The organism is Pseudarthrobacter phenanthrenivorans, from assembly GCF_000813845.1.
Lineage (GTDB): Bacteria > Actinomycetota > Actinomycetes > Actinomycetales > Micrococcaceae > Arthrobacter > Arthrobacter phenanthrenivorans_B.
In genome coordinates this window covers 1-57,671 of sequence record NZ_JWTB01000005.1, presented here as the reverse complement: position 1 = coordinate 57,671, position 57,671 = coordinate 1, and the positions used below count along the sequence as shown (strand labels likewise).

Below are 57,671 nucleotides of genomic sequence, written 5' to 3'. Positions count from 1 at the left end.
GGTGGCCGCCCGTCTGCGAGACGTTCGTGATCAGGAATTCCCTGATCTCCGAGGCCAGCTGTTCCAGCTGTTCCTCGGTCAACTCGTTCAGGTCCTGCGGATTCCGGATGGTGTCCAAGATTCCCAATGACCCCTCCTTTGGGTGGTAGACGTGCCGTTTAACTCTAACGCCTCGGTTCGCAGGGCCGGACGTCGCTGAAAAGCCGAAGCCCCGGCTGGTCCGTGACCGGCCGGGGCTTCGGGGTGGCTGCTGCCTGCTGGCAGATCCCGTTAGTTGACGGAGATCTGGCGCAGCACGTACTGCAGGATGCCGCCGTTGCGGTAATAGTCCGCTTCACCCGGGGTGTCGATGCGCAGGACGGCGTCGAAGGACTTCGAGGAACCGTCCTCGGCGGTGGCGGTGACCTTCAGGGTCTTGGGCGTGGTGCCCTCGTTCAGGGCGGTAACGCCCTCCACCGAGAAGGTTTCCGTACCGGACAGGCCCAGGCTGGCGGCGTTCTCGCCGGCCGGGAACTGCAGCGGCAGGACGCCCATGCCGATGAGGTTGGAGCGGTGGATGCGCTCGTAGCTCTCGGCAATGACGGCCTTGACGCCCAGCAGGGCGGTGCCCTTGGCGGCCCAGTCGCGGGACGAACCGGAACCGTATTCCTTGCCTGCCAGGACTACCAGCGGGGTGCCGGCTGCCTGGTAGTTCTGGGCGGCGTCGTAGACGTAGGCCTGCGGGCCGTCAGCCTGGGTGAAGTCGCGGGTGAAGCCACCCTCGACGCCGTCCAGGAGCTGGTTCTTGATGCGGATGTTCGCGAACGTGCCGCGGATCATCACCTCGTGGTTGCCACGGCGGGAGCCGTAGGAGTTGAAGTCCTTGCGCTCCACGCCGTTGGCCAGGAGGTACTGGCCGGCGGGGGTGTCGGACTTGAACGAACCGGCCGGGGAGATGTGGTCCGTGGTGACGGAGTCGCCGAGCTTCAGGAGCACGCGGGCGCCGGTGATGTCCTTGACCGGTTCAGGCTGCGCCTGCATGCCCTCGAAGTACGGGGGCTTCCGGACGTACGTGGAGTTCGGATCCCAGGCGAACGTGTCGCCGGCCGGGGTGTCCAGCGCCTTCCAGCGGTCGTCCCCGTCGAAGACGCCCTCGTAACCCTTGGCGAACATTTCCTTGTCGATCGAGGAATCGATGACCTGCTGGACCTCAACCGGGTTGGGCCAGATGTCCTTCAGGAAGACGTCGTTGCCGGCCTCGTCCTTGCCGAGCGAATCGGTCTCGAAGTCGAAGTCCATCGAACCGGCCAGGGCGTAGGCGATGACCAGCGGCGGCGAGGCCAGGTAGTTCATCTTGACGTCCGGGTTGATGCGGCCTTCGAAGTTGCGGTTGCCGGAGAGGACGGCGGCGACGGCGAGATCGTTGGCTTGGACGGCCTCGGAGATCTCCGCTTCCAGCGGGCCCGAGTTGCCGATGCAGGTGGCGCAGCCGTAACCCACGATGTAGAAGCCGAGCTTCTCCAGGTACGGGGTCAGGCCGGACTTCTCGTAGTAGTCGGTGACGACCTTGGAGCCAGGGGCCACGGAGGTCTTGACCCACGGCTTGGCGGTCAGGCCCTTTTCGACGGCGTTGCGCGCCAGGACCGCGGCGGCCAGCATGACCGACGGGTTGGATGTGTTGGTGCAGGAGGTGATGGACGCGATGGTGACTGCACCGTGGTCCAGCTCGAACTCGCGGCCATCAGCCATCTTTACGGGCACCGGGTTGGAGATCCGGCCGGCGCCGCCGTGCGCTGCGGAGTACTTCGGCGGTTCGCGGTCGGTGTCCGAGATATGGGTCGCTCCGCCCGTGAAGGACGGCGCGTCCGAAGCCGGGAAGCTCTCCTCGAGGGACTCGTCCAGGGTGCCCGCGTTCGCGTCGTGCGAGACGTAGTTGAGCAGGTCGTGGCGGAACTCGTCCTTGGCCTCGGTCAGCTCGATGCGGTCCTGCGGACGCTTGGGGCCTGCGATGGACGGAACAACGGTGGACAGGTCCAGTTCCAGGTACTCGGAGAACTTGATGTCGCGGGACGCGTCGTGCCAGAGGCCCTGTTCCTTCGCGTAGGCCTCGACGAGGGCGACGTTCTGCTCGGACCGGCCGGTGAGGCGCAGGTAGTCCAGCGTGACGTCGTCGATCGGGAACATGGCGGCGGTGGAGCCGAACTCGGGGCTCATGTTGCCGATGGTGGCGCGGTTTGCCAGCGGAACCTCAGCTACGCCTTCGCCGTAGAATTCCACGAACTTGCCCACCACGCCGTGCTTACGGAGCATTTCGGTGATGGTCAGCACAACGTCGGTGGCGGTGGCGCCGGCCGGGATGCTGCCGCTGAGCTTGAAGCCCACGACGCGCGGGATGAGCATGGAGACGGGCTGGCCGAGCATCGCTGCCTCGGCTTCGATGCCGCCTACGCCCCAGCCCAGCACGCCCAGGCCGTTGACCATGGTGGTGTGCGAGTCGGTGCCGACGCAGGTGTCGGGGTAGGCGCGGAGGGCGCCGTCCACTTCACGGGTCATGACCGTGCGGGCCAGGTATTCGATGTTGACCTGGTGCACGATGCCGGTTCCCGGGGGAACCACCTTGAAGTCGTCAAACGCGGTCTGGCCCCAGCGCAGGAACTGGTACCGCTCTCCGTTGCGCTGGTATTCGATCTCCATGTTGCGCTCCAGTGCGCCGGAGTTGCCGAAGGCATCGATCTGGACCGAGTGGTCGATCACCATTTCGGCCGGTGCGAGCGGGTTCACCCGCTTGGGGTCGCCGCCCAGCTCCTTGACCGCTTCACGCATGGTGGCCAGGTCAACAACGCAGGGAACGCCGGTGAAGTCCTGCATGATCACGCGTGCCGGGGTGAACTGGATTTCTGTATCGGGCTCCGCATTCGGATCCCAGCCTGCCAAAGCGCGGACGTGATCGGCAGTGATGTTCGCGCCGTCCTCGGTCCTCAGCAGGTTTTCAAGCAATACCTTGAGGCTGAACGGAAGGTTTTCTGCACCTTCAACGGAGTTCAACCGGAAAATTTCATACTCGGTTCCGGCTACATTAAGTTTGCCTTTTGAACCGAAACTGTCCACAGTGCTCATCGCAGGACTCCTCTCGCAACAGTTTCATCTTTGTCGCGCGGTTGACCGCCTGCTAGTTAGGACGCCCTAAGTAGTTTCCAGGGCCCGAAAATTGCACACGGCCGGCCGAGAATACGGGCGCGACGTGGGACTACTACCGCCATCGTAGTCCAAAACCGCGGCGGCATCATGGACCCGGAGTCAGCAGTGCAACGGTCTCGAGGTGGTGGGTGTGCGGGTACAGGTCGAAGGCCCGGAGCCCGGCGAGCTCCCACCCTGAGCGCCGGAAGTATCCGAGGTCACGGGCGAACGAGGCCGGGTCACAGGATACGTAGGCGATGGCGCGGGGCCTGGACGCGACCAGTTGGCCGACCACGGCTTTCCCGGCCCCGGCCCGCGGCGGGTCGAGGACAAGGGCGTCGAAATTTCGCGGTTTCTGGCGCAGGACACGCTCCACGCGGCCCTGGACCACTTCCACCTGCGGCGCGGAGTGCAGGTTTTTCCGGGCGTCCCGGCTGGTCCCCGGCGCCCCCTCGACGGACAGGACGGATCCGGTTTCGCCAACGGCATCAGCCAGGACGGCGGTGAAGAGCCCGGCCCCTGCATAGAGATCAGCCACCACCGATCCGGGCCCGAGGAAGCCGCCTCCCTGCAGGAATTCTGTGACAGCCTCCACAAGTGTCCCGGGCGCGTCGCGGTGGATCTGCCAGAAGCCCTCGCCGGTTACCCGGTAGTCATGCCCGGCGGCGGATTCCTGCACCCAGGTGCGTCCCCGGAGCTGGGTCACGTGGCCGGTCATCGGATCGAAGGCTGCCACCGAAGCATCCCCCTGTACGTCTGCGGCGACTGCCCGCAGGCGCTTGTCCTTGGTGTTGGGTGCGGCCGCCAGGAGCACCAGGGGGCGGGAACCGTTGGCCGGCGCGGCCACCTCGACGCGTTCTATCCCCTGCAGGTTCAGGTCCCACAGCTGCAGTGCGTTGATGGCGTCGCTGGCCAGGGGCATTTCCCGCACGGGAAGGACCTGGCTGGAGCGGTGGGCATGCATGCCCAGCCTGCCGCCGGGGGTGACCGAAAAGCTGGCCCGGGTGCGCCACCCAAGGCCGGACCCGCCGTCGGCGTCTTCCCCCACGGCTTCCACGGCGCCGGTCCAGGCGGGCGGCACTTCCCCGAAGCCGGCCAGCCGGGTCAGTTGCTCGGCAAGGACGTCCGACTTCAGGCTGAGCTGCCTGGCCCGCACCATGTGCCCGAACTCGGCACCGCCCACCGGCGGGTGGCCGTGGCCCCAGGCGCGCAGCGAATCCGCGGCATGCCAGAAGTGCTCCACGCGGTCCGGGGAAGCCTCCAGCACCTCCACCACGTCCGCCCGCCAGAATTTGGCGTCCTCCCCCGCATCGGTCAGCCGGACACGGACCTTTTCACCGGGAATGGCATGCCGGACGAAGACGACACGGCCCTCGTGGCGTGCCACGCAGTGCCCACCGTGGGCAACGGGTCCGACGTCGAGCACAGCCTCTTCGCCGGCGTGCCCGGCAGCGTCCGGCGCTTGGGCAGGGGTGGAAGTTCTGGTGGTCACTGGACGTCCTGGAGGTTCTTGGCTTCTTCGGAGGACTTGAGCTGCCAGGGGACGCTGGCCACCATGACGCCCGGTTCGAAGTGCAGCCGGGTCTTGATGCGCAGGGCGGTCTGGTTGTGCACCAGCTGCTCCCACCATTTGCCCACCACGTATTCGGGGATGTAGACCACGATGAGGTCCCGCGGGGAGTCGAGGCGCATCTGCTTGACGTAGTCCATGATGGGCGTGACGGTCTCGCGGTAGGGGCTGGCGAGGACGGTCAGCGGGACCGGAATTTCAAGCTTTTCCCAGTCGGCGATGGTGTGCGCCGTCTCTTCCGGGTCGATGTCCACGGTGATGGCGTCAAGCCGCGAGGGCCGCGACGCGCGGGCGTAGGCGAGGGCACGCAGGACGGGCTTGCGGACGTGCGACACCAGCAGCACGGCGTGCACCCGCGTGGGCAGGGCCCGCGGCGACGAGTCCTCGTCCACGGCGAGTTCCTTGGCCACGTTGTCGTAGTGCGCCCGGATGCTCCACATGATCAGGAAGAGGATGAACATGGCCAGGAGCGCGATCCAGGCTCCCTGCTCGAACTTGGTGATGAGGACGATGACCAGGACCAGGCCGGTCATACCGAAGCCGATGCTGTTAATGGTGCGGGACTTCATCATCCGGCGGCGGACCGCTTTGTCCTTGGCGAGTTTCAGCTGCCGTCCCCAGTGGCGGATCATGCCGAGCTGGCTGAGGGTGAAGGAGATGAAGACCCCCACGATGTACAGCTGGATGAGTTTGGTGACGTCGGCGTCAAACGAAATGATCAGCACCAGGGCGCCCGCCGCGAGGGCCAGCACTCCGTTGCTGAAGGCCAGCCGGTCACCGCGGGTCCGGAGCTGGCGGGGCAGGTAGCCGTCCTGGGCGAGGATGGAGCCCAGGACCGGGAAGCCGTTGAAGGCGGTGTTGGATGCGAACACCAGGATGACGCCGGTGGCAGCAACCACGATGTAGAAGGGAATTGATCCCTCCCCGAAGATGGTCTGCGCGATCTGGCTGATGGCGGGGTTCTGGATGTAGCCCTCGGGCAGCGGATTGCCGTTGAGCAGGAATTCCTTTGCCGGGTCCAGCACGATGTGGACCTTGGTGGCGTTCGCAAGGTAGATGATGCCGGCCAGCATCGCCGCGCCAATGAGGCCCAGGAGAAGCAGGGTGGTGGCGGCGTTCTTGCTCTTGGGGTGCCGGAAATTGGGAACGCCGTTGCTGATGGCTTCCACGCCGGTCAGCGCGGCGGCGCCGGAGGAGAACGCCCGGAGCAGCAGGAACGCTCCGGCGAGGCCCACCAGGCCCTGGTCGAAGCCCTCGGCCGGGACGATGGTGAAGGCGGCTGACGGTGCTTCCCCGAGCTGGCCCGTTGCGGCCTGGAAGATGCCGACGGCGGTCATGCCCAGGATGGAGGCCATGAAGATGTAGGTGGGAACGGCGAAGACGCTGCCCGCTTCCTTGATGCCGCGCAGGTTTACCAGCGCAAGGATGACGACGCCGATGGTGGCTATGACGGCCTGCTCACCGTGCAGCGACGGGACCGCGGTGGTGAGGTACGCGGCCGCCGACGACATGGAGACGGCCACGGTGAGGACGTAGTCCACCAGGAGGGCCGAGGCCACCGTCAGGCCGGCGTATTTGCCGAGGTTTTCGTTGGCGATCTCGTAGTCACCGCCACCGGAGGGGTAGGCGTGGACATTCTGCCGGTACGACGCCACCACGGTCAGCAGCACCACCATGACGGCGAGCCCCACCAGGGGCGAAATGGCCACGGCGCTCACGCCGGCCAGGGCCAGGGTCAGCAGGATCTCGTCCGGTGCGTAGGCCACAGAGGACAGGGCGTCCGAGGCGAAAATCGGAAGGGCGATCTTCTTGGGAAGCAGGGTATGGGCCAGGCGGTCATTCCGGAAGGGCCTGCCCACCAGCACGCGTTTGACGGCGTTCAGTATTGTCAACACCCCACAAAGCTAGTCTGATTCGCGGACGATGTCATGACGGGACCCCGCCAGGCCGAAGCCCGGGCATGCCGGTAGAGTTCTAGCTGCACGATCCTGACTTAGATACAGAGGAGATACGGTGGCGCATTTCGTGATCATGGGATGTGGCCGGGTGGGGGCAACGCTGGCGCACACGCTGGAGGATGCCGGGCATTCCGTGGCCATCATCGACCAGGATGACCGCGCGTTCCGCCGGCTCCGCCAGGGCTTCACCGGCCGGAAGGTGACGGGTGTCGGTTTCGACCGGGACACCCTCAAGCAGGCAGGAGTCAGTGACGCCTACGCCTTTGCCGCCGTGTCCAGCGGTGACAACTCGAACATCCTGGCCACCAGGGTGGCCAGGGAAACCTTCCACGTCCCGCATGTGGTGGCCAGGATCTACGATCCGGGCCGTGCCGAGATTTACCAGCGCCTGGGCATCCCCACGGTGGCGGCGGTCCGCTGGAGCGCCGACCAGGTGCTGCGGCGCATCCTCCCGGAACAGCACCTCGCGGGCGATTTCCGTGAGCCGTCCGGGCGCCTGGTCCTGGCCGAACTGGACCTCGACGCGGGCTGGGTCGGACACAGGATCAGCAGCATCGAAAAAGCCGCCGATGTCCGGGTGGCCTACCTGACCCGCTTCGGCGAGGGCCTGTTGCCGGATGCAGGAACCGCCTACCAGGACGGCGACACGGTGCACGCCATGCTTCAGGTGGACCGCAGTGCCCAGATCGCCCAGATCCTCGCCAAAGCCCCCGCCAAGGAGTACCAGTGAAAGTCGTTATCGTCGGCGCCGGCAGCGTCGGATCGTCCATTGCGCGGGAGTTGCTGGCGCACAAGCACGAAATCCTGCTCATCGACCTCAAACCGGAGGTGATTGGCCGCAGCGGGCTGCGGGGGGCCCACTGGCTGGTGGGCGACGCGTGCGAGCTGTCGACGCTGCAGGGCGCCAAGGTGGAGGATGCCGACGTCGTGGTCTCCGCCACGGGCGATGACAAGGTCAACCTGGTGGTGTCCCTGCTGGCGAAGACCGAGTTCGGCGTGGGCCGCACGGTGGGCCGGGTCAACAACCCCAAGAACGACTGGATGTTCAACGACTCGTGGGGCGTGGACGTGGCCGTCAATACCCCCCAGCTGATGACCGCCCTGGTGGAGGAAGCCGTGGAGATCGGCGACCTCGTCCGGCTGCTGACGCTGCAGACGGGCGTTGCGTCACTGGTGGAATTCACCGTTCCGCACGATTCCCACGTGATCGGCATGACCGTGGGCGATATCCACTGGCCCGAGGACGCCACGCTCGTGGCAATCCTGCGGGACCAGGCTCCCATCACGCCGAGCCGGGATGACGTGATCGACGGCGGCGACGAGTTGTTCTTCGTCACCACCATTGCGGCCGAGGATGGGCTGCGCGAGCTGCTGTCCTCCGCCCCCGGCAGCATCGACGCCGGGGATGGGCCTTCAGTCAGCGGTGAGCCGGCCACCGCCGGCAGCCACGGGCACATGGCGGACGACGACGGCTTCGACGGTTAGGCGCGCGGGTGCCACAGGGCCCCGACGTACAGGGAGTCCGGCTTAGTTAGTGGATCAGGCGGCCGGTCCGGTTTCAGCCTCGGCTGGAGCCGGCCGGGTCACGAGCCAGGCCACCCAGACACCAAGGATGTACAGCGGCGCGCCCATAATGAGGCGCGTGGTCGCGAGGGCGGCCAGGCCGTCCGTGCCCATCAGGTAAAGAGGAACCTGGACGATGAGGCGAAGCGCCAGGACCGCCACGATGATCCAGGTTCCCAGGCGGTAGGCCTTGACCCGGTCCGGTTCCTTTCGCCACTCCACGCCCTCGTTGCGGATGAAGCCGAAGAGGAGGCCGGCCACGGGCCACTTGACCGCGATCGAGACGACCATCGCCAGGATGTATGCCGCATTGGTGAAGAAGCCCGGGAGGTAGAAGTCCTCCGCTTTGCCGGTGGTATTGGCCAGCCAGGCGGAAATGCCGACGCCCACCACACCGGCGAGGGCCTGCGTGAGCGGCCGCCGCTGCACCAGCCGGGCCACCGTGAAGATGGCCGCCGACGCCAGCGCCGCCACCAGGGACAGGGTGAGCTCCCGGGTGATGGTGAAGGCGACCAGGAACACGAGGCCGGGGAAAATGCTTTCGGCGATGCCCTGCACTCCCCCGGCGCTCCGCAGCACGTCAACGCGCCCGTCGTGGGTGCGGTGGAGTCCGGCCTTTGCGGCGTAGCCGGCGGCGATCCCGGCGACCGTGGACTGGCCTGGATCCTGCGGCTGGCCGCCCCGTCCGGGGTTTGCAGCGCCTGGGGGCTGTTCGGGCTCGTGCGCGCTCATTCGTGCTCCTGGCGGGACAGTATCTCGTAGCGGGGATTGAAGATGGTCGGCATGTCCTTGCCGCGGGCCAGCATCCCTTCGACCCGGATTTGCGCGCCGGCTTCGATGCCCGGCACGCGGCGGCGCCCCAGCCACACAATGCGCAGCCGCGGAGGCCGGGTCCGCCCGGCACCTGCCGGGCGGTACCCGGCGTCGTCCTCTGAGACGATGGCGCTGAACTCGGCGGTCCGGTCAGCGGGAACGAAAGTCACCGATTCGATGTGCCCCTGGCACAGGACGCGTCCTCTGTCCGGCAGCTGGTCCAGGGGTGTGATGCCACCCGCGGCAACCGGGGCTCCTTTGGCCGGCTCAGCCGATCTGGGTAATTTCGGGACCACGCTCGGGCTCCTCCAGTGTGGGTGCGGCGGGCGGAGGAGTCGCGGAAGCGTCCTTCGGCAGCCGCAGCTGCAGCAGGTCGCGCGGCGGCATGGGGCTGTCACCGCGGACCACCACCACCTGCCGGAACAATGCTTCAAGCGGTTCGGCGGCGGGGCGCTCCAGCGCGGCCGGTCCACCCAGGACGCCACGGAGGAACCAGCGGGGGCCGTCAACGCCAATGAAGCGGGCCACCCGGTAACCCTGGCTGCCGTCCGGGAGGCCGGCGGGCAGCTTGGCCACCAGTTCGGTGCCGAATGCGCCATCAATTTCTTCGACCTGTCCGCCCTGCGCGCCGACCGACTGGCCGATTTGTTCACGGATCTCGTCCCACAGGGTTTCCGTCTTGGGTGCGGCGAAGGCCTGGAGCTGCAGGCTGGACCCATTCAGGTCCAGGGTCACTGCCACTACCCGCTGCGTTGCCTCTTCCACTTCCAGGCGCAGCTGAAGGCCCTCGCTGGGCGTGATCAGCAGGGCGCCGAGGTCGACGAAGCCGTCGCGGCTGCTGATCTCGGACTCATCGAAAGGGCCGTCCTGCCGGCGGCCGGCGGCGGCGCTTTCTTCGCCCCCGGCGACGGTCAGCTCCTCTGCCGGCTCCGCCGGTTCGTCGTTCTTTGCTTTCCTGCCGAACCCAAAGACCATGGGTGACTCCTTAATTCTGAAATGTGCCAGTGCTGGAACCTGCCGGCCGGACCTGTGGAGGTCCCGCCGTCGTACGTGCTGGCGTGGCAGCGGATGCAGCCTGCGGTCAGGCTCCGGGGATGTTGAACCCGCCGGTGGAGCCGAAGCCTCCGGAGCCGCGCACGGATCCGCTCAACTCGGTGACAGGAATGAATTGGGCATGTTCCACCCGCTGGATGACCATTTGGGCAATTCTATCGCCGCGCCGCAGCTCTATTGGCTGGGTGGCGTCAGTGTTCAGCAAGGTCACGGAGATCTCTCCACGGTAGCCTGCATCCACGGTGCCCGGAGCGTTCACGATCGTCAGGCCGTGCTTGGTGGCGAGGCCGGACCGGGGGTGGATCAGCGCCACGAACCCGTACGGAAGGGCGATCGCGACGCCCGTGGGAACCAGTTTGCGCTCCCCCGGCAACAGGACCACGTCCTCGCGGGCGCGCAGGTCCGCGCCGGCGTCGCCCGGATGGGCATACGAAGGCGCCTCAAGCTCCGGATCCAGCATCTTCAGCTGGACCTGCAGGGTGGGGGCGCCGGGCGCTGGTGATGCTGCGTCCGGGACAAGGTCTACCGTGGCGGGATGATCAGTCACAGTCACTCACTCTAACCCGCGCCGCCGTATCAGTCCTAGGTGGGCCGCGGCCCCGGCACCGCCGGGCGTTGGGAGCCAAGGTGAAATAGCCGGACAAAGGTGGAAAGCTGGGGACATGCCCGAATCAAGCCCGTCTCCATCCGTACCCGGCACACCCTCCGCGGGGGCGCCTGCCATCTATCGGGAGAAGCTGTGGCCCAACCCCTGGATCTGGATCATTGCAGCCGGCGTGTCCGCGGCGGGCATCCTTGTTTTCGCCCCGATCAGCATGGCGGCGGGATACACAGCCGCCCTGGTTCTTTTCGCCATCATTGCCGTCCTCCTGCTCCTCTCCACCCCCGCCATCACGGTCACGGCTGACACGCTCACGGTAGGACGGGCCACCATTGAACGCCGCTTTGTCGGCACGGTGGAACAGTTCACTGCCGGCGAAGCAACGGCAGAACGGGGAACCCGGCTGAATGGGCTGGCCTACCTGTGCATCCGCGGCTGGATTGATCCCGTGGTGAAGATTGAGATCACGGACCCGGCGGACCGCACCCCGTACTGGCTGACCTCGACCCGCCACCCGGACCGGCTGGCGGCAGCCCTGACCAGGAGCTAAGCGGCCGCCGATCGGCGGAATATCACGGCGCGCCCTGTTCCTTGAGCCAAATCCGCGCCGCCGGGTGGCAGAGTTTCGATTGATAGTAATGCCAGGGTGGAGGATTTGTATGCAGGATCTACGGCTTGTAGGCGTGCACGACGACGGGACGCATCTCCTGTTGAGCGGGCCCGGCGGCGAGATGTTCCAGCTGCCGATCGACGAGGCCCTCAGGACGGCCAGCCGGTCCACAGCGAAACCGCGGGTGGACCGCCCGGCGGTTCCGATGTCGCCCAGGGATATCCAGGCCCGGATCCGGGCCGGCGCCACCGCGGCGGATGTGGCCGAGTTGTCCGGAATGCCGCTGGCCAAGGTGGAGCGCTACGAGGGACCGGTCCTGGCCGAGCGCGAATATGTTGCCCAGCAGGCACGCAAGGTTGAAGTCGCGGCACCCTCCCCCGGCCACGACGTCTACCGGTCCGCTTTCGGCGACAACCCGGCCACGCTGGACGACATGGTGGCCCACCGCCTGTCAGCCCACGGCATTGACCCCGCAACCGTGGAATGGGACTCCTGGCGGCGCCAGGATGGCACCTGGACGGTTTCGGCAAGCTTCGAGGCCAAGCCCGGCGGGACCTCCGGCATCGGCGAGGAACCTCCAGCGCTGTGGACCTTCAACCCGGCGCGCAAGACCCTGCAGAACACCAACCGCTGGGCACAGCAGCTCAGCGAACTCGAGCCGCTGGACGGCCCTGTTCCGGCCCGCCGGCTCACCGCGGTGTCCGACCGCCCCTTCGATTTTGAAACTGACGCGGATACGCCGAAGTCTCCGTCCGGCCAGGCTGGCCCCGGCCCGGACGCCGGCAAGGAATCCGATGGCCTCCTCGACATGCTTCGGTCCCGGCGCGGGCAGCGGCTGGGGGTTGACGAGGACGCGGACGACGCCCTGGCCCTCTTGCTCACCCACGGCGTGCCGGCCGCCCACCCCAGGCCGTCCGAGGTTGCCGCAGAACCCGAATCCGCGGAACCGGAAACGCAGGAAGACCAGCGGGACACCCCAGCAGCCCAGGGTGATTCCTTCATCCGGCGGCGGGACACCCGGCCTTCGATGCTCTCGCGGCTCAGCCTTCTTCCGCCGCACCGGGACAACCACGATGACGCTTTGCGGCTTCACGACGGCGTCAGCACGGACACGCGGGAGATCACCATCGCGGCGTCCCCGGCCAAGCCCTCCGGTGCCACACCCGGTTCCGGAGCCGGCAGTTCCGGCGCGGGGTTGGACGAGCTGCTGGGCAGTAATCCCCGCCGCCCGGCCAAACAGGATGATGCGTCTCCCACGACCGGCCAGCTGCCCGAAACCGAAGCGCCGGAACGGCCTGCACGGCCCAAGCGCTCCAGCGTTCCCTCCTGGGACGAGATCGTCTTCGGAACGCGCAGCGACTAAGAGCCGGCTCTTTTCCATGGGCACCGCGGCACCCAACTGCTACGATCCGTCACCATGGGCCGTGTAGGCCCTGACCAGCCCACCATGGAGGTTCGCCGTGCCGGACACTACCTGCCACATGTCAATGTCGCTGGACGGCTTTGTCGCCGGTCCTGATCAAAGCCGGGAGAACCCGCTGGGCAAGCGCGGGCTGGAACTGCACGGCTGGCATATTGGCGATCCCCGTGCCAACGATGCCGACAAAGTGGCCGCCGAATGGCTGATGCGTCCACGGGGCGCCTATGTGATGGGCCGGAACATGTTTGGGCCTATCCGGGGCGGCTGGGATGAGGAGTGGAACGGCTGGTGGGGTCCGGAACCGCCGTACCACGCGCCGGTGTTCGTCCTGACCCACTACCCGCATGACCCGATCCCCATGGAGGGTGGGACAACGTTCCACTTCGTCACCGGGGGTTTCGATGCTGCGTACGCCGCCGCTGTGGAAGCTGCCGCCGGCAAGGGCGTGGACATCGCAGGAGGGGCGTCCACGGTCCGGCAGGCACTGGCCGCCGGGGTGGTTGACGAACTGACCCTCGACATCGCGCCAGTCCTGCTCGGATCAGGTGAGCGGATCTTCGACGGGATTGCATCCTTCGATTTCGAACCCGTTGAGGTGCTCCATTCTCCCCTGGCCACCCACATCCGCTACCGCCGGGTCTCCCAGTAGGAGACCTTTACCGGTCGAAGAACGCCGGGCCCGGTACATGAACGCCTGGAACGCTCCGCCCGGCCCAAGAACGTCGCGCCGTGGAGTCTTTTCCGCGGCAGAAGAACGCCGTTCAGGAGAACCAGCCGCCACACAGCAGAACCAGCCGCCGCATCGACATGCTCAGCGGCAAAACGTGGCTTTGTGCAACCAGCGGGTGTCCTGAGGTTTGCCGGATTATCGGGCCAGGTGTCGAAGGAGGGCTTCCCCAGTAGTGGCCCCCGGTGGTCAGGCCTGGACGCGCAGGAACCGTTCAAGGGCATCTTCTCCGGGCGACAGCCCGCGGTGGAAGAAGTCAACGGCGCCCGGCCTTATCCCCTCCGGCCAGTGCGCTGGTTCCCAGTCCTGGTGTTCGCTGGCGTAGTGCCGGCCGGTGGGTGAGGTCCAGCCCGGTGGCTCGTTCTTGGTCGCGGGGGTGGGTGTCCAGCCGGTGGTGTGCCGGAGTCTGTGGTGTTGCGGGCAGGGCTGGCCCAGGTTGCTGATCCCGGTGGTGCCGCCGTTGGCCCAGGCGAGGAGGTGGTCGGCCTCGTTGTCCAGGGAGTGGTTGCTGCAGCCGGGGAACGGGCATTTGCCGTCCCGCATCCGCAGCCAGGCCCGCATGGCTTTCGTGAGGCGGTAGCTGGTCCTGCCGATCTCCAGCGGCGCCCCGTCCCGCGGGTCCACCAACACCCGGTGGAAGGACCCGGCTCCGTTCGCAACGAGGTCCCGGGCCATTGACGGCGGGATGGGACCGTACCCGTCCAGCATTGCCGGTTCCTCGGTCAGACCCAGCAACGAGAACACGGGAACGGTGACCAGCACCTGCGCCCTTATTGATGTCGGCGGGACATCTGTTTCTTCAACGCTTCCGGCTGCGCTCTCCCGAGCTTGCATGCCGGCGGAAGTCGTCCTGGGATCCCTGCTGGCGGACGTCCCGTGGACGTCCGGGCTGGCAGGAGTCGTGCTGCCCAGAACCGCGGACGCGAAGAGGTCCGCGCGGAGCTGGGTCAGGGTCCGGCGCTCGTCCGGGCCCTGCAGGGACCGGGCGACGGCGGTGAGCCGGTTCCAGCCCGCCACCGCCTGGTCCGCGGGCAGGTACGCGGACAGCCAGGCCATCCCGTCCTGGTCCGGCCGGGACTCCACCCGCCGCTCCGCCGCCCCTTTGGCGTGGCGTTTTTCGATGCTCTCGGCGTGGTGGCGTTCCCGCCAGGACCGGGCCTTGGCCCGGAACCGGTGCGCCGGCAACTGCCCCACCGGGCACCCCCGCGCCGGGTCTGGGGCGTCCGGGTCCAGGAAATGGGCTTCCAGCGCGGCAGCCCCCGCGGCATCCAGGCCGGCGGTTTCATCGGCCATCACCACCGCGTGCTGCCACGACAGGGACCCGGCCTGCAAAGCCTCCAAGGTCCGCGGCAAACCGGTGGTCAGGGCGTGGGAGGTGGCCAGGAACGTGCCTGCGGCCCGCGGCCCCAGGGCCAGCACGCAGCCGATCTCGGCGGCGACCGCTATCTCCTGCGCCACCACCGGCACGTCGGGGCCCGCAACAGCACAAGCAGCCTCCGTGTACGTCACCGCAGCCTTCGCCTTCAACCCCGCGAACCCGGCCTCCACCTCCCGCGCACCAGCCAAAATATCCAGGCAACCATCCGCCAACCCAGCCAACGGATCAGACACTGAAAACGGCACCAACCCGGCCCCATCCACCTCAGCATTCAGCACAGCAAGGGCAGCCTGGATTTCCCCGAACGCCTTCACCACCGCTGCCTTCCCCATAAACCCATCATGACAAGGGGGTACGACAATCACACGGGCATCATCGGGAGCAATTCAGTCAGCGGGTTCACGGGGGTGAGGTGGGTACCTTAAACCTGTATTTCGACTTCACCGGACAGTCCTACGGCTTTCTGGGTCTGCTTCCCTAGATCAATACCAACCGTGATAGATGGGTCCTGGCGCCGCTATCCGCAGCAGGGAATCCATGTTGAGCGCCTCATCCAGGGCCCGCCGGCATGTAGACGGGGCAGAATCCACAGGTGCATCGAAGCGGCTCCCAGCAAACATCGACGGGTCCATCGTGGAACTGCTAACGGGTCTCGAGGGGGACCAGACCATTGAATGGTGTGTAGCGTTAGGGCACCGTCACCGGGCATTTTTGCGGGCGGGGTATAGGGGACACCCCAATCTGCGCGGCTACAACACCGCACGTCAGAGCCGGGTTGGAGCGGTAAAGGACCGCCATACGGGCACGACCCCGGCAAGGTATCTCAACGGTGAACACATACGCCCCCGCACCCAGCGGGGCGTATCCTGTGGACATGGCCATGGGGGCAGGCAAGAGCGATAACAGATATGAGTGGCAATCATGGCCACCGGATTCCCTAGAGGGAATGCCGCCTAAGCGGAGGCGCTTGGCCGGCTGGGCAATTTTTTGGTTCATTATCCTGGGATCACTGCTGGGGTCCGCCCTTGAGGCATTCGGCGTTCCGGAACCGTGGCGGTCCACGCTTATAGCCGCCGTATTGGCTGCAATGTTTGTTCCCTTAATCCGGGCCGCAGCTTCGGAGGCCCGACAGCTCCGCGCCGAAGGGATTGAACTGCCTTCCTATCCGGTTACCCGCAAGTCATTGATCTCCATGGGCGTCCTCACTGGTGTTCTTTGGATCGCCTTTGCCGTAGTTGCATTCAGCGGGAGGCCCGTCTTCCCGCTGGTGGCGATTGCCGCCACCGCATGGCTGGTTTTCCAAATCCAACGGTGGAGAAAGCCATCAGCGGACGAAACCGCAACTGCGCGTACCGAGACGCCTGACTCGCCGAGCTGACTACATCACCGGCGGCCGGTGAAGGATCGGCAAGCGTACGCCTTCTAAACACGAGGTCTGCAACACTGGGTGGATCAGTGGGAGGGTCCGGCTCTGGCCTGGCCGAACCTGCTAATCATCTTGGGGGTGCGAATGGGTGAAGGCGTAGTCTTCGTGCTGGTGGCCGCTGCTTGGTTTGTCTTCCGTAAGCGGATAGCGGCTTATCAGATATTCCTGATTACGGAGAAGATCAAAATCATTCCCGTTCGAGACAAAGCTGAGCAGCTGCGGGGCATGGAACTGCTGGGCACGCTGTTCTGCGCGCTGCTCTTTGTTGCAGGTGTGTTGTTGATAGTTCTTCACACCATGCTCGGGTAGGCCGCCGAGATGTTCGGCGAAGGATTTTCTACAGGGCGCCGGCGAGGATATTCTCCCGCTAGGGCTGGACCTTCACAGCGTCGTTGAGCTGGGGACGGTGGGAGCGGCGGGTAAGACCACGTGCCCATAACGCGATCATTAGTCCGACGGTGGCGCCCCCGCCAGCAAGGGACCAAGGTGAGGACCATGACCCTTCCGGTGTGGGAATCGCCAAAGCCGCCGCAATGGTGGCGACGCCCACGAGAACTTCCACGGCGATTTGCAGCGGCCTGACTGGATGCTCGGGGTAGGCGAGGCGGATGAAGGGAATAACCGGGAGCAGGAACAGGCCCAGGCTGGGGAACGGGTAAATCACATTGAAAGTGAAGATCGCGACACCGAGCACGAGAAGGCCCAAAAACTTGAGAACCTGAAGCACCCGGAGTGGGTTCTCCGGCGTCCATTGACTTAGCAGCAGCCCCCAAGCTGGCAGGCCAAGCAGCCAGCCGCCGGCCCAGAAGCCCAGGTTCAGCACTGCTAAGACGGCAAGCAGGGCTCCGGGCAGCAGGAACGCCACGGCCTGCCGCGGCGATGGAAGCTTTCTGAGCGGGCCGAAGATGCACGCTCCGATGACTAGGTATGCAGTGGTGTACCCGGGCAGCAGCTGGATCGGGGGCACCTGCGATAGGCCGAACAGGAGTAGTCCTATCGCGACGACCATGACGCACACTGCGACGATCGTCCAGGGGCGGCGGGCAGGAGTGGGTTGCACATCCCCCAATGTCATGAAACGCACTCTACCGCCTTCGGCGGCACCCGGGAGCCGGTCGCTCATCGGATGCAATGGCGCCCGCTGAAGGATCGGTTATGGTGCAGTGTCTCCAGCACCAAGAATTGAGGTATCTATGGATCGCGCCGGTCGGTCTCCGCTTCATTACGCAGCACTCACCAATGATGCCGCGGAGGTGACACGGCTGATTGCAGAAGGCGAGGCTCCCGATTCGTCCGACAGCCAGGGATTCACCCCGCTTCACCTTGCGTCCCAGGAACACGCCCTTGCCGCGGCGACTGCGCTGCTCAACCTCGACGCGATGGTCGATCCAGCCAACTCCTTCGGTAACACACCGCTGTTCGTCGCAGTCTTCAGCTCGCGCGGCCGGCCGGAGATGATCGATCTGCTGCGATCACGCGGTGCAAATCCACTGCATCCGAACGATGCAGGGCAGACCCCCGTGGGACTCGCCAGATTGATCGGCAACTACGACGTGGCACAGTACTTCGAAGATCTCCGCTGAGCCTCGTGCTAGCTACGGACGAATAGGGATGCCTCATGAAACACAATTTTCTGTGCAGAACTCGACGAAGAATTGCTCGGTTCATGCGAATGTCCCGACCAACTGTAGCCCCGGCCCGGTAGATCCATCACGAAGGGTTGTTTACCGTTCCCGGAAAGCTGTCTAGGCTCTGCCTATGACGGACCAGGGACAACCGCGACGATCAGCATCGTGGCCATGGACAGAATGGTGGCCCTGGGCCATCGCTCTTGTCTTGCTGTCTGCTGTTACCACTTTTGCGCTCAGTATCGCGAGTCAGGGCTGCAGTGCCAGCACGGCCGGCGGTACGAGCGTCTGTCGAGACTTTTATCTCATTCCCCCCGATATTCGCCCGGCGTTTATGACTGTCGTAGCGGTGTTTGCGTCTTACCTCGCCTATAGGCTCATTCGGTCAGTTCAACGTCCGAAAATGGGAACTGATCTCTAGATGCCGTCCTTGGCGGCAGCGAATGGGTGAAGGCATAGTTTTCGTGCTGGCGGCCGCTGCTCGGGTAGACCGTCGAGGCGTCCGGTCAGGGATCCCCCAGCGGGCAGCAGAGCCTCCGCTGAGGCAGCGGCCAACGGGTCGACTTGCGGTCGAGCTCGAAACGACGCCCGTTCGCTGGCAACGGTTTTACGAGAGATCTTCCAGTGATGAAGCGGCGTTTGACCTTCTTGCCGCGGATACACTCGTGAAGGGGGGCACGATGACGAAAAAAATCGATGAGTGGCCGTGGAACAGGGCATGGCCGTGGGTGTTCTTTATAACCCCGATCGTCCTCTTCACTGGATGGCTGTGGTGGCCGGTCGGAAGCTGCTCCCAATACAACACGGAGGATTACGCAGGGGACACATCCTGCTACGTTGGGCCACCGGCTGGGTACGCTGCGACGTGGACAATAACGGCGGTCTCCCTCTTGCTAGTGACAGGCTTCGCAGCCGGTTTAGTTAGAGCTGTATACCGGCGCAGGCGGGGATACCGAAGAGACCGATGACGGGCTGTCCGGTAAAGGCTCCCTGAGCGGGCAGCAATATGCGTTGTAGGGGCAGTAGTTACAGAGTGACTCGTGGATTTAGGCGCTTACCACCTGTAGGTGCACATTTCCTGGTTCGCGAAGGTCATCTACCCAAATGCCAATCCGTGCTGTTCCTGCTGGAACTTTGTACTGCGACAGCTCTTCACCATCAACAGTTTCTAGGGTCAATTCTCCTGCCGGGCAACCAATCACTTTCGACGCAAGCAGTATGAGCTCCTGTGAGGGTTCCTGCCCAGACAGATGAATTGTGGTGTCGCCGTCCATCTCATGAGTCCCACCGATGATGAGAGCGTCGTCGCTCGCCCAAACTAGACCTTCAGCGGTGACATCGGGAAGCGTCGCTTCTTGAGAACCCAGCACGAGGAAGATCGCGTTAGGCAACGGGGCATGGACGGTGACGTTCATTGGGCTCTCCTCTTAGGGTTGGTCACATCCTTGCACGTCTACAGCACCTACCCCTGCTGCGGCTCGACTGCCCGGTTAAGGATCCCCTTACGGGACACCAGGAGCCACAGCAAATAGGGCGCCTTGCACCAACTACCTCAAGAGCGAACCCTCGGTCGCTCACGCTTTACCACCCGGCTTGCGGCTCTCGCCCGGCCCGCCCGACCCCTGCCATAGGCAGGCATCCACGTCGAACGGCAGCAACTGGTCCTGCTGCGCCATCAAGGAGGCGCCGTGCGCGGTCACCCTGCGCATGAAGTGGCGCCGGCACAATGTCTCGTAACCCACCACGGGCACATGCTCCGCTTCGGGAGCGGCGGCAGCGTCCACGACCATGTCCACGTCACCCACCACCACCTGTGCACCCTCGGTGACCATGACGCCGTCGACAGTCCTGGCATTGTGCGTGGCGCGGCGGCCACACCAGCACAGCGCCTCCACCTGCAGCACCTGCACCCGGTCGGCAAGCTCGATAAGACGCTGCGACCCCGGGAACAGGCGCGTCCGGAAGTCGGCGGTGATCCCGAAGGCAAACACGTCGACGTCGATCTCGTCCACCACCTTGGCCAACTGCTCAACCTGCTCCGGGGTGTAGAACTGGGCCTCGTCGCAGATCAGGTAGTCAACCCTCTGGCCCCGGGTGCGGCGGAGCATGACTTCCTCCCAGAAGTCCGTGGAGTCCAGGACCTCCACGGCGTCCGTCTCCAGGCCGAGGCGGCTGGAGATCCGGGACTCCCCGGCGCGGTCGTTCCGGCTGAAGCGGACGCCGCCGCGGCCGCGGGCCCGGTGGTTGTAGTCCATCTGCAGGGCCAGGGTGGACTTGCCGCAGTCCATGGTGCCGGAAAAGAAAATCAGCTCAGCCACGCCGCTTGGTCCTTCCTTCGGCGGTGAAGCACAGCAGCGGAACTTCCCGCTCGGCCTTGGTCAGCGAGCCGTGCTGGCCCACCACCTCCATGGCGGTGGGCCGCATGCGCCGCCCGTCGTAAAGCGCGACGGCGTCGCGCGCCGCGATCATGACGTCACCGATCCTGCCTTCCACAGCAGGCCGCACGTCACCAAAAAGTCCCCCGGCCACAGCCTCCTCGCGGGTGAAAGCCCAGACACGGTCACCGAAGCGTGCCTTCCAGGCGCCCAGCAGCCGCTCCCGGACACCTGCAGTCCCCGCCTCCGCCCCGTCAAGGTACAGGTGCACCATCCGCGGCTCCCCCGCGGTGTGACGCACACCGTCCACCAGCTCGGGGTAGGCGGAGAAGTCGATCCGCTGTGATTCCGCAACGTCCAGCATGCCGTGGTCGGCGGTCAGCAGGATGAGGGTCCCGGCCGGAAGCGAGGCATTGAGCCGCTTGACCGTGGCATCGAGCTCCTCGAGCTGATGTTCCCACTGTTCCGAACGGCAGCCATAACGGTGGCCTGCCTTGTCCAGTTCGTTGACGTAGAAGTACATGAGGGCCGGCCCGGAGGCTGCCATGGCCTCGGCGGCTGCGGCGGTGCGGGCGTGGGAGGTGGTGCCGGAGATGAAACTGCCGCCCCGCAGCGCGGCCCGGGTCATGGGCGAGCCGTCGAACTGGGACAAGCTCACGGTGTTCACCGCCACGTGGCCGTCGATGCGTTCAAACACGGTGGGGAACGGCTGCCAGGCAGCGGGGTCCACGCCTGGGTCCCAGTTCCCCAGCAGGTTGACCACCTTGTCCTGGTCGGGGTCCAGGACGTCGTAGCCCACCATGCCGTGCTGCCCTGCGGGGAGCCCGGTTCCGAAGCTGGACAACGCCGCTGCCGTGGTGGAGGGGAAAGCGGAGTCCAGCCAGACCGGAATGTCGCCCTGCCCGGCCTGCATCACGGACCGCAGGAACGGTGTGTGCGCGGCTTTTTGCTTGAGCAGGTTCCTGCCCAGTCCGTCCGCCAGGACGATGCAGACGCGCGCTGCGGCCGGGAGTCCCAGAGTGTTGGTGAAGTCCTCCACCCCCAGGCACGCAGCAGCGCTGGTGAGGACTTCGGCAATGGAGCGGTGCCCGTAGGCGGGTGCGGGTGGAAGGTCCGGAGTACGTCCTGCGATGGTGGCGGCTGGTACGGCGTTGGCGCGGTCTTCCGGCATCTCAGCGCTGCTGGTGCCCGCGGCTGAGCCGGTTGCCGAACACCCCGGACCGCGGCCGGGGCGCCATGGACTGGGCGTGGGACACGGGCGCCGGGGAGCCGGTGTTGACCGCACGCAGGGCCCTGGCGAAGAGCTTGGCGTCCTGCACGGCCTGCAGCCCGTCCGCCTCGGCGCTGATGCGCAGCACGATGTCTTCCTGGGCGATGGTCCCGGTGTAGCCGTGGTCGGCCTCGCACTGCGGGTCGCCGCAGCTGGCGGGGCCCATGTCCAGCCGCTGGCCGCCCGACCAGGCGATGGACAGGGTGAGTTCACGCACCGGGTCCGAGGGCTTGTAGTTCTGCGGCTGCGCGTACATGTAGCTCAGGACCACGGAGCGGATCTGCGCCACGGGAACGGACTCGGTGGAGATCTGGGCGACGATCTGCTCCCCCGCCTCGTCAAGCTGCTGGTCATCCACGTGGGTAATGACCAGCATGTCGGCGGTGAGGACCAGCACGGTGATGTGGCGGCGGACTTCGGCGCGGTCGAAGTGGGTTTCCAGGTGCACCAGATGGGCCACGCAGTCCCGGCCATCCAGTGCGTCATCGACGACATCCGAGACCAGGCGCGGGTAGAACCCCGCCTTCTGCAAAGCGTCTTCCAGGCTCTGGCCCTGGATCCCGTGGTTGTGTGAGCTGTGCTGGCGGACTGCCTGGTTTTCGTTGCCGGGCGTTTCGGGCGCCGAAGCGGGAGGAAAGCTCATGCCCCCATTTTCACAGATCGTCCGGTCACTTGCTAACCGCGTCAGCCCAGCATGGCCCGGCGCGCGCTGTCCGTGCGTTGCGCGGCATTGCCGATCCGCACGTCCGCGGCCAGGATGGTCACCCCTGCGGGGCCGCACAGAACAGGGTTGAATTCCACCAGCGCGATCTCGGGATGGTTGTCCTTCATCCACGCCAGCCGGCCGGCAAGATCCTCCAGCGCCTGCACGTCAACGGCGGGCAGGCCCTGGTAGCCGAAGAGTTTGAGGGAGGCGCGGGGCGACCGGATGAAGTCGTGCACGTCCGCCGCGGAGAGCGGCGGCACCCGGTGTGCCCAGTCGTCCAGCAGGTTGACGGCATCCCCGGCCAGCCCGAAGGAAATAACGGGGCCCAGCAACGGATCCTCGATGGCCCGGAAGGTACAGGCCTGCCCCACCGGCGCCATCGCCTGCACCTCAAGCGCGGGGCTGCCGTAGGCTGCGAGCGCCCGCCGCATCTGCTCGATGTTGAGCCGCAGCGACTCCGCATCCTCAATGCCAAGGCGCACGCCGCCCAGGTCAAGCCGGTGCCGCAGAGCCGGGTCGGTGGTCTTGAGCACCACGGGCCAGCCCAGCGAGTCTGCTGCCGCCACGGCCTCGTCCGGGGTGGTGAACGGCGCCGAGGGCAGGACGGAAATGCCGTAATGCCCCAGCAGGGAGGCAGTGGCCGTGGGGTCCAGCTGCTTGAGCTGCTCCCCCTTCACGTCTTGAAGCAGGGCGTCGAGTTCGGCCTCGGCCTGCCGGGGGTCGCACCCGGCCGGCTCCACGAACTGTCCCTGGTCGCGCGCGGCCCACTCGGCGTAGCGGACTACGGCCGCGAGCGCGGCGACGGCGGCTCCGGGGTTGGAGAAGCAGGGGACGGTGCACCCGTCGGCGCCCACCAGTCCCTCCACGTGGATGGCCGGGTCCAGGATGCCGGTGAACGCTGCAACCACCGGCTTCCCCGCGCTGGCGGAACATTCCGCCAGGACCTGCGCCACGGCGTCGGCGGTGAGGCCGCGGGCAGGGAGAAGTGCGGCGACGGCGGCGTGCACGTCGTCCGAGGCGAGGGCGTCCAGGAGGGCCTTCCGCAGCGCCGGCAAGGCCACCGACTGGCCGGAGTCAAGGTCGAGTCCGGAGACCACCTGCGCCACCCCCAGGCCGTGCGCGACAGCGCTGTCCGCCACCACGTTGCCCAGCGCCTGTGAGTTGCTGAAGACGGCAACGTCAGGTCCGGCGGGAAGCGGCTGGCCTGACACCACCTGCGCGACGTCCACCAGCTGTTCGATGGTTTCCACCCGGATGACGCCCGACTGGCGCAGCATGGCGTCCAGCGCGCCGGCCGGCGCCTGCGTGGTCCGGACGGCATGGCCGGGAGGAAGGCGCAGCCCCATGGTGTCCGACTTGGCCACGATGACCGGCTTGGTGCGTGCCAGGCGCCGGGCGATTCGGGAGAACTTGCGGGGGTTGCCGATCGATTCCAGGTACAGGCCCACCGCGGAGGTGTCGGCGTCGTCCTCCCAGTACTGCATCATGTCGTTGCCGGAGACGTCCGCGCGGTTGCCGGCGGAAAGGAGGCTGGACAGTCCCAGCCGTCGCCGGCTGGACGCGGCGTACAGCGCGACGCCGATCGCGGCGGACTGGCTGAACAGGCCCAGGCTGCCGCGCAGCGGCATGGCGGGCGCCATGGAAGCATTCAGGGACACATCCGGGTGGGTGTTGGCAATACCCAGCGAGGCCGGGCCAATCACCCTCATCCCGTTCGCCCTGGCCTGGCGCACCAGGGCGCGTTGCCGCAAAAGCCCGCGTTCGCCGTCGTCCGCAAAGCCCGCGGAGGCGATGACCACGCCCTTGACGCCGGCCGCCGCGCAGTCCGCCACCACGCCGGGGACTTCCTCGTACGGCACGGCGACGATGGCCAGTTGCACGGGTTCGGGAACCTCCGAGAGCTTGCCGTAGGACATCATGCCCGCCAGCTCCAGCGCCTCGGGGTTGATGGCGTAGACGGTGCCGTGGAAGCCGCCTTCGATGATGTGTTCCAGCAGCTGGTAGCCCACGGTGCCCCATTTGCGGCTGGCACCGATGACGGCAACGGACGACGGCGCCAGCAGCTCCCGGACGCTCCTCGCCTCGGCGCGGTGCTCGCGGGATTCCATCACGGCCCGCGACTTTTCGGTGGGGTCGATGTTGAACTCGAGGCTCACGACGCCGTCATCGAAATGCCTTTTGACGTCGTAGCCGGCGTCGGAGAAGACCATCAGCATCTTGCGGTTCTCCGGCAGGACTTCCGCGGTGAACTTCCGGATCCCGTTTTCGTGGGCGGCGGCGGCCAGGTGCTCCAGGAGGATGGAGCCGATGCCCCTGCCCTGATGGGCGTCGGCGATGTTGAAGGCGACCTCGGCTTCGGTGGGGTCGGGCAGCCGGTCGTAGCGGCCGATGCCGATGATTTCGTCGTGGATGGTGATGACGAACGCCACCCGGTCCTTGTAGTCCACTTCCGTGAAGCGCTTCAGCTCCTTGGCGGACAACCTTGCCTTGAAGGCGAAGAAGCGCATGTAGATTGAATTCTGCGACTGCCCGGTGTGGAAGGCCTGGACGGCGTCTGCGTCCGAGGGGTGGATGGGCCGCAGGTGCGCCGTTCCGCCGTCGCGCAGGACGACATCGGCTTCCCAATGTTCCGGATATTCGCCGTCCCCGGGCTGATCCACCATAGGCTTAGCCTAGCCACAAACTATCGCAGCACGCCTGCAAGGCTGCGCAGTAACCCCAGAAGGATTTACCAAGACCCATGGCCCGCCGCCAGAATTCAACGCCCATCGCGGACGACAGCTACACGGAGAACATCGTCGATATCGACGTCACGTCCGAGATGCAGGGTTCGTTCCTGGAGTACGCCTACTCGGTGATCTACTCCCGCGCCCTGCCTGACGCCCGGGACGGCCTGAAGCCGGTACAACGCCGCATCCTGTACATGATGAGCGACATGGGCCTGCGCCCTGACCGGGGCCACGTCAAGAGTGCTCGCGTGGTGGGCGAAGTCATGGGCAAGCTGCACCCGCACGGTGACGCCGCCATCTACGACGCCATGGTCCGCATGGCGCAGGACTTCTCGCTGCGGCTGCCCCTGATCGACGGGCACGGCAACTTCGGATCGCTCGACGACGGCCCGGCAGCACCGCGGTACACCGAGGCCCGGCTGGCGGCGGCCGCCCTCACGCTCACCAACCACCTCGACGAAGACGTGGTGGATTTCGTCCCCAACTACGACAACCAGCTGACCCAGCCGGACGTCCTTCCCGCCGCTTTCCCCAACCTGCTGGTCAACGGCGCCACGGGCATCGCCGTCGGCATGGCCACCAACATGGCCCCGCACAATCTGGTGGAGGTCATTTCCGCCGCCCGGCACCTGATCGCCAACCCGGACGCCACCCTGGATGACCTTATGCGGTTCGTTCCGGGCCCGGACCTGCCCAGCGGCGGCCGGATCGTGGGCCTGGACGGTATCCGCGACGCCTACGCCACCGGCCGCGGCTCGTTCAAGACCAGGGCCAAGGTGGAGATCGAACAGCTCACCGCGCGCCGCACCGGGCTGGTAGTCACGGAACTGCCGTACATGGTGGGCCCGGAAAAGGTGATCGAAAAGATCAAGGATGCCGTCAACGCCAAGAAGCTGACCGGCATCAGCGACATCGTGGACCTGACCGACCGGAAGCACGGGCTGCGGCTGGTCATCGAGCTCAAAAACGGCTTCAACCCCACCGCGGTGCTGCAGCAGCTCTACCGCTATACGCCGATGGAGGACTCCTTCGGCATCAACAACGTCACCCTGGTGGACGGCCAGCCGCAGACGCTGGGCCTGGTGGACCTCCTGTCCGTGTACGTCAACCACCGGATCAACGTGGTCCGGCGCCGCACCGTCTTCCGCCTGGGCAAGAAGAAGGACCGCCTGCACCTGGTGGAGGGCCTCCTTATCGCCATCGTGGACATCGACGAGGTCATCCAGATCATCCGGTCATCGGACGAGGCCGCCGCCGCCCGCGAGCGGTTGATGTCCATCTACGACCTCACCGAGATCCAGGCCAACTACATCCTGGAACTGCGGCTCCGCCAGCTCACCAAGTACTCCCGGATCGAACTCGAGAAGGAGCAGGACGAGCTCCGCCGCGAGATCGCCGAACTGCAGGCCATCCTGGACTCCGAGGAACTGCTCCGCACGGTGGTCTCCGACGAACTGGGCGCCATCGCCGAAGAACACGGCACCCCGCGCCGCACGGTACTGCTGGAATCCGAGGCCGTCTCCCCCACCGTTGCCGCGGAGCTTGCAGGAGCGAACGGCCGGAAGACTAAAGCCGCGCCGCTGGCCCTGGAAATCGCCGACGACCCCTGCTGGGCCATCCTCACCGCATCCGGACAAGTGGCGCGCACCAGCAACCAGGAGCCGCTGGCCGAGGCGGGACCCCGCAGCAAGCACGACGTCTACACCTCCGTGGTGAAGACCTCGGCCCGGGGCGAGATCGCTGCCATCACCTCACTGGGACGCATGCTCCGCCTGCAGGTCATGGACATGCCCGTACTGCCGCCTGTGACCGGCCTGCCTAACCTGGCCGGCGGTGTTCCGGCGAAGGAATTCCTAACGCTGGTCAAGGGCGAATCCCTGGTGGCCTTCGTGCGGCTGGACGAGGTCCTGGCCATCGGCACGGCCCAGGGCGTGGTGAAGCGCGTCCAGCCTGACTACCCCCTGAACCGGGAAGACTGGGAAGTCATCACCCTCAAGGACAAGGACACCGTGGTGGGTGTGGCCCCCGCGGGTGAGGACGACGCCGAACTGGTGTTTGTCACCCGCGAAGCGCAGCTGCTGAAGTTCCCCGCCTCCGCGGTGCGCCCCCAGGGACGCACGGCCGGCGGGATGGCGGGCATCAAACTCGCCGCCGGTGACCAGGTGATTTTCTTCGGTGCAGTCCAGCCCAAGGACGAGTCCGCCGTCGTGGTCACCATTGCCGGCACCAACGGCGCCCTCCCCGGCACCGCTCCGGGCACCGCCAAGGTGACGGCCTTCTCCGAATACCCGGCCAAGGGCCGCGCCACGGCAGGGGTCCGGTCGCACCGGTTCCTGAAGGGCGAGGACACGCTGCTGCTTGCGTGGGCGGGGCATGGCCCGGCCAAGGCATCCTCGGCTGCCGGGGTGGCACGGTCACTGCCGCAGGAGCACGGCCGCCGCGACGGCTCCGGCGTCCCGCTCTCGCAGGCGGTGGAAGCGGTGGGTCCGGCCATGGCGTGGACGGACGGGCCGGAGAACTAGACTGCTCCCATGCCTATCGTGCCTGATGAGAAGGACTGGACCTGGGTCCTGTCCCGCCCCTGCCCGGAATGCTCCTTCGACGCCTCCACCGTCACTCCGGCGACGGTTCCGGGAAGCATCGAGAGCATGCTCCCCCGGTGGCGGGCCGTCCTGCGCCGGCCGGGTGTGGCACAGCGCCCCAACGACCACACGTGGTCGGCGCTGGAGTACGCCTGCCACGTGCGGGACGTCTTCGCCCTCTTCGACCAGCGGCTGAACCTGATGCTGGAATCGGACGACGCGCGGTTCGACAACTGGGACCAGGACGCCACCGCGGAGGAGAAGGACTACGGCAACGCCGACCCCGCCGTGGTGGGCGCGGAACTGGCAGCGGAAGGGCACCAGGCCGCCGACTCATTTGCCCGGGTGCGTGAGGAGGACTGGGAACGCCGCGGCCTGCGCAGCAACGGCTCGGAGTTCACCGTCCTGACGCTCGCCCAGTACTTCCTCCACGACGTGGTCCACCACCTGCACGACGTCAACGGCTAGCGCTGCTGACCCGCGGGGCCGGCAGGCAAGCCGTCAGCGGGAAGGGGCAGCGTCACCCGGGTAGCAAGCTTTTACCGGGAACGTGCCAGCGGTCCCCGCGGCCGGCCCGAGGAAATTCCAAGGTCCAGCCGGGCGTCGCCTGGGTGGATGTCCGCCGGGTTGTGGGTCACCAGGACCACGGTGCGGTCCCGCAGCCCCGCCCGCAGGTCCGCCAGCATGAGGGCGGCGGCCTCCGCGTCCAGGTGTGCCGTGGGCTCATCCAGGAGAATCACCTCGGCGCCGGTCAGCAGGGTCCGCGCCACGGCCAGGCGCTGGCGCTCGCCGCCGCTGAGGAAAGCACCGCCCGGGCCGATCCGGGTGTCCAGCCCCGCCGGCAACCGGCCCACCAGGTGATTAAGCCCGACGGCGGCCAGCACGGCTTTGAGCTCGCTGTCACCGGTCACTGAGTCACCATCCGCGGACGTCCCGGCCTGGGACGTCCCGGCTTGGCCCGCGTTGGCTTGGCCGGCGGTGGCCTGGACCCCATTGGCCTGGCCCGCATTTACTTGGGACGGGCGGCCCAGCAGCAGGTTTCCGCGGATCGTGGAATCGAACAGGTGCGCCTCCTGCGGGCACCATGCAGCCCGGCCGGTGACCATGGCACGGCCCGCGGCCGGCGGCAGGAAGCCCAGGAGCACGGAGAGCAGCGTGGATTTGCCGGACCCCGATGGACCGGTGACCGCCAGCCAGCGTCCGGGCTCCGACACGGCCTCCAGGCCGGTGAAGACCGGACCGCCCCCGGGCCACGCCGCAGCCAGGTCCACCAGCTCAACACCGGGGACGCCGCCGTCACGGCCCGGAACAGGCTGCAGGCCGCCGGGCCCGTCGGCCCCGCTGGACGCAGCGCCGTCAAGGGCACCGGACTCCCCCACTTTGCGCATCACGGCGCGGAGTGCAGGGAACTGGCGCACCGCCGTCGTCATGGCCGCGAAGGGCTCCACCAGCGCAAGCAGGAGGAGGACCACCACCGCCGCAGTGGCCGGCGCCACCCGGTCACCCAGGACCCCGGGACCGGCCAGCCAAGCGGCGGCCAGGGCTGCGGTGCCGCAGCCGGCGGTGGCAACGGCATGACCCAGCCCCTCGGCCCACGCAGAGCGCTGGGAGGCGCGGGTGGCGCCGCGGTCCTCCGCCAGCAGCGCTTCGAGCACCAGGGGTGCCACCCCGTTGGCGTGCAGTTCGGCGCGTGCGTCCAGTGCCGCAGCGACTCGGCGCAGGACGCCGGACCGCAGGGACTGCTCCACGCTGGCGGACTTGCGGTCGCCCCACAGCGCGGCGGCTGGCGCCAGCAGCAGGCCACACGCGACGGCGGCCAAAACAGCGGGAACGGCGGCAGGCACCAGGACGGCCGTTGCGGCCACGGCAAGGACGGACACTGCGAGCGCCGTGACGGGCGGCAGGACCACGCGGGGCAGCAGGTCACGGACCGTGTCGACGTCGTCGATCACGGTGCCCAGGACGTTGCCGCCCTGCAGGAGCCGGCGTAACGACAGCGCCCGGCGGCTCAGGGTCTCCCAGAGCCGGCCGCGCAGGCGGGTCAACGCGGCGAAGACGGCGTCGTGCAGCAGCAGCCGCTCCCAGTACCGGAACACGGCCCGGCCGATGCCGAAGAACCGGACGCCGACGATGGCGGTCAGGAGGTAGAGAATGGGCGGCTGCTCACTGGCCCGGATGATGAGCCAGCCGGACAGACCGGACAGCGCGACGGCGAAGACGGCCGCCAGGGTGCCGACGAACGCTGCCGCCGCGAACTTGCTGCGGACCGGACCCAGGAGGGCGGCCAGGAGCCGGACAGTGCCGGTCCCGGACCGGGTGCCCGCGGGCGGAGTGCCGGGGGCACTTTCGGTGCTGGCGGCGCGATCGGGCACGCCCGGGTCATCGCTGCCGCCATCCGTGGAGGATGCGGCACCTACGGGCAGGCCGACGCTGCGGCCGTGCTGCGCTGCCGCCACTGTGCCGGACGCCACCACCGGCACTACCGGCACCAGCTGGTCCGCGAGGTCCCGGGTCCGCTGGTTGTGGGCCACCAGGATCACGGTCACCCGGCCGCGCAGCCGCCGGATGGCATCCTCCACGACGGCGGCGGAGGCCTCGTCCAGGTGGGCGGTGGGTTCATCGAGCAGCAGGAGCGTGGCCCCGGCGTCGATCCTTGCCAGCCCCCGCGCCAAGGCCACCCGACGCAGTTCGCCCGGGCTCAGCTCGGCCTGGTGCTTCCCGGCCAGGTGCCCGGCACCGGCACGCTCCAGGCAGCGGCGCGCGGCTTCTTCGGCGGCGAACCGGTCCGGTCCGTGGCTGGAGTCCGGCGAGAGATAAAGCAGCACCTCGTCCAGGACGGTGGGTGCCACCATGACGGGATGCTGCGGCACCCAGGCCACGCCGCGCCGGTCCAGGCCGCGGATGGATCCGGTGATGCCGGTCCCGCCGCCGGCGCCGATGGTCCCGGCCAGGACGCCGAGGACCGTGCTTTTGCCGGCGCCGCTGGGGCCGTCCAGGGCAGTAATCCTGTCCTGCGGCGCGGTGAAGGTCAGGGGTCCGACCGCGGCAGTGGACCGCCCGGCATAGGTCACCGTGAGTGCCGTGACCTCAAGCGGAGCACCAGGCCGTCCGGCCTTGGCTGCGGGCAGCGGCACCGGGTGCGGCGCACTAGTGACGGCGGTGGTTGCTGCAAGGGCCACCCTGCCGTCGTCGCTGGCGTGGTGCGCGGTGCCCAGCTCGCGCAGCGGCAGGTAGCAGTCCGGCGCCAGGAGGAGCGCCAGCAGGCCTGCTTCCAGCGGCATGTCCCCGTGGACCAACCTGACTCCGATGAAGACGGCCACGACGGCCACGGAGATGGTGGCGATGAGTTCCAGGGCCAGCGCGGACAGGAAGGCGGTCCGCAGGGTGCCCATGGTGCGTGACCGGTATTCCTCGGAGATCTCTTCAAGGGCCTTGCGCTGGGCAGTTGCCCGGCCCAGCCCCACCAGCACGGGAAGGCCCTTGGCGAGCTCGAGCATATGCGCCGACAGCCGTGCCAGCGAAGCCTGTGCCTGGCTGACGCTGTCCTCGGTGTGCCGGCCGATCAGCACCATGAACACCGGGATCAGCGGCACCGTAAGCACAATGACCACCGCACTCACCCAGTCGGCGAAAAGGATCCGCGCACCCAGCAGCAGCGGAACGGCAGCACAGTTGACCAGGGCCGGGAGGAACTGGGTGTAGTAGCTGTCCAGCGCGTCCAGGCCGCGGGTTGCCAGGACCGCCAGGCCACCGTCGCCGGGACCGGTAGTCCGGACGCCGGTACGCAGTGCCCTTTCCAGCAGTTCCGCCCGGAGTTCCTCCTTGACTCCCAGGGCTGCCCTGCGGGCGGCCACGGCCTGGCCCCAGACAGTCAGGGAGCGGAGCACGACGCCGGCGAGTCCGGCGGTCAGCTGCGCGTCCCAGGCCGGGTTGCCGGCCGCCAGTCCGGCCAGGACGGAGGCCACGGCCTGGCCGATCAGGACCAGGGACAGGGCCTTGAGCGCGGCGAGGAACCCCAGCCAGTAGGTGGCTGAACGGGTGGCCGGGCCTGCGGGGAAGGTTGGCCGCATGTCAGCCCTTGGTGGTGAACGCCTTGGCGGCCACCGCAGGGAGGAAGCTGTGGGCTTCCGGGATGTGCGCTGCGCTGACGCGGCGGCGGAACACCCAGTAGGTCCAGGCCTGGTACGCGATCACCAGGGGAAGCCCAAAGGCGGCCACGATGCTCATCAGTCCCAGCGTGTAATCCGAGGAGGAGGCGTTGGAGATGGTCAGGTCAAACGTGCTGTCCAGCGTGGAGGGCAGCACCACCGGGAACACAGCCCCGAAGATGGACGCGGTGCCCAGCACCAAGAAGGCGCCCAGGGCCAGGAAGGACCGGCCTTCGGAGCCATTGCGGGCCAGCAGCCAGGCGGTGACGGCGGCAGCAACGGCCAGGACGACGGCGGCCCAGGTCCAGGGCTTGCCGTCCATGAACTGGATGGCGAGGGCCCATGCCGCGATGGGCAGGAGCAGGACCGGCAGGAGCCGCACGAACCACCGGCGGGCGCGGTGCCGCACGTCCCCGTCCGTCTTGAGGGCCAGGAAGGCGAGGGCGTGCAGGAGCGAGAAGCCCACCACTGCCACGCCGCCCAGGAGGGCGTAGCCGCTGAACCAGGCCATGGGGCCGCCTTCACGGTCGCCATTGGCATTCAAGGGCAGGCCGGTGGTGGTGAGGGCCAGTGCCGCGCCCACGCCGAAGGCGGCGAAGAAGGAACCCAGGGCAATGGCCCAGTCCCACCGGTTCCGCCACGTGTCCGTGTCCACCTTGCCGCGGTATTCGAAGGCCACAGCACGGAAGATCAGGGCCAGCAGGACCACCAGCAGCGGCAGGTAGAGCGCGGAGAACAGCGACGCGTACCAGAGCGGGAACGCCGCGAACGTGGCGCCGCCGGCCGTCAGCAGCCAGACTTCATTGCCGTCCCAGACGGGTCCGATGGTGTTCAGCAGCACCCGCCGCTCGGTGTTGTTCCGGGCGAAGAGTTTCATCAGCATTCCGACGCCCAGGTCGAAGCCCTCCAGGAAGAGGTAGCCGGTCCACAGCACCGCGATGGCGATGAACCATATGGTGGGAAGCAGTTCCATTGGTTTGTTCCTCTGCTAGTAGGCGAAGGCCAGGACGTCGTCGGCGGGTTTGGTGTCGCCGGAGCCCGGCGTTTCGTCCTCGTTTTCGTCCGCCGGTGCGTGGCCGAGTTCGGGCATGGCGGAGACCACGCCGCCGCGGACGTACTTCACCAGCAGCTTCACTTCGACCACCAGCAGGACGGCGTACACGGCGGTCAACGCCACCAGCGAGGCGATGAGTTCACCTGCGGACACACCCGGGGATACGGCGGCTGCGGTGAACATGAACACCTGGTCGATGCCGCTGGGATCCGGGTTGGGTGCCACGACGAAGGGCTGGCGGCCCATCTCGGTGAAGATCCAGCCCGCAGCGTTGGCACCGAAGGGCGCCATGATCCCGAAGACGGCCAGGCGCATCAGCCACCGCGACTCCGGCACGGTGCCCTTGCGGGTAAGCCAGAGTGCCACCAGGGCCGCCAGGGCGGCCAGTCCGCCGAAGCCGATCATCATCCGGAATCCCCAGTAGGTGACCTCCATGACGGGCACGTATTCGATTTCCTGGCCCGCGCGTTCACCGTAGATGGGGTTGTCCGGCAGGTTGGTGCCGTAGTTGGCCTTGTACTCGGGCAGGAGGCTGTTGACGCCCTTGACCTCGGTGGTGAAATCACCCTTGGCAAGGAAGGACAGGATGCCGGGGACCTCGATCACTGCCACGACGTCGTCGCAGTTCCTGGAGCCCACGTTGCCGATGCTCAGGACCGAGAAGCCGGTGCCGTCATGGCAGGCGGCTTCGGCGGCGGCCATCTTCATGGGCTGCTGCTGGAACATGAGCTTGCCCTGCAGGTCGCCGGTCACCGCGGTGCCGGCGAAGGAGATCATGGCCACCACGGCGCCGATCCGCAGGGACCGGATCCACACGCTGTGGTCCACCCGGTCGCGCCCCGGGATGCGAACGTCTTCACCCGGGATGACCCGGCCCTCGGCACCCACCGTGTCGACGCCGTCGTGCCGCCTCCGCCACAGGTGGTACCAGGCGATGCCGAGCAGGAAGCCGCCGGCCACGGCGAGGGCGCCGAACAGGGTGTGCGGGACTGCCACCAGGGCGGTGTTGTTGGTGAAGACGGCCCAGGCATCAGTCATTACCGGCCGGCCGTTGATCATTTCCACGCCTACCGGGTGCTGCATCCAGCTGTTTGCCACGATGATGAAGTAGGCGGAGAGCGCCGATCCGATGACGGCCACCCAGAGGCAGGCGAGGTGGATGGCGGGCTTGAGCTGCTTCCAGCCGAAGATCCACAGGCCCAGGAAGGTTGATTCGACAAAGAAGGCCAGGAGGGCCTCGAGGGCCAGTGGAGCACCAAAGACATCGCCCACGAAGCGGCTGTATTCGCTCCAGGCCATGCCGAACTGGAATTCCTGCACGATGCCGGTGGCCACGCCCATGATGAAGTTGATGAGGAACAGCTTTCCCCAGAACTTGGTCATGCGCAGGTATTCGGGCTTGCCGGTGCGGTACCAGGCGGTCTGGATGACCGCCACCACCAGGCCCAGGCCGATGGTCAGCGGCACCATCATGAAGTGGTAGACGGTGGTGATGCCGAATTGCCAGCGTGCGATTTCCAAGGCGTCCATGGCGGTCCCTACTGTGAGCCAATGCAGTTCTTCTACAAACCGTAGAACTCTAACTTCTACAAAGTGTAGAACAAGAGGTCCCGTGGGCGAAAACCAGCTCCCTTCATAAGGATGGCGCGGCAGCGCCCGACGCGCCACATGTTCTACCCGGTGTAGAAGGTTGGCCGGTTTCGGGGTAGATTTGTTGTGTAGTTGAACACCGCGTGATGTCACCGGCGCAATCAGCGTCCGGTGCGGGGAAATAAAGGAAAAGTGCAATGGCTAGTCTTGGTGAACTGGAACGGGCAGTGATGGATCTGCTCTGGGCGGGCCAGGAAGCGGCTACGGCAAATACCCTGCGTGACCAGCTGGCGCGTACGTCGGCGGCGCAGGGCGGGCCGGGCCATGAAGGCAAGGAACTGGCCGTCACAACGGTACTGACCGTTCTCTCCCGCCTGGAAAAGAAGGGCCTCGTGGAGCGCGAGCGTGGAACGCGCCCGCACCGCTACCAGGCAGTGTCCAGCCGCGCGGACCATACCGCCGAACTCATGCATGAGGTCCTCGGCTCGGCACCCGACCGCGAGGCCGTCCTGGCCCGCTTCATCGGGTCAGTGTCCGAAGGTGAAGCCGAGACGCTGCGCAAACTGCTGGGTCACCTCTAGCCCACCATGTTCTGGGCCTCGTACCTGCTGGCGGTCCTGGCGATCATCCTGGCCTGGCCGGTGCCGGTCCTGCTCTCACGGGCGCAATGGCCTGCCAGGTCGCCGTTCACCGCGATGCTGCTGTGGCAGGCCATCGCCCTCGCCGGTGGATTGTCCATGATCGGCGCCATGCTGGTGTACGGCCTGGAACCCATCGGTGACAACCTCATCGCGGGGCTCCGCGCCCTGGCCGGCATGGTGCTTTTCAATGCGCCCACCACGGCCCTGGGATTCTGGCACATCTTCGCCCTCTCCGCGGCAGCCCTGCTCACGGCCCACCTGGTCTTCACGCTGCTGCTGACCTACTACAAGATCCAGCGGCAGCGGCGCCGGCACCGCGAACTGCTGGCGCTCCTGGCATCACCGTCCGGCCAGGACGCGGGAACCCTGGTCATCAGCCATGACTCCCCCGTTGCCTACTGCCTCCCGGGCGGCGCCCGCTCGGTGACGGTCCTCTCCGACGGCCTGATGGCAGCCCTGGAACCGGCCGAACTGCGTGCCGTGCTGATTCACGAGAATGCGCATTTGAGCCAGCGGCACCACCTGCTGCTCTGGGCCTTCGCCGCCTGGCGCCAGGCACTCCCCTGGCTGCCCACCACCCGGCTCGCGCAGGAATCGGTCAACTCGCTGATCGAGATGCTGGCCGATGACGTGGCCCTCCGGACCGAGAGCAAAGCGACCCTCATCAAGGCCATCGCCATTGTTGCCAGCGGTTCGGCGGGTACGGGCGGCGGCGACATCCGGCCCTCCTCCCCCAGCCTGGCCCTGTCCGGGCTCGAGGCCGCTTCGGGCGGCCCGGGCTCCGATGCCGTCCGGACAGCGGCAACGCGGGTCAGCCGGCTCCTGACGCCGCAGCCCCAGCTCCCGGCCGCCATCCGCAGCGCCGTCCTGGCAGGGTCCGTCCTGCTGCTGGCGCTGCCCACCGCACTCCTGGTGGTTCCGGGCCTGCTGGGCTGACGCCGTCAGGCGTCGATGCGCTCCCGGTCCAGGCTCGAGGCACCGGCGATGATGAAGTCCTTGCGCGGGGACACGTCCGAGCCCATCAGCAGGTCGAAGATCTCCTCCGCCTGCTGGGCGTTCTCGATTCCCACCTTGCGCAGGGTGCGGTGCCGCGGGTCCATGGTGGTCTCGGCGAGCTGCTCGGCATCCATCTCGCCGAGGCCCTTGTAACGCTGGATCGGCTCCTTGTACCGCTTGCCTTCCTTGGCCAGGCGCGCCAGGAGCACGTGCAGTTCGGCCTCGGAGTAGGTGTAGATCATCTCGTTGGCCTTCTGGCCCGCGTTGATGACCTCCACCCGGTGCAGCGGCGGAACCGCGGCAAACACCCTGCCCTCGAGGATCATGGGCCGCATGTACCGGAAGAAGAGGGTCAGCAGCAGGGTGCGGATGTGGGCACCGTCAACGTCGGCGTCCGTCATGAGGATCACCTTGCCGTAGCGGGCCGCGCTGATGTCGAAGCTGCGGCCGGACCCGGCGCCCACCACCTGGATGAGCGCCGCGCATTCGGCGTTGGAGAGCATGTCCCCCACCGACGCCTTCTGGACGTTCAGGATCTTGCCCCGGATGGGCAGCAGCGCCTGGAAATCGGAGGAACGGGCCAGCTTGGCCGTGCCCAGCGCGGAGTCACCTTCCACGATGAACAGTTCGGAACGGTCGACGTCGTCCGTCCGGCAGTCAGCCAGCTTGGTGGGCATCGAGGACGTTTCCAGTGCATTCTTGCGCCGTTGCGTCTCCTTGTGCACGCGTGCCGAGATGCGGGACTTCATCTCGTTGACGATCTTTTCCAGCAGCAGGGACGACTGGGACTTGTCGTTCTTGTTGCTGGAGGACAGCTTGGCGGTGATTTCCCGCTCCACTACGCGGGCCACGATGGCGCGGACAGCGCTGGTGCCAAGGATTTCCTTGGTCTGGCCCTCGAACTGCGGTTCGGCGAGCCGCACGGTCAGCACGGCCGTCAGGCCCGCGAAGATGTCGTCCTTTTCGATTTTGTCGTTGCCGGCCTTGAGCTTGCGGGCGTTGGCCTCCACGGCTTTCCGGAACGTCTTGACCAGGGCCTGCTCGAACCCCGACTGGTGCGTTCCGCCCTTGGGGGTGGAGATGATGTTGACGAAGCTGCGCACGGTGCTGTCGTAGCCGATGCCCCAGCGGAGGGCCACATCCACCTCGCAGTCACGCTCCACCTCGGCGAGCTGGCTGTGCCCCCGCTCGTCAAGGACCGGGACGGTCTCCTTGAACTTGCCGGAGCCGTGCAGCCGCCATACGTCGGTGACCGCAGGATCCACGGCAAGGAACTCGACGAACTCGGAGATGCCGCCGTCGTGGTGGAAGACCTCCTCATGCGGGCCGCCCTCACCTGGCGTGCCCGCGAGCCTGCGCTCGTCCCGGACAGTGAGCTTGAGGCCGGGCACCAGGAAGGACGTCTGCCGCGCGCGGGCCACCAGGTCGTCATAGGAGAACTTCGCGTCCGGGGTGAAGATCTGCCGGTCGGCCCAGTACCGGATCCTGGTGCCGGTCACTCCGCGCTTGGCCTTGCCCACGACGTCCAGCACGGAGTCATCGACGAACGGCGTGAACGGCGCGGCCGGGTCCAGCTTGGACCCGGTGTCCTTGAACCGTCCGGGTTCGCCGCGGCGGAAGGACATCCGGTAGGTCTTGCCGCCACGGTCCACCTCGACGTCCAGCCGGGCGGAAAGGGCGTTCACCACGGACGCGCCGACGCCGTGGAGGCCGCCGGAGGCGGTGTAGGAGCCGCCGCCGAACTTGCCGCCGGCGTGCAGCTTGGTGAAGACCACTTCGACGCCGGTGAGGCCGGTCTTGGGCTCCTTGTCGATGGGAATGCCGCGGCCGTCGTCATGGATCTCCACGGAGTTGTCCGCGTGCAGGATGATCCGGATGTCGTGCCCGAAGCCGGCCAGGGCCTCGTCCACGGAGTTGTCGATGATTTCCCAGAGGCAGTGCATGAGTCCGCGCGAATCGGTTGAGCCGATGTACATGCCCGGGCGCTTGCGGACGGCTTCGAGGCCTTCCAGGACGGAAAGGTGCCGCGCGGTGTACTCAGAGCTGGGTGCCACTGGTGATGAACTCCTTCAGGGACGTCGAAACGGTGCTGGACCGCATCTTCTAGGGTAGTCGGCGGCAGCCCGGGCGGCCGCCTGCCACACCCTCCGGCGCGTGTGCGCCACGCCACCAGGGGCCGTGATGTGCGGAACTGTGCAATTCTTGACCGAACCTTGTGGATACGCGCACAGCGAACTTGCCCCATCCTTGCGATGGTTTGGATACGAATGCTGGTTATATAGATGTACTGATCTACTAAGGAGGCCGACATGACAACAGCAGTGGCAGACCGCACACTAAACGCACTCGACCGGTGCGACCGTTGCGGAGCTCAGGCATATGTCCGGGTTGTACTCGAGTCCTCCGGCGGTGAGCTGCTGTTCTGCGGCCACCACGCGCGTGCAGTCGAGGCGACGCTCAAGCCCTTGAGCTCCGGCTGGCACGACGAGACGGGAAAGCTTCACGAGAAAGCTGCCGTCGAGATCGACTAGATGAGGCATCGGTAACCAACGATCCCGCGGGACCTCTCCATTACGGAGGGGTCCCGCGGGCGTTTAAGGGACTGCAGGCGATTTCCGTGGATAACAAAGGGCCGTTCCGGAACCACCCCACGGTGGTTCCGGAACGGCCCTTCAACGAGTCCTGCCTCTAAAGCAGTGCTTGTTGCCCCGTCCCCGCGATTAGTCCAGGTAGTCCCGCAGCACCTGCGACCTGGAGGGGTGGCGCAGCTTGGACATGGTCTTCGATTCGATCTGGCGGATGCGTTCGCGGGTCACGCCGTAGACCTTTCCGATTTCGTCTAAAGTCTTCGGCTGTCCGTCGGTCAGGCCAAAACGCATGGCAACCACGCCGGCTTCGCGTTCGGAGAGGGTGTCCAGCACGGAGTGCAACTGCTCCTGCAGGAGGGTGAAGCTCACGGCGTCGGCCGGAACAACGGCCTCCGAATCCTCGATCAGGTCGCCGAACTCGGAATCGCCGTCCTCGCCCAGGGGCGTGTGCAGCGAAATCGGCTCGCGGCCGTACTTCTGGACCTCGACGACCTTTTCCGGGGTCATGTCGAGTTCCAGCGCCAGCTCTTCGGGCGTGGGTTCGCGGCCGAGGTCCTGCAGCATCTGCCGCTGGACGCGGGCCAGCTTGTTGATGACCTCGACCATGTGGACCGGGATACGGATCGTGCGGGCCTGGTCGGCCATGGCACGGGTGATGGCCTGCCGGATCCACCAGGTGGCGTAGGTGGAGAACTTGAAGCCCTTGGTGTAGTCGAACTTCTCGACGGCGCGGATCAAGCCCAGGTTGCCTTCCTGGATCAGGTCCAGGAAGAGCATGCCGCGGCCGGTGTAGCGCTTGGCCAGTGAAACCACCAGGCGGAGGTTGGCTTCCAGCAGGTGGTTCTTGGCGCGCTTGCCGTCGTGGATGATGAATTCGAGTTCGCGCTTGTACTTCGGATCCATGGAACCGTCGTCGGCCGCGATCTTCTCCTCGGCGAACAGGCCGGCCTCGATCCGAAGTGCAAGGTCGACTTCCTGCTCGGCGTTGAGCAGCGCGACCTTACCGATCTGCTTGAGGTAGTCCTTGACGGGGTCGGCCGTGGCGCCGGCCGACATGACCTGCTGAACGGGGGCGTCGTCATCGTCTGCGTCCGAGTAGACGAAGCCCTTGCCGCTGCCGGCGGCACCCTTGACGGGATCGGCGTCGGCGTCGGCGTCCTCGGTTGCCTCCGGGCCTTCTTCCAGGACGATGTCGTCGAGGTCCTCCTCGACGTCCTCGACCTCGTCCGGATCAACATCGGTGGCAGACTTCCCGGCAGCTTCGGCTGCGGCCTTGGCACCGGGCTTGGGCCCACGCTTCTTGGGCTCGCGCGTGCCGTCCGCTGCAGCCTTGCCGGCCGAGGCCTTGTTGGCGGCACGCGTGGCTGCCCGCTTGGCATTGGTCGCGGCCTGCTTCTCCTCAGGGGACAAGACGTCCTGGGCGGCGGAATCCTTCTTCGTGGAAGACGGGGTCACAGAAAACCTTTCTAGCGGTGGTCTGTGGAATCGCCATACGGGCAACACCACTATGACCCTGTCAAGTCCGTGGTGAAAACCAAGCGCCACCACGGCCGGCAGAGTCACTTAAGACAACTCCCGGAGCGGCTGTAATGTTCCCTTGCGGGCCGTTTACAAGCACTCGATACACGGACCCAACCGGGTCTCGGCATCCATTGTCTCATGATTTGCCCGGATCCGGCCTCCCCATCCGTCATCCGTTCCCGCCGCCGCCCCCTTTCCCGCTCCGCCAGGGTGCTCCGGTGCCCGCTGGCTGCACTGCCCAGGCCGGTTGCCGTCCGGCTAGAACACCTCCTCCTCTCCCGCCGCCCCTGCAGGGCCGGCCTGGAATTTTTGCCAGGCCGAGTCCTTGCGTGCAGCCCAGCCGCAGAGCGTTCCCCGGCCCACCAGTTCCAGCAGGAGCTCGGCAAGGCGGCATCCGGGCTCCAGCTCAAGGGCCCCGCCCAGGTACGCGGCTGCGTAGGAGCCCCGGCCACGGCACCATGCCACCCACCCGCGGAGTGTCAACGCCGCTGCAGCCGCGGGCCCGCCAAAGACCGCAAGTTCGCCGAGGGTCCGGTCCAGGGCGCCCAGGGCCACCCAGTCCGGAACGTCGGGTGCCGCGCCCATCAGGACCTCGCCATAGCCGGCGGGAGCCCGGCTGGAAACAGCGCCGGCGCCAGGCACACCGTTCGCCGCCCCGGGTGCGGATTTCCGCATGGCCTTGGACCACCCTTGTTCCGCCGGAAGCCGCCGGCCCGGCCGTTTGGCGGGGAGCAGCGGCGGCACCACCGCTGGGGCATTGCCCGTCTCCGCGTCCCCGTGCACAAAGATCCCGAACTGTTCGGCGCCGGAGAGGGCAGCCTGCCTGCCGGCGGCTGCCATCACCATCACGGCGTCGCGCCAGGCAGGCACAAGCAGTGTGGCGCGAAGGAAGGCATCGCGCTCGACATCCGCTGTCCAGGCCTGGTCTGTGGCCCCGGTCAGCAGCATAAGCCAGAAATCGAGCACCGCATTGAACTGTGCCCGGTTCCTGGACCGCCCGGCCAGGACCTGTTCCCAGCGGGCCTGGGCCTCACGGACGGCTGCCAGGTGCATGGCGGGGACTGCTGCTGCGGGCCTGCTGTTGGCACGGGGCGCCGGACCCACGCTGCTGCCCCGGTACACCATCTCCGTGTTAAGCGTGCTGTCCCTGATGGCCTGGACGGGCCGCCCCTGGGGAGGGCAGCAGGAGGCATCGGTGCACCACGCGTCCCGCCAGTAGGCGTCACCGACGTACCAGGCATCGCGGACGGGCATCCCGGCCTGGTCCAGGACGGACTCCACTACGGACACCAGGAGGTCATAGGGCGATGGCGGACCCATGTCCGCGTCACTGGTGAAGACGGCCAGCAGCGCGCCGTCCGCTTCCCGGTCCGACTCCAGGTAGCGGCGGACGGCACAGGCGAAAGCGGAGGGGTCGGCCAGTCCATCGGGCCCGGGGAGGTCGAGCCGCAGCGTGGCGCCCAGTGTCGTGCCGTGCAGTGTCATGGCCACCAGGCTTGAGTCCGGCCAGTACCCCAGGGAATGGGGAATGAAGCCGAGGATGTCTTCCGGGCCGCGGACTGTCAATCGTTCGGGAGCTGTCATGGCTCCAGCATCGGCCCAGGGTCCTGCGCGCAGAAGGCAGCACGGCGTGTAAGTGGACAAGTCCGGAGACAGCCGGCTGGAATCCGCGCCGGGCGGCCCTGTGGAGGAGCAGTCAGTCGCCCGGGGAGATCTTCTGGCGGCGGCGGGCCAGGCTTTCGCGGCGCTGCCGGGCGAGGGCGCTGCGCAGCGGCGGCACCACGATCCCTTGGGCTGCCATCTGCCGGCGCACCTTCCGCCGGGAGGCAAGGATGGCGACGGCGCCAAAGGCAAGCAGGAGGAACTGGACGCTCAGGGCCAGCCGGAAGGGATCCAGTCCGTACAGCACCCCCTGCGAGAACCCGGTGGCATACAGCACGTCGAGGACCAGGCCAATGAGGAAGATGGACACCAGCGCCGCGATGAAGCCGCCAACGTTGACAATCCCGGTGGCAGTGCCGATCCGGTGTGCGGGATTGAAGGTCCGGGCGAAATCGAAGCCGATCATCGAACCGGGGCCGCCCACCGCGAGGACCACCACCAGGCCGGCCAGCAGCCACAGCGGGGCACGTCCGGGCAGCAGCAGCACCGCAGCCCAGGCTGCGGCGGTCGCGCCGGCGATCAGCAGGACCATGGTGGAGCGGCGCAGCGGATGGCGTGACACAAAGCGTCCGATGAAGGGTCCCACCGCCATGGCCGCCGCGACGTACAGGGCCATGAGGGCGGCGACAGTGCCGGCGTCCAGGCCCTGGCCCGAGATCAGGAACGGATAGCCCCAGGTCATGGCGAACACGGTGCCGCTGAACTGGATGGTGAAGTGGCTCCACATGCCCAGCCTGGTGCCGGGCTGGCGCCACGCGCGGGCCAGCGAGGCGCCGGTGGCCCGGAGCCCCTGCCGGGCATGCGGACGTTCGGTGCCGGGGGGAGCATCCTGTAGCAGGAGGAGGACCAGGACGACGGCGAGGGCGGACATTCCAGCAAGCATCAGGAATGCGGGGGTCCAGCCTGACAGGTGCAGCACGAGCGCGAAGGGCAGGACACTGAACAGCTGCCCCAGCTGGCCCGACATGCCGGTCAGCTGGGTGACCAGCGGGACCCGGGCGGGCGCGAACCACAGCGGGATGAGCCGGATCACCGAGATGAAGGTCATCGCGTCGCCGGCCCCTACCAGCACACGGCCCAGCACCCCGCCTGGGATGCTTTCGGCGAAGGCCAGCTGCAGCTGTCCCAGTCCCATCAGGACGGCGCCGCCGGCGATCATGGCACGTGAGCCGAACCGGTCCACCAGCAGGCCCACGGGGATCTGGAGGCCTGCGTAGACCAGCAGCTGCAGGACGGTGAAGAAGGAGATCGCAGACGCGGTGGCGTGGAACCGCTCGGTGGCTTCGAGTCCCACCACGCCGAACGAGGTCCGCTGCGCCACGGCCACCAGGTACCCGAAAATTCCAATGGTCCAGATAAGCCAGGCGCGGGGTGCAGTCACCCCTTCATTATGCCCGGCGCTTCCCCGCGTACCCTGCGGCTGTGACCGGTCTTACTGCCCCGGGTTTTCCCTGGCCAGGTAGGCCTCCACGGCGGCGCCCAGATCGTCAGCGTCCGGGAGTTCATCGTTTTCGTTCGCCAGGAGGGACCGGCGGACCATGCCGTCCGCCTTCTCGTCGTACCGGGTTTCGAGGCGCGCCACCACCTGCTGGACCTCCTCGGAGGCCTCGATCTGTTCCGCGATCTGGCGGCTGACTTCCCGGCCCGATTCACGGAGCCGGTCGGTGGGGAGCATCAGGGAGGTGGCTGCGCCCAGGTATTCGAGCCCGGCAACGGCCGCGGTGGGGTACTCCGCTTCGGCCAGGTAGTGCGGAACGTGGATCACGTAGCCGGCCACGTTGCGCCCGGCTTCCACCAGCCGGAGCTCCAGGATGTGTCCGACGGCGGCAGGAACCTCGACGGTGGGCTTCCACACCGAGATGCCCTCGATCAGCTCGGGCCGGTTGCCATGCACCGTGACTCCCACGGGCCGCGTGTGCGGAACGGGCATGGGGATGGAGTGGATCCAGGTGACCAGGTTGACGTCGAGCTTCTCCACAATGTTCACCACGGCGCGCGCAAACCGTTCCCACTGCAGGTCCGGCTCGAACCCGGCCAGCAGGAGGAATGGCTTGCCGAGTCCGTCCACCAGGCGGTAGAGGGCCAGCCGGGGCTCCTGGTAGTCCTGGACGTGGTCCTCGACGAAGGTCAGGTGCGGCCGGCGGGACCGGTAGTCGATGAGCTGGTCGGCGTCGAAAACCGCGACCGGCTGGGCGTCGAGGGTGTCCAGCAGTTCGGCGTTGATCTGCTTGACCACGTGGCCGGCGTCGGCGAACCCGGTGAAGCCCATGACCATGTTCAGCCCGCGCAGTTCGGAGCTGTGGAACAGCTCGATGTTGCTGGCATAGAGCGCGTCGGGGTCCAGCAGGGAGCCGGAAATCCGTTCAAGCACGGCATGTTCCTTTCAGGGGTACGGGCGGACATCATTCATAACGCGGCAGGGGCGGCCGGCATTCCGCGGCGCGGTGTGGTGCACATCTCAGGAAATTCTCCCGCTGCGCCGGGGAAGGGCTACGATCGGAACTGGCCTGCCAAGCGGGCCTGCACGCACCGGGAACCGTCCGGAACGGCCGGATCCGGGACACCCTTGGCAGAGCGCCCAACATGCATCCCTGCCCCGAACGTTTCGAGAATCGAGGACTCATCCCTGTGGTCAAGAATACTGAAATCAACTTTAGTACCGTCTCGCGGGACCTTAAGAGGAACCCCAGCGACGCAGTGGTCATCGGGGTGGGGCAGGGAAGCGACGGGCCCGTCCTGCTGGACAACCCGCTGACGGCGAAGTCCGCAGAGGCCCTCGCCGACTCGCTCAAGGGACTCGGCGTGACGGGCGCCGCGGACCAGCTGGTCCGCCTCCCGGGACTGCCCGAAACCGGCGCCGGCATCCTGGCCCTTGCCGGCGTGGGCAAGGTTTCCGCGTCAGAGCAGCCCGCGGGCGAGTCGCTGCGCAGGGCAGCGGGATCGGCAGTCCGGCAGCTGGCAGGCCTCGCCACGGTCACCCTGGCATTCCCGACGGCGACCGTCCAGGACGTCGCGGCAGTGGCCGAGGGTGCCGCGCTGGGCGCCTACTCCTTCACTGAGTTCCGGTCCTCCACGGACGGGCTCAAAGACCCGGTCCGCAACGCCGTGATCTTCACGGAGCTCCCAGGCACCGGGGACCTGGACGCTGCCCTGAAGCGTGCCGGCCTGGTGGCCAAGGCCGTGAACGCCACCCGTTCCCTGGTCAACACACCGCCGAGCCACCTCTACCCCGAATCGTTTGCGGAGGCCGCCAAGGACCTCGCCAAGGGCCTGCCCGTCAAGGTCACCGTTTGGGACGAGAAGCGCCTTGAGAAGGAAGGCTTCGGCGGCATCATGGGCGTCGGCAAGGGCTCCAGCCGCCAGCCGCGCCTGGTCAAGGTCGAGTACTCCCCTGCCAAAGCCACCGCCAAGATCGCCCTGGTGGGCAAGGGCATCACGTTCGACACCGGCGGCATCTCCCTCAAGCCGGCCCTGAACATGGGCGACATGAAGAGCGACATGGCGGGCGCCGCCGTCGTCCTTAACACTGTCCTGGCCCTCGCCGGCCTCGGCCTCCCGGTCAAGGCCACCGCCTGGCTCTGCATCGCGGAGAACATGCCCGGCGGCGGGGCGTCGCGCCCGGCCGACGTCCTGACCATGTTCGGCGGCAAAACGGTGGAAGTCCTCAACACCGATGCCGAAGGCCGGCTGGTCATGGCGGACGGCATCGTCGCCGCAAGCCGCGAATACCCGGACGCCATCATCGACGTCGCCACCCTGACGGGGGCACAGCTCATCGCCCTGGGCAACCGCACCGCCGGCATCATGGGATCCGAAACGGTCACCGGGCCGCTCAAGGCAGCAGCCGACCGCGCGGGGGAGCTGGTCTGGCCCATGCCGCTGCCCGAGGAACTGCGTCCCAGCCTGGACTCGCAGGTGGCGGACCTGGCCAACATCGGCGAACGACACGGCGGCATGATGACCGCCGCCGTGTTCCTGCGCGAGTTTGTGGGTAAGGACAAGGCGGGCGAACAGATCCCCTGGGCGCACATCGACATCGCGGGTCCGTCCTTCAACAACGGCAGCCCCTACGGCTACACCCACAAGCAGGGCACCGGATGCACCGTCCGCACCCTGGTTGCGTACGTCGAGGACCTCCTGGCCGCGGCCTGAGCCTACGCCCCGGCGGGGCCACGGGCCGTGTCACGCGGCCTTGCGGCGCAAGTGATCCCTGTGCCACAAAGCCGCGTGACACTGGACACAAGCGCTCCACAAACGCAGCGCCAAGGTGGAGCATGGATAGGTGGTTCGCTAAGGTGAACCACGGTAGTCACAAATGCAAGAGAGTTGCCCTGCTGACATAATCACGGCAGTGCAAGTTCCAAGACCAGATGATGCGCGCTGATCGCGTCATCGTTCACGCGAGGGAGCGTTTAAGTGGCCGATCAGGCAACTGCGCAAGAATTCGACATCCTGGTACTCGGTGGCGGCAGCGGCGGATACGCTGCGGCGCTGCGTGCAGTACAGCTCGGCCTCACCGTCGGCCTCGTGGAGAAAGGCAAGCTGGGCGGCACCTGCCTCCACAACGGCTGCATCCCCACCAAGGCCCTGCTGCACTCCGCAGAGCTGGCCGACCACGCCCGTGATTCCGCCAAGTACGGCGTGAACGTCACCCTCGACGGCATCGACATCAACGCCGTCAACGCCTACAAGGACGGCATCATTGCCGGCAAGTACAAGGGCCTGCAGGGCCTGATCAAGTCCAAGGGCATCACCGTTATCGAAGGTGAAGGCAAGCTCCAGGGCACCGACACCGTCGTGGTGAACGGCACCGCCTACAAGGGCAAGAACATCGTGCTGGCCACCGGCTCCTACTCCCGCACCCTCCCGGGCCTGGAAATCGGCGGCAAGGTCATTACTTCCGACCAGGCTCTGACCATGGACCTCATCCCGAAGAGCGCCATCATCCTCGGCGGCGGCGTCATCGGCGTCGAATTCGCCTCCGTCTGGAAGTCGTTCGGCGTGGACGTCACCATCGTTGAAGGCCTGCCCTCCCTCGTTCCCAACGAGGACGCCACCATCATCAAGAACTTCGAGCGCGCCTTCAAGAAGCGCGGCATCAAGTTCTCCACCGGCGTCTTCTTCCAGGGCGTCGAGCAGAATGACGACGGCGTGAAGGTCACCCTGGTGGACGGCAAGACGTTCGAGGCCGACCTCCTCCTGGTCGCTGTTGGCCGCGGCCCCGTCACCGCCAACCTCGGCTACGAGGAAGCAGGCATCACCATCGACCGCGGCTTCGTCATCACCAACGAGCGCCTGCACACGGGCGTGGGCAACATCTACGCCGTCGGCGACATCGTTCCCGGCGTGCAGCTGGCCCACCGCGGCTACCAGCAGGGCATTTTCGTGGCCGAGGAGATCGCCGGCCTGAAGCCGGTGGTTGTCGAGGACATCAACATCCCCAAGGTCACCTACTCCGAACCCGAGATCGCCACGGTCGGCTACACCGAGAAGGCTGCCAAGGAAAAGTTCGGCGAAGACCAGGTGCAGACCCAGGAATACAACCTGGCCGGCAACGGCAAGAGCTCCATCCTGGGCACCTCCGGCCTGGTCAAGCTGGTCCGCCAGAAGGACGGCCCCGTGGTGGGCGTCCACATGATCGGTGCCCGCATGGGCGAGCAGGTGGGCGAGGCCCAGCTGATCGTGAACTGGGAAGCCTACCCGGAGGATGTGGCGCAGCTGGTGCACGCCCACCCCACCCAGAACGAAGCCCTCGGCGAAGCCCACCTGGCGCTGGCCGGAAAGCCGCTGCACGGCTAATTTTCAACAGCATTACCAGGCCAGGTGCACCCGGCCGCGCAGGCCGGGTGCACCAGGCTTCCAACAAGGCAGCAACCATTCGCACTAAAGATCAATAAGGAGAACGGGGACGACATGTCTGAATCCGTTAACTTGCCCGCCCTCGGTGAGAGTGTCACCGAAGGAACCGTCACCCGCTGGCTCAAGCAGGTAGGTGACCGGGTAGAGGTGGACGAGCCGCTGCTCGAAGTCTCCACCGACAAAGTAGACACTGAAATCCCCTCTCCTGTAGCTGGCGTGATTGAAGAAATCCTGGTCGCTGAAGATGAGACCGCTGAAGTAGGCGCGCCGCTGGTGCGCATCGGCGACGGCTCCGGCGGCGGCTCCGCACCCGCAGAAGCCCCGGCCGAAGCAGCCCCCGCCCAGGAAGCCCCTGCCGAAGCAGCACCGGCTGAGGAAGCTCCCGCCCAGGAGGCCCCTGCCGAAGCAGCCCCCGCCCAGGAAGCTCCGGCTGCCGGCGGCGGCGAAGGCCACGAGGTCACCCTCCCCGCACTGGGCGAGAGCGTCACCGAAGGTACCGTGACCCGCTGGCTCAAGGCCGTCGGCGACTCCGTCGAGGTGGACGAGCCGCTGCTGGAAGTCTCCACCGACAAGGTTGACACCGAGATCCCGTCCCCGGTGGCCGGCACCCTCCAGGAAATCCGGGTCAACGAGGACGAGACCGCCGAGGTAGGGTCTGTACTGGCCGTCATCGGTTCCGGCGCACCCGCTGCCGCGGCACCCCAGGCTGCACCTGCCGCTCCCCAGCAGGAGGCGCCGAAGCAGGAAGCCCCCAAGCAGGAGGCACCCGCCCCCGCAGCCGCTCCGGCTCCCGCGCCCCAGGCTGCACCCGCAGCAGCCGCCGCACCTGCGCCGGCAGCCCAGGAAGCGCCGTCCGCCGGCGGTTCCGAGTCCGGCTACGTCACTCCCCTGGTCCGCAAGCTGGCCAACCAGCACGGCGTGGACATCTCCTCGCTCTCCGGCACCGGCGTCGGCGGCCGCATCCGCAAGCAGGACGTCCTTGCCGCCGCTGAAGCGAAGGCCGCTCCCGCAGCCGCTCCGGCTGCTACCCCGGCTGCCTCAGCTCCGGCTGCCTCGGGTGCGGCCGCCTCGTCGCTGCGCGGCACCACCCAGAAGGCTCCGCGCATCCGCCAGGTCATCGCCCGCCGCATGCGCGAGTCGCTGGAAATCTCCACCCAGCTGACTCAGGTCCACGAGGTGGACATGACCAAGGTTGCCAAGCTCCGTGCCCGCGCCAAGAACTCGTTCCAGGCGCAGAACGGCACCAAGCTGACCTTCCTGCCCTTCATCGCCAAGGCGGTCGCCGAGGCCCTCAAGCAGCACCCCAAGCTCAACGCTGCCTACGACGAGGAAAAGCAGGAAATCACGTACCACAACGCCGAACACCTGGCGATCGCCGTCGACACCGACAAGGGCCTGCTGGTCCCGGTCATCGCCGACGCCGGCAACCTGAACCTCGCCGGTCTTGCCGGCAAGATCGCCGACGTTGCCTCCCGCACCCGCGATGGCAAGATCGGCCCGGACGAACTGTCCGGCGGCACGTTCAGCATCACCAACATCGGTTCGGTGGGGGCCCTGTTCGACACCCCCATCATCAACCAGCCGCAGGTTGGCATCCTGGGCACCGGTGCCATCGTCAAGCGTCCCGTCGTGGTTGCCGACGAGAACGGTGACGACTCGATCGCCATCCGCTCCATGATGTACCTGTCGCTGACGTACGACCACCGCCTCGTGGACGGTGCAGACGCCGGCCGCTTCCTCCAGACCCTGAAGGCACGCCTCGAAGAAGGCGCCTTCGAAGCAGACCTGGGACTGTAGCAACAGGCAAGCACACGACGGCGGCGGGTGCCAAAGGTGGGATAACCACCGGCGAGGCGCACCGCCGTCGTTGTTTAACGGCCACCCGGCACGGGTGGCCAGCGTGGCTTTGCTACGGGCCGTAGAACTGACTGGCTAAGCTAGGGCCATGACTATTCTGTTCAACATCCTGGTCTTCCTGCACGTGGTGGGCGCCGCCATGATCGTGGGGTACTGGATCGCCACGATGCGCACGCCCACCGTCCACCCGCGCCAGCGTGACGGCGCTTTCCTGCAGCTCCTCACCGGCATCGCCATGATGGGCATCCTTCCGTTCCTGCCGGACAAGGATCCCAACTACGCCAAACTGGGCATCAAGTTCGTCATCGCCGTCGTGGTTGCCGTCCTGGCGGTCATTGGCTCCCGCAGGGTCAAGAACGGACAGCCAGTTTCCACCGGCCTCGCCCACGGCGTCGGCGGCCTTGCCCTGCTCAATATCGCGATCGCCACCATCTGGCAGTAGCCACACCGGCCGCAGCAGCGGTCACAATCCTCTGAGAGCGGACAACCCGTGCACCGGAGGTGCGTGGTCCCTAGGATGGACAACGGTGGGCCCGGCAGCGAACGCACCGGACCCGGATCGAACCGACGTTGAGGAGAGACATGGCTACAACACGCAACGCCCACACCGTATGGACCGGCAGCCTGACCGAAGGCTCAGGCAACACCACCCTGGACAGCTCGGGACTGGGCACCTTCGATGTCACCTGGAAGGCACGCACGGAGGCTGCCGGCGGAAAGACCAGCCCGGAAGAGCTGATCGCCGCGGCGCACTCGGCCTGCTTCTCCATGGCCTTCAGCCATGAACTCAGCCAGGCCGGCTTCACCCCGGAAGAGGTCAACACCAAGGCTGAGGTTGGCTTCCAGCCCGGCACCGGCATCACCGGCAGCCACCTGACCCTCAACGCCCGCATCCCCGGCATTTCGGAAGAGGACTTCCAGCGCATCGCCGAGGCCGCGAAGAAGGGCTGCCCGGTGTCCCAGGCCCTCGCCGGCATCGATATCACCCTCGACGCCACGCTCCAGTCCTAGGCGCGCGCCGCCGGTCCTGACAAGTCGGCCTGAAACATGCAAAGGCCCTGTTCCTCCCGGTCTTCCGGGAAGGAACAGGGCCTTTGCCGTTGCTAGTTTTCCTGGCGGGCCGGCAGCGGTTCGGGCTTCAGGCGGCGGTAGCCTGAGCGCGCCGGCGGCCGGTCGGTGGGCAGTTCCTGGATCATTTCCTTTAGTGCGCCGATGCCGTACTCCAGCTGCGGATCACGTCCTGCAGCGTAGGCGTGCGGCGGATAGGCCACCTCGATGTCCGGATCAACGCCGTAGTTCTCCACGCTCCAGCCCACCCCTCCACTGAACCAGTTGGCATAGCGGGGCTGGGTGACACCGGTACCGTCAGCCAGCGCGAAGCGGTTGTCGATGCCCACCACACCGCCCCACGTCCGGGTTCCGATCACCGGGCCGATGCCCCGCAGCTTCGAGACCTGGGTGATGATGTCGCCGTCGGACCCCGCAAACTCATCTGCAAGGATGATGACCGGTCCCCTCGGTGCGTGGTGGGGGTAGGTGCGCGGCTTCTCACCCCGCGGCATGCTCCAGCCGGTCACCTTGCGGCCGATCAGTTCCGCGACGAGCTGGGACGTGTGGCCGCCGCGGTTGCGGCGCACATCCACGATCAGGCCGTCGAGCGCCGTTTCGGTGTCCAGGTCGCGGTGCAGCTGGGCCCAGCCGTTGGCCATCATGTCCGGGATGTGCAGGTAACCGAAGGTGCCGTTGGAGGCTTCCCGGACGGTCCGCCGGTTGCCGGCTACCCATTCCTGGTAGCGCAGGCGCTCCTCATCCTTCACGGGCACGACGGCGACGCGGCGCTGGGTGCCTTCGCCGGCACCGTGGCCGGGGCCGTTGAGGAGGGTCAGCTCCACGGCGCGGCCGGCGGCCCCCACCAGCTGCATGGCGGGTGTGACGCCGGCGGACAGCGGGACGCCGTCGATGGCCAGCAGGATGTCGCCCGCCTTCGCCCCGACGCCGGGCCGCGTCAGCGGAGAGGTGGCCAACGGATCGGATGACTCACCGGCGAGGATCCGGGTGATTTCCCATCCGCGGGGGGTGTGTGCCAGATCGGCGCCGAGCCGCCCCTGGCCCCGGCTTCCGCGTTCGGTGACGGCAGCGGGGCGCACGTAGGCGTGGGATGTCCCCAGTTCGCCGTGCAGTTCCCACAGCAGGTCCACCAGGTCGTCATGCGAGCCCAGGCGCTCCACCAGGGGGCGGTAGCGCGCGTGGATGGAGTCCCAGTCCTGGCCGGCCATGTCCTCGGTCCAGAAGAAGTCGCGCTGCAGGCGCCAGGCCTCGTCGAAGGCCTGTCCCCAGACGCTCAAGGGGTCCATCACCACACGGATCCGGCTCAGGTCCACCTTGACCAGCTTGCCGGACTCCTCGTCCGCCTTGGCGTCGGATGGGATCACCGTGACCTGTTTGTCGGACACCAGCACTGCCTTGCTCCGGTCGCCGGACAGGCGGTAGCTGTCCACGGAGTCGGACAGGGTGGTTTGCCGGCGCCGGGCAATGTCGTAGCGGACCAGGCTGGGGCGTGCGTCCTTGTCCTCCTGGCTGGCCTTGCCGTCGCCGGTCACGCCGGACAGGACGGAGTCCAGCCAAAGGAGTCCGCCGTCCACGGCGGCCAGCGAGCTGTAATTGCCCTGCGGCACGGGGACAGTGATCACGCGGTGCGCCAGGCCCTCCGCATCCACCGTGACGGCAGGCGCCGCAACGGCAGCGGTGTCGGCTGCCCCAGCGCCGGAGGCTTCGTCCTGCTCCTCACCGCCCGCCGGATCAACCGACGGGCCAAAGGGCGACGGCGTCTCCGCGGCGAGAGCCACCATGTACGGCTTGATGGGACTGGGGAAGGACAGGTCGAACGAGTGCCCGTCGTAGACGGGGTCGAAGCTGCGGTTGGAGAGGAAGGCGAGGAACTTGCCGTCCGGGGTGAAGGCGGGGGAGGCGTCGCGGAAGCGGCCGTCCGTGACCTCCACGGGCGCGGCATCGAGCCGGTCCACGGTGGCCAGGCGCAGCCGGCTGCGGGAACCGAAGGAGGTGACCGGTTCCGACCAGGCGAGCCAGCGCGAGTCCGCCGACCAGGCCAGCTCGGAGATGCTGCCTTCGCCGATGCTGGCAACCCGGGTCAGGTCCCCGGTGCGGGTATCCACCACGTACACGTCGCCGAACGACGTGCCCAGGGCAACCCACCGGCCATCCGGGCTTGCTTCCAGCGAGCTGGCGCGCGACGGCGTCGGGACCGTGAGGTGGTCCTCTGCGGCAATTGCCGGGGCCTCAGCCGGGGCAGTTTCAGCCTGCGGCGCCACATCCGCCTGCTGCTCGTCGTCCGCCGGAACGTGGATGTGGCCGCCTGCCAGCATTGCCGCGCCGGCGGCGGGCACCGGCTGGGGCAGGCGGATGGCGTCCTGCCCGTCGGGCGTGCCCCCGTCAGGGTTCCCGGAACCGGGAGTTTCGGACGCTGCTGCGCCGCTGCCGGCCGGTGCCTCCACCGGCCCGGCGCCGTAGGGAACCGGCGCGGCGATGTCCTTGATGTGCAATCCCTCCACGCCGTCGTGGTCGGCGATGTAGGCGATCCGGCCGTCGCCGAGGGGCCGGGGCAGCCGGGCCCGGACGCCGGGGGTGGCCTCGATGATGCGGGAGGGCCCATCCTTGTGCCGCAGCCAGTGGATGGTTCCATGTGACTCCACGGCACTGGCGGAGGCGGTGGCATCGGGTGCTGCGGCTCCCAGGTGCTTGACGGCATCGAGCAGCGCGGGACGCCTCGTCTGCGAGGCGGAGCCAAGGGTGATGTCCAGCTTCACGGCCTCCGAGCCAAGGTCGTGGAGGACCCAGAGTTCACCGGCGGATTCGAAGATGACCCGTTTCCCGTCGGTGGAAGCATGCCGGACGTAGAAGTCCTGGTGGTCGGTGTGCCGGCGCAGGCCGGTTCCGTCAGGAAGGACGGAGTACAGGTTGCCGTAGCCTTCGTGGTCTGAGAGGAAGGCGATCCGGCCGTCCACCCACAGGGGATCGGTGAGGTTGCCGTCGAGGTCCGGCACCAGCCGCTCGAACTCGCCGTTGCCATCGCGGTCGATCCAGAGCTTGCCGGCGGTTCCGCCGCGGTACCGCTTCCACCATGCAGGTTCACGGGACAGGACGCTGGCCAGGACCACGGGACGTTCGTCGCCCACCTCGGGGCCGTAGGCAACTGATTCCACCGGGCCATACGGAAGTTCCTGGGCCCAGCCGCCCTCGAGGGGCACGCTGTACGCGTAGGTGTGGCGGCTTTCCGCCTGCCGGAAGGCGCTGGTGACCACGGCCGAACCGGTAGCGGTGAAGCCCTTCACCTTCGTGGTGCTGTGCCCAAAGTAGGTGAGCTGCCGGTACCCGCCGCCGTCGACCTCTGCCGACACGACCTCCGGGGCCGTTCCCTGCACCACTGTCCACACCAGCCGCTTCCCGTCGGGGGTGAAACGGGGATTGCGGGCAGGAAGCTGGAGCGACGAGACACGCCAGGCCCGGCCGCCGTCCAGGGGCGCAATCCACACGTCGTCCTCGGCCACGAAAGTAACCAGGTCACCGTGCACATGCGGGAAACGGAAGTAGCTCGAAAAGGTCATCGTTCGATCATAGTCAACCCCTCCGCTGCGCTGCGGGAGGCACACAACGGGCGCTGCCGTGGTGAGATGGACCATGCATATCGTCATGGCCGGCGCCTCAGGGCTTATCGGCACCTCCATGTCCGCAGCCTTCCGCAATGCCGGCCACACGGTGGTGACCCTGGTCCGACGGCCACCCGCCGGGCCCGGCGAGGTCCGCTGGGACCCGGCGTCCCACACCCTCGATCCGGGGGCACTTGCCGGCGCCGGCGCCGTAGTCAATCTGTCCGGCGCCGGCATCGGCGACAAGCCCTGGACTCGGAAGCGGGTTGCGGAGCTCTTCAGTTCCCGGCTGGAACCGACGCGGACACTCGTCCAGGCCATGGCGAAGCTGGATGCCCCGCCGGCAACGTTCATCAGCCAGTCGGCATCGGGGTATTACGGCGACGCCGGCAACACCGTCCTGCGCGAGGACGCCCCTCCCGGCACGGGGACCCTGGCGCAGATCTGCGTTGAGTGGGAGCAGGCTGCCCTGGCGGCACCGGCAGGCGTGCGGGTGGTGACACCCCGCACCGGTGTGGTGTTCAGCCGGTCGGGCGGAGCCCTGGGCAAGCTGCTTCCGTTGCTTCGCCTTGGCCTTGGCGGCCCCTTTGGCAATGGCCGCCAGTTCTGGCCCTGGGTGGCACTTCCGGATGTTTCAGCCGCTTTCCTTTTCCTCCTGGACAGCGATGTATCAGGCCCCGTCAACGTCGCCGCGCCGGAGCAGGCGGATGTCAACACCATCGTTGCCGCGCTGGCCGGCGCCCTGCACCGTCCTGCGGCCCTTCGGGTTCCGGCCCCCGTACTGCGCACCGTCATGCCCGGGCTGGGCGAAGAGCTCCTGCTGCACAGCCAGCGGATGGAGCCGGCAGTCCTTGCAGCCGCCGGCTATCCCTGGCAGTACGCGCGCCTGGACGAGGCCGCACAATGGGTGGTTGGCCGGGACCGCAAAGCTTAGCTGCGCCCACGGCAGGTTGCAGGGCAGGGCCAGGCACGGCTTTGTGAACCCGACACCTTCCGCGGTCTATTCACCCGGCAGGATGTCGCTGATCATCCATCGCCCGTCCACCGATACCAGGACCAGCCTCAGCGGCCGGGCCGGGCCGGGCGGTCCTTCGGCCAGCTCTTTGCCCCCGGCATCGAGCGTCCGGTAGCCGGAGGTGGAGGAGGTCAGCCTGACGACCACCTGCGTGGCGGTCTGCGTCCCCTCCGGGGCAACGTCCGAGAGAAGGGTAGTGAATCCGGCCAGCCGCTGGGCGGAGCCGGCCATCTGCCCGGCGATGCGCCCATCCGCGGCTGCCGCAGATGAGCCGGGGGCGTTCACGGCTGCCAGGAGGTCCAGGTCTCCGGTACTGAAGGCGGTGTCCCGCATCACGGAGAGGCCCCGCACGGCAGTAACGGGGTCGGCGGCGTTGGCCCGTTCCCTTGCCGCGGCCAGCGCCACCGTATCTCCCTTGCCTCCGGCGGCGGGAGGTTCCGGGGCTGCAGCGGCAGGCGGCACGGCGGCCGCTGGTGCTTCCGGCCTTGCGGCGGCGTGGCCGGACCATAGCTCCTGCCCGGCCGGTCCAAGCAGCATCCACCCTCCCGCCGTAACGGCAGCTGCCGCGGGCAGGAGGGACCGCAGCAGCAACTGCCTTCCCCGGCCGGGAGGGTGCGGTCCGGCATGTTTGCCATGCGGCGCCGGCATTTTGCGCGGTACCCCTGCCGGTAGTTCCCGGGCCAGGCCCCGGCCCGGTGCGGCCGCCGGCCGGCCGTCCCAGCGCGCCGTGGCCGCCCGCCGCCGCAGGCCCTGCACTTTCGCGCGCAAGCGGCCGCCCTTCCCCGCGGCGGGAGCGGCCCGGCGCGTCAGCAGCTCAGGCAGCACGGTGGGATGAACGGCGGTAGACAGGTCCACCGGCTGGGGTTCGGCGCTGCGGTAGATCGCAGCGGCAAACGCCAGCGCATTCGGCCGCAGCCGCCGGTCCTCGTTCAGGCCGGCTTCCAGGGCCACCGCAAGGTCCGTGGGGACACCGCGGACCAGCAGGGACAATGGCGGGCGGTGGGAAGTCCTGCCCGGCGCTTCCCCGGTCAGGCAGTACCAGCCGAGGGCGGCTGCGGAATACACATCCCGCTCCGGCTGCAGGCCGGCGCGCACGGCATCGACCGGCATAGGGTCCGTGAAGCCGGCCGTCCCGGCGCCGGCGGTGCCCGGATCGCCGAGCATGCGTGCAACACCCAGGTCGGACAGCATGGGTTTGCCTTGTCCGGTGAACAGGATATTTCCCGGTGCCACGTCCGAATGCGTGAAGCCCTTGCCGTGCAGGTAGCCCAGGGCCTGGGCTATGGGCGTCAGGACGGTGACCGTCTCCCCCACGCTGAGCCTGCCGCGGGCTGCCAGCAGCTGCGCCAGCGAACCTCCGGCGGCGTAATCCATGGTTAAGGCCGGGCCGCCCGTGGGTGCTGCCGTGCGCACCGCATCATGGGCCCGGATGAGGTGCTGGTGGTCCAGGACCGACAGAATCCGGATTTCCCGCCGGACGTCCTCGTCGGTGGGGGCCCCACCGGTCCGCGAAGTCCCGTGCCCGTCCCCCGTGCCGCCGCCGGCGCGGAAACACTTGAGTGCGTACTGCCGGCCGCTCCGCTGTTCCCGGGCCAGCCACACGTCCGCGCTGCCGCCCCGGCCGAGCAGGCGGCCGACGTCGTATCCGGGAACGTTTGGAGCCTGTGCATCGTCCATGGTCCATGTCTAGCGGAGATTCGGAATGGCCGCAGAAGTTATCCACAGGCGCCGGCCGGCCGCAGCAGTCACAATGGGTGCCGCCGGTGAGCTTGGACACTAAACGGGGCCGGCGCAGATTCCGGGTCTAAGCTGGATGGCATGACTCTTGAGTTTTCACAGCTGGGTCTTGCCCCCGACTTCGTTGATTACATGGACGGCTGGGACGCCCAGCGCGAACTCCATGACAAGGTTGTCGCCGGGGATGCCCCCAGCACTGTCCTGCTTCTGGAGCATGCCGCCGTCTACACCGCCGGCAAGCTCACGGAGGACCACGAGCGGCCGTTCGACGGCACACCTGTCGTTGCAGTGGACCGTGGCGGCAAACTTACCTGGCACGGTCCCGGACAGCTGGTGGCCTACCCCATCCTGAAGCTGAAAAACCGGTCCGGCATCCGGGACTACGTGGAACGCCTGGAAGAGATCATGATTGCGGTCATGGCGGACTACGGCATCAAGGCCGAACGCATCAAGGGGCGCGCCGGCGTGTGGCTCAAGGCCGATGCCAAGGGCCCGGACCGCAAGATTGCCGCCATCGGCATCCGCGTCCTGAACGGGGTCACCATGCACGGCATCGCCATCAACTGCAGCAACGATTTGGCCCCTTACGGCCAGATCATCGCCTGCGGCATCACCGATGCCGGGGTGACCACCATGTCCCAGGAAACCGGCCGGGACATCCGGCCGGCGGACATCGTGGACCGTTTTGTGGAGGAATTCCGCAAGCATGAAGAAGCATTGGTTTCGAGCCCTGAAGGAGCTCTACTGTGACATTGGCACCTGAAGGCCGGAAGA

The 57,671-nt window shown here is 67.3% G+C and carries 44 protein-coding genes (1 of these 44 running past the window's edge); 19 read left to right on the top strand and 25 right to left on the bottom strand.

The window, feature by feature from the left end; translation table 11 throughout:
- From dxs to RM50_RS02135, 4 genes are all read right to left on the bottom strand, one after another.
- Positions 1-127: the 5' portion of a 1-deoxy-D-xylulose-5-phosphate synthase gene (gene dxs, locus RM50_RS02150; RefSeq protein WP_043449487.1), read on the bottom strand. Its footprint begins 1,847 nt before the window's first position; only the first 127 of its 1,974 coding nucleotides appear in the window; it begins with the start codon at positions 125-127; the stop codon falls past the left edge of the window.
- A gap of 143 nt (positions 128-270) precedes the next feature.
- The gene (locus tag RM50_RS02145; protein ID WP_043449485.1) at positions 271-3,096 is read right to left on the bottom strand and encodes an aconitate hydratase; all 2,826 of its coding nucleotides are present in this window, start codon (positions 3,094-3,096) and stop codon (positions 271-273) included.
- Positions 3,097-3,262: 166 nt separating this feature from the next.
- On the bottom strand, positions 3,263-4,648 hold the full coding sequence (locus tag RM50_RS02140) for a class I SAM-dependent RNA methyltransferase (RefSeq protein ID WP_043449482.1): 1,386 nt from the start codon (positions 4,646-4,648) through the stop codon (positions 3,263-3,265).
- Positions 4,645-6,621: an APC family permease gene (locus RM50_RS02135; RefSeq protein WP_043449480.1), complete on the bottom strand. Its 1,977-nt coding sequence runs from the start codon at positions 6,619-6,621 to the stop codon at positions 4,645-4,647. The genes RM50_RS02140 and RM50_RS02135 overlap by 4 nt, the downstream gene beginning before the upstream one ends.
- A 118-nt stretch (positions 6,622-6,739) precedes the next feature.
- On the opposite strand from RM50_RS02135, the gene RM50_RS02130 reads away from it, so the two are divergent.
- Both RM50_RS02130 and RM50_RS02125 read left to right on the top strand, forming a co-directional pair.
- Entirely contained in the window at positions 6,740-7,414 is a 675-nt protein-coding gene (locus RM50_RS02130; protein ID WP_043449477.1) for a potassium channel family protein, read from the top strand.
- Positions 7,411-8,169 carry a potassium channel family protein gene (locus RM50_RS02125; protein WP_043449476.1) on the top strand — a complete coding sequence of 253 codons (759 nt, stop codon included), beginning with the start codon at positions 7,411-7,413 and terminating at the stop codon, positions 8,167-8,169. Before RM50_RS02130 ends, RM50_RS02125 begins: the two co-directional genes overlap by 4 nt.
- A gap of 54 nt (positions 8,170-8,223) precedes the next feature.
- Here RM50_RS02125 and RM50_RS02120 read toward each other — a convergent pair whose 3' ends face one another.
- The 4 genes from RM50_RS02120 to dut all read right to left on the bottom strand — a co-directional run bounded on the left by RM50_RS02120 (position 8,224) and on the right by dut (position 10,660).
- On the bottom strand, positions 8,224-8,979 hold the full coding sequence (locus tag RM50_RS02120; RefSeq protein WP_043449474.1) for a DUF3159 domain-containing protein: 756 nt from the start codon (positions 8,977-8,979) through the stop codon (positions 8,224-8,226).
- Positions 8,976-9,230, bottom strand: a complete 255-nt coding sequence (locus RM50_RS02115; RefSeq protein WP_346421899.1) for a hypothetical protein — start codon at positions 9,228-9,230, stop codon at positions 8,976-8,978. The genes RM50_RS02120 and RM50_RS02115 overlap by 4 nt, the downstream gene beginning before the upstream one ends.
- 97 nt (positions 9,231-9,327) lie before the next feature.
- Positions 9,328-10,035, bottom strand: coding sequence for a DUF3710 domain-containing protein (locus RM50_RS02110; RefSeq protein ID WP_043449472.1), 708 nt, complete (start codon positions 10,033-10,035; stop codon positions 9,328-9,330).
- A gap of 106 nt (positions 10,036-10,141) precedes the next feature.
- Positions 10,142-10,660, bottom strand: a complete 519-nt coding sequence (gene dut, locus RM50_RS02105; protein ID WP_043449470.1) for a dUTP diphosphatase — start codon at positions 10,658-10,660, stop codon at positions 10,142-10,144.
- Positions 10,661-10,775: 115 nt separating this feature from the next.
- Between dut and RM50_RS02100 the strand changes: the two genes are divergently transcribed.
- From RM50_RS02100 to RM50_RS02090, 3 genes are all read left to right on the top strand, one after another.
- Positions 10,776-11,264: a DUF3093 domain-containing protein gene (locus tag RM50_RS02100; protein ID WP_043449468.1), complete on the top strand. Its 489-nt coding sequence runs from the start codon at positions 10,776-10,778 to the stop codon at positions 11,262-11,264.
- Between the two features lie 109 nt (positions 11,265-11,373).
- Entirely contained in the window at positions 11,374-12,687 is a 1,314-nt protein-coding gene (gene sepH, locus RM50_RS02095; RefSeq protein ID WP_043449466.1) for a septation protein SepH, read from the top strand.
- A gap of 97 nt (positions 12,688-12,784) precedes the next feature.
- Positions 12,785-13,393, top strand: a complete 609-nt coding sequence (locus tag RM50_RS02090) for a dihydrofolate reductase family protein (RefSeq protein WP_043449464.1) — start codon at positions 12,785-12,787, stop codon at positions 13,391-13,393.
- 267 nt (positions 13,394-13,660) lie between these two features.
- Here RM50_RS02090 and RM50_RS02085 read toward each other — a convergent pair whose 3' ends face one another.
- A complete protein-coding gene (locus tag RM50_RS02085; protein WP_043449462.1) occupies positions 13,661-15,181 on the bottom strand; it encodes an HNH endonuclease signature motif containing protein in 1,521 nt (506 codons plus the stop codon).
- Positions 15,182-16,359: 1,178 nt separating this feature from the next.
- On the opposite strand from RM50_RS02085, the gene RM50_RS02080 reads away from it, so the two are divergent.
- Positions 16,360-16,584, top strand: coding sequence for a hypothetical protein (locus RM50_RS02080; protein ID WP_156133812.1), 225 nt, complete (start codon positions 16,360-16,362; stop codon positions 16,582-16,584).
- 58 nt (positions 16,585-16,642) lie between these two features.
- Here RM50_RS02080 and RM50_RS02075 read toward each other — a convergent pair whose 3' ends face one another.
- Positions 16,643-17,350 carry a hypothetical protein gene (locus tag RM50_RS02075; RefSeq protein WP_156133811.1) on the bottom strand — a complete coding sequence of 236 codons (708 nt, stop codon included), beginning with the start codon at positions 17,348-17,350 and terminating at the stop codon, positions 16,643-16,645.
- A gap of 118 nt (positions 17,351-17,468) precedes the next feature.
- On the opposite strand from RM50_RS02075, the gene RM50_RS02070 reads away from it, so the two are divergent.
- Positions 17,469-17,858 carry an ankyrin repeat domain-containing protein gene (locus tag RM50_RS02070; protein WP_043449458.1) on the top strand — a complete coding sequence of 130 codons (390 nt, stop codon included), beginning with the start codon at positions 17,469-17,471 and terminating at the stop codon, positions 17,856-17,858.
- A 1,091-nt stretch (positions 17,859-18,949) separates the two neighbouring features.
- Here the strand turns inward: RM50_RS02070 and RM50_RS20565 are convergent.
- The 5 genes from RM50_RS20565 to RM50_RS02050 form a co-directional block, all read right to left on the bottom strand.
- Positions 18,950-19,318 (bottom strand): hypothetical protein, encoded by a 369-nt coding sequence (locus RM50_RS20565; protein WP_156133810.1) that lies wholly within the window; start codon positions 19,316-19,318, stop codon positions 18,950-18,952.
- A 159-nt stretch (positions 19,319-19,477) separates the two neighbouring features.
- A complete protein-coding gene (locus RM50_RS02065; RefSeq protein WP_043449456.1) occupies positions 19,478-20,221 on the bottom strand; it encodes a thymidine kinase in 744 nt (247 codons plus the stop codon).
- On the bottom strand, positions 20,214-21,449 hold the full coding sequence (locus tag RM50_RS02060; protein WP_043449454.1) for an alkaline phosphatase family protein: 1,236 nt from the start codon (positions 21,447-21,449) through the stop codon (positions 20,214-20,216). Before RM50_RS02060 ends, RM50_RS02065 begins: the two co-directional genes overlap by 8 nt.
- Position 21,450: 1 nt before the next feature.
- The gene (locus RM50_RS02055; RefSeq protein WP_043449452.1) at positions 21,451-22,191 is read right to left on the bottom strand and encodes a DUF5998 family protein; all 741 of its coding nucleotides are present in this window, start codon (positions 22,189-22,191) and stop codon (positions 21,451-21,453) included.
- Between the two features lie 41 nt (positions 22,192-22,232).
- Positions 22,233-24,917 (bottom strand): bifunctional GNAT family N-acetyltransferase/acetate--CoA ligase family protein, encoded by a 2,685-nt coding sequence (locus tag RM50_RS02050; RefSeq protein ID WP_043449450.1) that lies wholly within the window; start codon positions 24,915-24,917, stop codon positions 22,233-22,235.
- Positions 24,918-24,994: 77 nt separating this feature from the next.
- Here RM50_RS02050 and RM50_RS02045 point away from each other — a divergent pair, with 77 nt between their 5' ends.
- Together RM50_RS02045 and RM50_RS02040 are read left to right on the top strand one after the other, a co-directional pair.
- Positions 24,995-27,505, top strand: a complete 2,511-nt coding sequence (locus RM50_RS02045) for a DNA gyrase/topoisomerase IV subunit A (RefSeq protein WP_043449448.1) — start codon at positions 24,995-24,997, stop codon at positions 27,503-27,505.
- A 9-nt stretch (positions 27,506-27,514) separates the two neighbouring features.
- Positions 27,515-28,033, top strand: coding sequence for a DinB family protein (locus RM50_RS02040; RefSeq protein WP_043449446.1), 519 nt, complete (start codon positions 27,515-27,517; stop codon positions 28,031-28,033).
- 71 nt (positions 28,034-28,104) lie between these two features.
- Here RM50_RS02040 and cydD read toward each other — a convergent pair whose 3' ends face one another.
- The 3 genes from cydD to RM50_RS02025 are packed head-to-tail and all read right to left on the bottom strand — an operon-like array spanning position 28,105 to position 34,297.
- Entirely contained in the window at positions 28,105-31,635 is a 3,531-nt protein-coding gene (cydD, locus tag RM50_RS02035; RefSeq protein ID WP_043449445.1) for a thiol reductant ABC exporter subunit CydD, read from the bottom strand.
- A 1-nt stretch (position 31,636) separates the two neighbouring features.
- Positions 31,637-32,686 (bottom strand): cytochrome d ubiquinol oxidase subunit II, encoded by a 1,050-nt coding sequence (cydB, locus tag RM50_RS02030; RefSeq protein ID WP_043449443.1) that lies wholly within the window; start codon positions 32,684-32,686, stop codon positions 31,637-31,639.
- A gap of 15 nt (positions 32,687-32,701) precedes the next feature.
- On the bottom strand, positions 32,702-34,297 hold the full coding sequence (locus RM50_RS02025) for a cytochrome ubiquinol oxidase subunit I (protein ID WP_043449441.1): 1,596 nt from the start codon (positions 34,295-34,297) through the stop codon (positions 32,702-32,704).
- A 257-nt stretch (positions 34,298-34,554) separates the two neighbouring features.
- Here RM50_RS02025 and RM50_RS02020 point away from each other — a divergent pair, with 257 nt between their 5' ends.
- Positions 34,555-34,938 carry a BlaI/MecI/CopY family transcriptional regulator gene (locus tag RM50_RS02020; protein ID WP_018769682.1) on the top strand — a complete coding sequence of 128 codons (384 nt, stop codon included), beginning with the start codon at positions 34,555-34,557 and terminating at the stop codon, positions 34,936-34,938.
- Between the two features lie 6 nt (positions 34,939-34,944).
- Positions 34,945-35,934, top strand: coding sequence for a M56 family metallopeptidase (locus tag RM50_RS02015; protein WP_043449439.1), 990 nt, complete (start codon positions 34,945-34,947; stop codon positions 35,932-35,934).
- 5 nt (positions 35,935-35,939) lie between these two features.
- On the opposite strand, the gene RM50_RS02010 is transcribed toward RM50_RS02015, so the two are convergent.
- On the bottom strand, positions 35,940-38,048 hold the full coding sequence (locus RM50_RS02010) for a DNA gyrase/topoisomerase IV subunit B (RefSeq protein WP_043449437.1): 2,109 nt from the start codon (positions 38,046-38,048) through the stop codon (positions 35,940-35,942).
- A gap of 255 nt (positions 38,049-38,303) precedes the next feature.
- On the opposite strand from RM50_RS02010, the gene RM50_RS02005 reads away from it, so the two are divergent.
- Positions 38,304-38,525: a DUF7455 domain-containing protein gene (locus RM50_RS02005; RefSeq protein WP_018769678.1), complete on the top strand. Its 222-nt coding sequence runs from the start codon at positions 38,304-38,306 to the stop codon at positions 38,523-38,525.
- A gap of 189 nt (positions 38,526-38,714) precedes the next feature.
- Here the strand turns inward: RM50_RS02005 and RM50_RS02000 are convergent, their stop codons facing one another.
- From RM50_RS02000 to RM50_RS01985, 4 genes are all read right to left on the bottom strand, one after another.
- Positions 38,715-40,037, bottom strand: a complete 1,323-nt coding sequence (locus RM50_RS02000; RefSeq protein WP_043449435.1) for an RNA polymerase sigma factor — start codon at positions 40,035-40,037, stop codon at positions 38,715-38,717.
- A gap of 324 nt (positions 40,038-40,361) precedes the next feature.
- Entirely contained in the window at positions 40,362-41,687 is a 1,326-nt protein-coding gene (locus tag RM50_RS01995; RefSeq protein WP_043449433.1) for a DUF4192 domain-containing protein, read from the bottom strand.
- Positions 41,688-41,799: 112 nt separating this feature from the next.
- Positions 41,800-43,146 carry an MFS transporter gene (locus RM50_RS01990; protein WP_043449431.1) on the bottom strand — a complete coding sequence of 449 codons (1,347 nt, stop codon included), beginning with the start codon at positions 43,144-43,146 and terminating at the stop codon, positions 41,800-41,802.
- Between the two features lie 51 nt (positions 43,147-43,197).
- The gene (locus tag RM50_RS01985) at positions 43,198-44,136 is read right to left on the bottom strand and encodes a proteasome assembly chaperone family protein (RefSeq protein WP_043449430.1); all 939 of its coding nucleotides are present in this window, start codon (positions 44,134-44,136) and stop codon (positions 43,198-43,200) included.
- 257 nt (positions 44,137-44,393) lie between these two features.
- Between RM50_RS01985 and RM50_RS01980 the strand changes: the two genes are divergently transcribed.
- From RM50_RS01980 to RM50_RS01960, 5 genes are all read left to right on the top strand, one after another.
- Positions 44,394-45,917, top strand: coding sequence for a leucyl aminopeptidase (locus RM50_RS01980; RefSeq protein ID WP_043449427.1), 1,524 nt, complete (start codon positions 44,394-44,396; stop codon positions 45,915-45,917).
- A 264-nt stretch (positions 45,918-46,181) separates the two neighbouring features.
- On the top strand, positions 46,182-47,564 hold the full coding sequence (lpdA, locus tag RM50_RS01975; RefSeq protein WP_043449426.1) for a dihydrolipoyl dehydrogenase: 1,383 nt from the start codon (positions 46,182-46,184) through the stop codon (positions 47,562-47,564).
- A gap of 114 nt (positions 47,565-47,678) precedes the next feature.
- Complete coding sequence (gene sucB / locus RM50_RS01970; protein ID WP_043449424.1) at positions 47,679-49,421, top strand: 2-oxoglutarate dehydrogenase, E2 component, dihydrolipoamide succinyltransferase; 1,743 nt, start codon at positions 47,679-47,681, stop codon at positions 49,419-49,421.
- 148 nt (positions 49,422-49,569) lie between these two features.
- Positions 49,570-49,923, top strand: a complete 354-nt coding sequence (locus RM50_RS01965; RefSeq protein ID WP_043449423.1) for a hypothetical protein — start codon at positions 49,570-49,572, stop codon at positions 49,921-49,923.
- 140 nt (positions 49,924-50,063) lie between these two features.
- Positions 50,064-50,492 (top strand): OsmC family protein, encoded by a 429-nt coding sequence (locus tag RM50_RS01960; protein ID WP_043449421.1) that lies wholly within the window; start codon positions 50,064-50,066, stop codon positions 50,490-50,492.
- A gap of 92 nt (positions 50,493-50,584) precedes the next feature.
- On the opposite strand, the gene RM50_RS01955 is transcribed toward RM50_RS01960, so the two are convergent.
- Positions 50,585-54,103, bottom strand: a complete 3,519-nt coding sequence (locus RM50_RS01955) for a S41 family peptidase (RefSeq protein WP_043449419.1) — start codon at positions 54,101-54,103, stop codon at positions 50,585-50,587.
- A 73-nt stretch (positions 54,104-54,176) separates the two neighbouring features.
- On the opposite strand from RM50_RS01955, the gene RM50_RS01950 reads away from it, so the two are divergent.
- Complete coding sequence (locus tag RM50_RS01950) at positions 54,177-55,079, top strand: TIGR01777 family oxidoreductase (protein WP_043449418.1); 903 nt, start codon at positions 54,177-54,179, stop codon at positions 55,077-55,079.
- Between the two features lie 66 nt (positions 55,080-55,145).
- On the opposite strand, the gene RM50_RS01945 is transcribed toward RM50_RS01950, so the two are convergent.
- Complete coding sequence (locus RM50_RS01945; protein WP_043449416.1) at positions 55,146-56,837, bottom strand: serine/threonine-protein kinase; 1,692 nt, start codon at positions 56,835-56,837, stop codon at positions 55,146-55,148.
- Positions 56,838-56,978: 141 nt separating this feature from the next.
- Between RM50_RS01945 and lipB the strand changes: the two genes are divergently transcribed.
- A complete protein-coding gene (gene lipB / locus RM50_RS01940; RefSeq protein ID WP_043449414.1) occupies positions 56,979-57,647 on the top strand; it encodes a lipoyl(octanoyl) transferase LipB in 669 nt (222 codons plus the stop codon).
- The last annotated feature ends 24 nt before the right edge of the window (positions 57,648-57,671 follow it).

What these genes read in the sequence shown, in the direction of transcription:
- RM50_RS02025 (WP_043449441.1), bottom strand. Translation starts at nt 34,297, where the DNA reads ATGGACGCCTTGGAAATCGCACGCTGGCAATTCGGCATCACCACCGTC.
- RM50_RS01950 (WP_043449418.1), top strand. Translation starts at nt 54,177, where the DNA reads ATGCATATCGTCATGGCCGGCGCCTCAGGGCTTATCGGCACCTCCATG.
- RM50_RS02075 (WP_156133811.1), bottom strand. Translation starts at nt 17,350, where the DNA reads ATGACATTGGGGGATGTGCAACCCACTCCTGCCCGCCGCCCCTGGACG.
- sepH (WP_043449466.1), top strand. Translation starts at nt 11,374, where the DNA reads ATGCAGGATCTACGGCTTGTAGGCGTGCACGACGACGGGACGCATCTC.
- RM50_RS02020 (WP_018769682.1), top strand. Translation starts at nt 34,555, where the DNA reads ATGGCTAGTCTTGGTGAACTGGAACGGGCAGTGATGGATCTGCTCTGG.
- RM50_RS02055 (WP_043449452.1), bottom strand. Translation starts at nt 22,191, where the DNA reads ATGAGCTTTCCTCCCGCTTCGGCGCCCGAAACGCCCGGCAACGAAAAC.
- RM50_RS02040 (WP_043449446.1), top strand. Translation starts at nt 27,515, where the DNA reads ATGCCTATCGTGCCTGATGAGAAGGACTGGACCTGGGTCCTGTCCCGC.
- RM50_RS02100 (WP_043449468.1), top strand. Translation starts at nt 10,776, where the DNA reads ATGCCCGAATCAAGCCCGTCTCCATCCGTACCCGGCACACCCTCCGCG.
- RM50_RS02060 (WP_043449454.1), bottom strand. Translation starts at nt 21,449, where the DNA reads ATGCCGGAAGACCGCGCCAACGCCGTACCAGCCGCCACCATCGCAGGA.
- RM50_RS01995 (WP_043449433.1), bottom strand. Translation starts at nt 41,687, where the DNA reads ATGACAGCTCCCGAACGATTGACAGTCCGCGGCCCGGAAGACATCCTC.
- cydB (WP_043449443.1), bottom strand. Translation starts at nt 32,686, where the DNA reads ATGGAACTGCTTCCCACCATATGGTTCATCGCCATCGCGGTGCTGTGG.
- RM50_RS02050 (WP_043449450.1), bottom strand. Translation starts at nt 24,917, where the DNA reads ATGGTGGATCAGCCCGGGGACGGCGAATATCCGGAACATTGGGAAGCC.
- RM50_RS02005 (WP_018769678.1), top strand. Translation starts at nt 38,304, where the DNA reads ATGACAACAGCAGTGGCAGACCGCACACTAAACGCACTCGACCGGTGC.
- RM50_RS02120 (WP_043449474.1), bottom strand. Translation starts at nt 8,979, where the DNA reads ATGAGCGCGCACGAGCCCGAACAGCCCCCAGGCGCTGCAAACCCCGGA.
- RM50_RS01965 (WP_043449423.1), top strand. Translation starts at nt 49,570, where the DNA reads ATGACTATTCTGTTCAACATCCTGGTCTTCCTGCACGTGGTGGGCGCC.
- RM50_RS02145 (WP_043449485.1), bottom strand. Translation starts at nt 3,096, where the DNA reads ATGAGCACTGTGGACAGTTTCGGTTCAAAAGGCAAACTTAATGTAGCC.
- RM50_RS02015 (WP_043449439.1), top strand. Translation starts at nt 34,945, where the DNA reads ATGTTCTGGGCCTCGTACCTGCTGGCGGTCCTGGCGATCATCCTGGCC.
- sucB (WP_043449424.1), top strand. Translation starts at nt 47,679, where the DNA reads ATGTCTGAATCCGTTAACTTGCCCGCCCTCGGTGAGAGTGTCACCGAA.
- RM50_RS02045 (WP_043449448.1), top strand. Translation starts at nt 24,995, where the DNA reads ATGGCCCGCCGCCAGAATTCAACGCCCATCGCGGACGACAGCTACACG.
- cydD (WP_043449445.1), bottom strand. Translation starts at nt 31,635, where the DNA reads ATGCGGCCAACCTTCCCCGCAGGCCCGGCCACCCGTTCAGCCACCTAC.
- RM50_RS02070 (WP_043449458.1), top strand. Translation starts at nt 17,469, where the DNA reads ATGGATCGCGCCGGTCGGTCTCCGCTTCATTACGCAGCACTCACCAAT.
- RM50_RS01945 (WP_043449416.1), bottom strand. Translation starts at nt 56,837, where the DNA reads ATGGACGATGCACAGGCTCCAAACGTTCCCGGATACGACGTCGGCCGC.
- RM50_RS01955 (WP_043449419.1), bottom strand. Translation starts at nt 54,103, where the DNA reads ATGACCTTTTCGAGCTACTTCCGTTTCCCGCATGTGCACGGTGACCTG.
- RM50_RS02085 (WP_043449462.1), bottom strand. Translation starts at nt 15,181, where the DNA reads ATGGGGAAGGCAGCGGTGGTGAAGGCGTTCGGGGAAATCCAGGCTGCC.
- RM50_RS02080 (WP_156133812.1), top strand. Translation starts at nt 16,360, where the DNA reads ATGGGTGAAGGCGTAGTCTTCGTGCTGGTGGCCGCTGCTTGGTTTGTC.
- RM50_RS20565 (WP_156133810.1), bottom strand. Translation starts at nt 19,318, where the DNA reads ATGAACGTCACCGTCCATGCCCCGTTGCCTAACGCGATCTTCCTCGTG.
- lipB (WP_043449414.1), top strand. Translation starts at nt 56,979, where the DNA reads ATGACTCTTGAGTTTTCACAGCTGGGTCTTGCCCCCGACTTCGTTGAT.
- RM50_RS02110 (WP_043449472.1), bottom strand. Translation starts at nt 10,035, where the DNA reads ATGGTCTTTGGGTTCGGCAGGAAAGCAAAGAACGACGAACCGGCGGAG.
- RM50_RS01960 (WP_043449421.1), top strand. Translation starts at nt 50,064, where the DNA reads ATGGCTACAACACGCAACGCCCACACCGTATGGACCGGCAGCCTGACC.